Source organism: Roseovarius pacificus (genome assembly GCF_900142665.1).
Classification (GTDB): Bacteria; Pseudomonadota; Alphaproteobacteria; order Rhodobacterales; family Rhodobacteraceae; genus Roseovarius; species Roseovarius pacificus.
The window spans coordinates 397,668-455,338 of the sequence record NZ_FRBR01000001.1; the positions used below are offsets into that span (position 1 = coordinate 397,668).

Sequence of the window (57,671 nt, forward strand, 5' to 3'; positions counted from 1 at the left end):
CGCGGGCCAGAAATTCTTCGGCGCCTATGGCGCGACCAAGGCGGCCCAGATCGCGCTGGCGCGCAGCTGGCAGGCCGAAACCGCGCGCACCGGCCCGCAGGTGCATGTGCTTGCGCCCCAACCGATGGCCACCGCCACCCGCGCCCGCTTCTTCCCCGGCGAGGATCGCGCCCCGCTGGCCAGCGCCACCGACGAGGCCCGCCGCCTGTTGGCCACACTTGATTAGGCGCGTGCCCCAAACGCTTGCCGCATCTGCCTTGCCCGGATAGACAGGCAGACGAAGCAGGCAAAACAAGGGGTACGGGGCATTGCGCATTCTCATCACCAATGACGACGGGATCAACGCCCCCGGACTGAAGGTTCTCGAAGAAATCGCCACCGGCCTCGCCGGCCCCGAGGGCGAGGTCTGGGTCGTCGCGCCCGCTTTCGAACAATCCGGCGTGGCCCACTGCATTTCCTACACCCGCCCGATGATGGTCAGCCAGATGGGCGAACGCCGCTTCGCCGCCGAAGGCAGCCCCGCCGACTGCGTGCTGGCCGCGATCCATGACGTGATGGCCGATGCCCGCCCCGATCTGGTGCTCTCGGGCGTGAACCGGGGCAACAACTCGGCCGAGAACGCGCTCTATTCCGGCACCCTGGGCGGCGCGATGGAGGCCGCCCTGCAAGGCTGCCGCGCCGTGGCGCTCAGCCAGTATTACGGCCCCGCCGTCAGGGACACCCCCGACCCGTTCGAAGCCGCCCGCCTGCACGGCCTGCCCACCCTGCGCAAACTGCTGGAGTCCGGCATCTGGACCGAAGACGATTACGGCATCTTCTACAACATCAACTTCCCGCCCCTCCCGGCGACCGAGGTCAAGGGCGTCAAGGTCGCGCCGCAGGGCTTCCGCCGCGACATGGGCTTCGGGGTGCAACCCGTCCACTCGCCCTCGGGGCGGCGCTTCCTGTGGGTGACCGGCGCACCGCAACAGCAACCCACCTCACCGGGCACGGATGCCGACATGAACCTCAAGGGCTATATCTCGGTCACGCCGATGCGCGCCGACCTGACGGCCCATGACGCGCTGGAGGCGCTCAAGGCGATAGAATGACCGACGACGCCAGCGATATCGCCGAACGCAAGATGCAGTTCCTGTTCGCGCTGCGCTCCAAGGGCGTGACCGACATGCGCGTGCTGACGGCGATGGAAAAGGTTGATCGCGGCCCCTTCATCCGCGGCTATTTCGCCGCCCGCGCCTATGAGGACATGCCCCTGCCCATCGCCTGCGGCCAGACGATCAGCCAGCCCTCGGTCGTCGGTCTGATGAGCCAGGCGTTGCAGGTCACCCCCCGCGACAAGGTGCTCGAGGTCGGCACCGGCAGCGGCTATCAGGCCGCGATCCTCAGCCACCTCGCACGCCGGGTCTATACCGTCGACCGCCACAAGCGGCTGGTGACCGAAGCCAGCGAGATTTTCCGCGACCTCGACCTGACCAACATCACCGCCGTCACCGCCGACGGCAGTTTCGGCCTGCCCGATCAGGCCCCGTTCGATCGCATCCTCGTGACCGCCGCCGCCGAAGACCCGCCCGGACCTCTCTTGGCGCAGTTGAAAATCGGCGGTATCATGGTGTTGCCGGTGGGGCAGTCCGATACCGTCCAAAGCCTGATCCGCGTCACGCGCACCGAAACGGGCCTTGACTATGACGAGCTGCGTCCGGTGCGGTTCGTGCCGCTGGTCGAAGGGCTGGGGCGCGATGGCTGACGAGTTTGACACGCAGAGGCCCCGGCCAACAAGGGGCGCAGGAGCATGAGGACAAGATCGAGATGACATTCCCCTTCCCCAAAGCGCCGCTTCTCGCGGGCACCGCATGTCTGGCGCTGGCCGCCTGCCAGCAGCCGCTCGATTACGACCTGCGCGGTGCCTTCGGCAATGCCCACAGCACGGCAGAGGCCGCGCAGACCGCCACCACCACCCGCCCGCAACCCGACAGCCGCGGCATCATCTCCTATCCCGGCTATCAGGTGGCCGTGGCCCGGCGCGGCGATACCCTGGCCAGCCTCGCGGCGCGCATCGGCGCCGATGTGCAATCGCTGGCGCAATATAACGGCATGCAAACCGGCGATCCCCTGCGCAAAGGAGAGGTCATCGCCCTGCCCTCGCGCGTGGCCGAACCCGCCGGCGGCCCGATCCAGCCCCCCGGCGAGGTGGACATCACCACCCTGGCCGGCGATGCGATCAACTCCGCCCCGGATACCGCCACCACGGTCCAGAGCAGAACACTGCCCCCGTCGCAAACCGGGGTCGAACCCGTGCGCCACAAGGTCGAACGCGGCGAAACCGCCTATACCATCGCGCGGCTCTATAACGTCTCGGTCCGCAGCCTTGCCGAATGGAACGGGCTCGGGGCGGACTTCGCGGTGCGCGAAGGGCAGTTCCTGCTGATCCCGGTCGCCCAGGCCGACAGCGACACCGCCCAACAAACCGCAACGACCGCGGTCACCGCTCCCGGCGCCGGATCGCCCACACCCGAACCGCCCTCGGCCTCCACGCCGCTGCCCGAAAAGGACACGACACCGGCGGCCAAACCCGTGCAAACCACCAGCGCCCCCGATCTGGGCGCCACCCAGACCCAGACGAATTCGGGCGCGCGCATGGCCTTTCCGGTGCGCGGCGACATCATCCGCGATTACGCCAAGGGCAGGAATGACGGGATCGACATTTCCGCCGCCGCGGGCACGCCGGTGGGCGCCGCCGCCGACGGTGTCGTGGCCGCGATCACCGAAGATACCAACGGCATCCCGATCATCGTGCTGAAACACCCCGACAACCTGCTGACGGTCTATTCCAACATCGCCAATGTCACGGTGAAAAAGGGCGATAGCGTCAGGCGCGGCGGCAAACTGGCCGAGATTCGCCGCGATGGCGCGGCGGCCCTGCATTTCGAGGTGCGCGACGGCTTCGACAGCGTCGATCCCAACAACTACCTGAACTGACCCGCACAGGCATCACGAGGGGTTCAAGCCCCTCGTGCTCCACAGAGTATTGTCGCCGGGAAGAAGCCCCCGATCAGAGCGCGACGCCGCGCCGCCCCGCGAGATCGGTGAAATACTGCCACGCCACCCGGCCCGAACGCGCGCCGCGCGTGGCCTGCCATTCGATCGCCTCGGCACGCAGGGTTTCGTCGTCGATCTCAATGCCATGGGCATCGCAATAGCCCCGGATCATGGTCAGGTATTCGTCCTGATCGCAAGGGTGGAAACCCAGCCACAGCCCGAACCGGTCCGACAGGGAAACCTTTTCCTCGGTCGCCTCCGACGGGCTGATCGCCGAGCCGCGCTCGTTCTCGATCATGTCGCGTGGCATCAGGTGACGGCGGTTCGAGGTGGCGTAGAACACCACGTTCTCGGGTCGCCCTTCAATCCCGCCATCCAGCACCGCCTTGAGCGACTTGTAATGCTGGTCGTCATGGCTGAAGGACAGGTCGTCGCAGAACAGGATGAACCGCGCCTCGCTGCCGCGCAGATGGTTCAGCAGGCGCGACACGCTCGGCAGGTCCTCGCGCTGCAATTCGACGATCTTCAGCGGCAGGTCTTCGGCGCGCACGGCGGCATGCACCGCCTTGACGAGGCTCGATTTCCCCATGCCCCGCGCGCCCCACAGCAACGCGTTGTTGGCCGGCAGGCCCCGCGCGAACTGGCGGGTATTCTCCAGCAGCGTATCGCGCGAACGATCCACCCCCACCAGAAGCGACATGTCCACCCGGTTCACCTGCGGCACAGGCTCCAGCCGGTCGGGCTCCACATGCCAGACGAAGGCGTCGGCAGCGTCGAAATCCGGGGCGTTCAGCGGCGCGGGCGACATGCGCTCCAGTGCCGCGGCGATGCGCTCAAGCGGGTCGCTCACTTGGAATTGTCCTTATCGTCGTCTTCATTATCGAACTCGTCCAGCAAGGGATCGTCGAACTCTTCCTCGCCATACGGGTCGCTGTCGTGATGCGCGGCCGTGTCGGGTTCGGCACCGGCACCGGCCTCTTTTGCCGCGTCCTCGTCCTCATCCTCGTCAAACCACAGCCCCTCGGCGCGCAACTGCGCCTCACGCTTGGTTTCGACCCGGCGCACCAGCCAGATGGAAATCTCGTAAAGCCCATAGACCACCACGAACAGGATCACCTGCGTGATGACATCGGGCGGCGTCACCAGCGCGGCCAGCACCAGAATGCCCACCACCGCGTATTTGCGCACATTGCCCAGACCTTCGGCACTGACCAGCCCGGCCTTGCCCATCAGCGTCAGCAACACGGGCAGCTGGAAACACAGGCCAAAGGCCACGATGAACTTGATCGTCAGGTTCAGATATTCCTGCGCCGAGCCCTGGAACACCACGCTCAGCGGCGCGGCGTTCTGCGGATCGCCCGCCGGCAGCGCCTCGCCGCCCTGCCCGAATTGCTGGAATCCGAGGAAAAAGTCATAGGCCAGCGGGGTGACCACATAAAACGCGAATGCCGCGCCCAGAACGAACATGAACGGCGAGGCGATCAGGAACGGCAGGAACGCGCCCTTTTCCGATTTATAAAGCCCCGGCGCCACGAACCGCCACAGCTGGTTGGCGATGAAGGGAAACGACAGGAAGAAGCCCCCCAGCAGCGACACCTTGATCGCCACGAAGAACCCTTCCTGCGGCGAGATGAAGATCAGGCCGCAATCCTGCCCGCGGCTGGCCAGCACCTGACACAGCGGCGCGGTCAGGAAGTTGAAGATCGGCGTCGCCACCGTGAAACAGATGATCATGCCGATCAGGAAGGCCACGACCGATTTGATCAGCCGCGAGCGCAGCTCGGTCAGGTGCTCGATCAGCGGTGCCGAACTGTCTTCGATCTCGTCAGAGGGGCTCATGCCTTGCTGTCCTCGGCAGTATCCGTCGCAGCCTTGCCCGCATCCTCCGTGCCGGATGCGTCCTCTGCGGCGGCGGCCTTCGCCTGCGCGGCTTCTTCGGCGGCGCGGCGTTCAGTGGCCTTTTCGGCGGTCCTGGCGCGGATCTTGTCGGCCTGCGCCTGACGTTCCTCGCTCAGCTCGCTTTTCTTCTTGGGGCCGGCCATGGTGTCCTGGGTGAAGGTCGAAGAGGCCTTCTTGACCTCGTCCATGGCGCTGCCCACCGGGTTTGTGGCCTTGCGCAGGCTGTCCGAAACGTCCTTGACCCCGGCCTCGTCGGCGGCGTCGTTCATGGCCTGGCTGAAATCGCGGGCCATGCGCTTGGCCTTGCCCACGAAATTGCCCACCGTCCGGAACATGCCCGGCAGATCCTTGGGGCCAACGACGATCAGCGCGACGATGCCGATCACCAGCAGCTCGGTCCAGCCCAGGTCGAACATCTAGGGCTCAGGCCTTGTCTTTTTCGTCTTCGGGGGTCACGTCGCGCGCCGTGTCGGCGGCGTCTTCGCTGGCGTCCTCGATTTCCTTGTTGCCCTCGGCAACGCCCTTCTTGAACGAGGTGATGCCCTTGCCCACCTCACCCATCAGCGACGAAATCTTGCCGCGACCGAAAAGCACCAGCACCACCACAGCGATCAGAAGAAGCCCCGGAAGGCCGATATTGTTCAGCATAATGTCTCTCCCATTGTCGGGGCCTGTTTTTGCGCGGCCCCGGCATTTCGTGATCCGTATCTAAGCCCTCTGCGCGCGGGTTGAAAGACGCAATCCCGCCGCAGACCCCACAAATCGGCAATTTCCTCTGCCCGATGACCGGAAAACGCCGTCAATGCCGCGCGACCCGCGCTCTCAGGCCCTGACCGGAAAGGTGAAACACTTGTCGCGCCGGATCATCAGCCACAGCGGCTTGCCGGGCTTGGGCAGGAAGACGTTGGGCACCGTCGCGCGCATGATCGAGCCGTCATGATCCATGCGGAATTCCACAAGGCTTTCGCTGCCCATGAAGCGCGCCCGCCGCACCACGCCGCGCGCCGCCGTGCCCATTTCGATCGTCGGGTCCGGGCCGCGCCCGTTGCGGTCGAAGTCGATCTTGATGTGCTGCGGGCGGATGACGATATCCACCTCGCTGCCCTCTTGCACCCCCGGCGTCAGGAACCGGCCAAAGGCGGTATGCACCAGCGCCCCCTGAACTTTGCCGCGTATCACGTTGATATCGCTGAAAAACGCCACCGCATCCCGATCCACCGGCGCGTTGTAGATGTTATAGGGCGCGCCCTGCTGCACGATCCGCCCGTTGCGCATCAGCGCGATCTCGTCGGCCATGCGCATCGCTTCCTCAGGTTCGTGCGTGACCAGCAGAACGGCGGTGTCCTGTTCGCGCAGGATATCCAGCGTTTCGTCGCGAATCCCGTCGCGCAGCCGGTTGTCCAGCCCTGAAAACGGCTCGTCCATCAGCATGATCGACGGGCGCGGCGCCAGCGCGCGGGCCAGCGCCACGCGCTGTTGCTCCCCGCCGGACAGCTCATGCGGATACTTGCCGCCATAGCTGGACAGCCCGACGCGCTCCAGCAACTCATCGACACGGCGCTGGATATCGGCCTTGTCGCCCGACAGACCGAACGCCACGTTCGCCCGCACCGTCAGATGCGGAAACAGCGCAAAATCCTGAAACATCAGCCCGATATGGCGGCGTTCGGGCGGGATACGGAACGACGTGTCGCAGACAAGGTTGCCATCGACCCAGATTTCCCCCGAATCCTGCATCTCGACCCCGGCGATCATGCGCAGCGTGGTCGATTTCCCGCAGCCCGACGGCCCCAGCAGGCAGGTCACCTGCCCCGGCATCACCTTGAGCGAAACATCGTCCACCACGCGCCGCCCGTCGTAATTGCGCACGAGGTTGCGAATCTCAAGTCTCGGGGTTGCTGACTGCACCTTGGCCTCTTGTCTTTCCGATCAAATTGATCGGATTTTCTTTGACTGGCAGATAGCAACCCCACCGCATTTGCGCAAGAGAGCGCGCCTCACCCGCCCAGCGCCTGCCTGAGATCCGCGATCAGGTCGCCCGCATCCTCGATCCCGACCGACAGGCGCAGCAAGGTGCCGGGAATGCCGCTGTCGGGCTCGATGGTGGCGCGATGCTCGACCAGGCTTTCGACCCCGCCCAGCGACGTGGCGCGATGAAACAATTGCAACCGCCCCGCCACCCCGATGGCACGGGCCGCATCGCCGCGCACCAGAACCGACAGCAGGCAACCGAAACCACCCGTCATCTGCCGCGCCGCCACCTCGTGCCCCGGATGCCCCGGCAGGCCGGGATACCAGACCGCCTCGATCCCCTCATGCGCGTCCAGCGCCTGCGCCACGCGCAGGGCGTTCTCGCACATCCGCTCCATGCGCAGGGGCAGCGTGCGCAATCCCCGCATCAGCAGCCACGCCTCGAACGGCCCGAGGATCGCCCCGCCGTCATGGCGCTCGCGGGCGATCTCCTGCCAGACGCGCGCCGCGCGGTCCCGGCAGGACAGGACACCGGCCACCACATCCGTATGACCGTTCATCGACTTGGTCGCCGAATGCATCGAAATATCCGCACCGAAGTCCAGCGCCCGCGTCAGCACCGGCGAGGCCGCCGTGCCATCCACCGCCAGCAGCGCCCCCGCGCCATGCGCCAGATCGGCGGCGCGCGCGATATCCACGGTTTTCAGCCACGGGTTCGACGGCACCTCAATCCACACCAGATCGGCAGGGGTTTCACAGGCCGCGCCCAGCGCCCCGGCATCGGTGGCGTCCACCTCCTCCAGCGTGATCCCGTGGCGCGCGCAATGGCCCCGCACCCAGGATGTCACGCCCCAGTAGATACCCGATTGCATCACCACGCGCCCCCCGTCCGGCACCGTGCGGAACAGCGCCGTGACCGAGGCCATGCCCGACGGGAACAACAGGCTCTCCTCGGCGCCTTCCAGTTGGCGGATCACCTCCTCGGCCTGACGCACGGTATCGTTCTCGTCACGGCAATACATGTTGCGCGGATGCAGCAAGGCATTGTCCGCCCCCCGCGCATAGGTCGTCGCCACCGAGATACCGGGAATCACCCCGCCATCGCCCGCGTTCAGCGCTCCCGCCGCACGGGCGGCGATGGTGGCGGGGTGCAACCGCTTGTCGCTCATCGATGCTCTCCGTTCCGAAACAACCGCCCCGGCCCCCAGCCTTCGGTGTCTTCGATCCCGCCCAGCCGCAGCACATGCCACATCAGCGCAAGGTTCGAACTGACCACCGGCAGGCCCAGCGCCGCCTCGACATCGTCGATCAGGCCAAAGGTGCGCAGGTTCGTGCAACTGGTGAAAATCGCCTCGACGCCCCCGGCGCGGCCAGTGTCCAGCATCGCGGCGCGGGTGCTGTCCTCGCTGATGCGCGCCACGCTCCAGTCTTCGCTCATGCCATAGCTGGCCTCGGCCACCACCTCGATCCCGTCCTGCGCCAGCAGCGCGCGCACCGGCGCCGAAACCGTATCGACATAGGGCGACACCAGCGCGATCCGCGTCACCCCCAGATGCTTCAGCGCCGCGCGCACCGCGCGGGCTGGATCGGTCACCGGCACATCGGGATGCGCCGCGCGGATCAACTCGCCCACCCGGTCGCTGCCGATCACCGTCGCCCCCGAGGTACAGCCATAGCCCACCGCATTCAGCCCCGCAGGCAGGCGTGCCGCGGTCGAGGTCATCTCACCCTCCATCGCCGCCAGATCCGCGGGCGTCACATGGGCATTCGCCGGAATGCGCGCATGCAGCAGGTTCACCTCGCGCCCGTCGATCACCTGCCGCGCCTCGTATTCCAGCGTTTCATCGGTGCTCAGAACGATCAGGCCCAGCCTGCGGCCCCGCCCGGCCCCCTGATCCAGCTCGTAAGGTATCATGCGCCTCCTCCTCCCATCGTCCGGATGGCGTGCGACGGGCGGCTGATCGTGCCCCCCGACACGCCCGCGCGCACGCCCGTCGTGCCGGGGCAGGATGTCGGCAGCCCCCGCGCCACGCGCACCGCCAGATGCGCAAATGCCTGCGCCTCCAGCATGTCGCCATCGAGCCCCACGGCCTCCACCGGCTCCACCGGGCAATCCAGCGCCACGCGCAGCATCTCCATCAGCACCGGGTTCTTGCGCCCGCCCCCGGTGACCAGCAACCGCTCGGGCGGCTCGGGGCAATGCTCCATCCCGCGCAGCACGGCGGCGGCGCTCATCCCGGTCAGCGTGGCCACCGCGTCGGCATCGTCCAACTCCTCCACCAGCGCGATCATGTCCCGGAACGCATCGCGATCCAGCGACTTGGGCGGCATCCTGAGGAAATAGGGCTCGTCCAGGAACAGCTCCAGCGCCCCCTGCACCACCTCGCCCCGCCGCGCCAGCGCGCCGTCCCGGTCAAAGGGCTGGCCGCGCCGCGCCATCGTCACATCGTTGATCGGCGCATTCGCCGGCCCGGTATCGAAAGCCAGCAGCGCGCCCTCCTCCTCGGGGCGGTCCCTGCGCGGGTCCACCCATGTCAGGTTGCCCACCCCCCCGAGGTTCAGAAACGCCAGCGGCGCGGTCGCCCCCATCCACTGCGCACAGGCGAAATGGTAGAACGGCGCCAGTGGCGCGCCCTCACCGCCCAGCCGTATGTCGGCACTGCGGAAATCCCAGACCACCGGCACGCGCAGCGCCTCGGCCAGCGCATCGCCATCGCCCAGCTGATGCGTCCCCCGCCCCTGCGGCTCATGCGCCAGCGTCTGGCCGTGAAACCCGATCAGCCCGACATCCCCGAACCCGCTCAGCGCCTCGATATGCGCGCGCTGCACCACCTCCAGCGCCTCGTCCAGATCGTCCCCCGGCCAGCGGCCCAGCGCGGCGCTCAGCACCGCCTGTTCCTGCGCCGAATACGCCCGGTACACGCTGTCGCCAAAGCCATAAATCCGCTCGCCATCGGTCTCGACCACAGCGGCATCCACCCCATCGAGCGACGTGCCCGACATCGCGCCCAGTGCCCGGATACGCCCCGCTTTCAACATGGCCTTTCCCTTCGCGTGTTCCGTGCCTATACATGCCGCGCAATCAAGACCGGGACAAGCGATATGACCTACCACCCCAAGTCCGAATTCCTGCGCATCATGCAAGAGCGCGGCTTCCTCGCGGACTGCACCGACCTTCAGGCGCTGGACGACAGCCTGATCGCGGGCGCGGTGACGGCCTATATCGGCTATGACGCCACCGCGAAATCGCTGCATGTGGGGCATCTGCTGAACATCATGATGCTGCGCTGGCTGCAAAAGACCGGTCACCGCCCGATCACCCTGATGGGCGGCGGCACCACCAAGGTGGGCGATCCCTCCTTCCGCTCCGATGAACGCCCCCTGCTGGACGAGTCGCAAATCGCCGAGAATATCGACGGCATGCAGCAGGTGTTCGCGCGCTACCTGTCCTACGAGGACGGCACCGGCGCGATGATGCTCAACAACGCCGAATGGCTGGACGAGCTGAAATACATCGAGTTCCTGCGCGATATCGGGCGGTATTTCTCGGTCAACCGGATGCTCAGCTTCGAGTCGGTGAAATCGCGGCTCGACCGGGAACAATCCCTGTCCTTCCTCGAATTCAACTACATGATCCTTCAGGCCTATGACTTCCTCGAGCTGAACCGCCGCTATGGCTGCACCCTGCAAATGGGCGGCTCGGACCAGTGGGGCAACATCGTCAACGGCATCGACCTGACCCGCCGCGTGTCGGGCACCGAGGTGTTCGGCCTCACCTCGCCGCTCCTGACCACCTCGGACGGGCGCAAGATGGGCAAATCGGCGGGCGGCGCGATCTGGCTCAACGGCGACATGCTCAGCCCTTATGAATTCTGGCAGTTCTGGCGCAACACCACCGATGCCGATGTGGGCCGGTTCCTGAAATACTACACCGAACTGCCCGTGGATGAATGCGACCGTCTCGGCGCGCTGCAAGGCTCCGAGATCAACGAGGCCAAGGTGATCCTCGCCAACGAGGTCACCACCCTTCTGCACGGGGCCGAGGCCGCACAGGCCGCCGAGGCCACCGCCCGCGAGGTGTTCGAAAAGGGCGGCACCGGCGATGACCTGCCCACCTTCGAGCTAAAACGAGAAGATCTTAAAATTTTGACAGGTGAAATGCTCCAAACCGGCGACGACGAAAGCTATTGCGCTGCCAATACCGTTTTCGTTGAAGCTCGCCTTGCAGACACAGGAAAAGACGCCAAACGTCTTATCTTAGAAAAAGGTGCTATGGTGAACGACGAACCCATAACACCTGACTTTCCTTTCATTAAAGTCAAAGACCTAGAAGCCACCGTAAAACTATCAGCCGGCAAGAAACGCCACGCGCTGGTCAAACTGGCGGACTGAACCAACGCGCGCCCAAAGCCCATGGGGTTTTGGGCCGCCCGCCACCGGAAAACGGCGAGGGGAGCGGCGGGAAACCGTTGCACCCGCCCAAACACTTCGATACTTCTCAAAATAACGAAATTCCAAGCCGCACCCGCAAGGACCCCGCGATGGCCGATCAATGCCCGCCCCGAACGCCCCCCGTCATGGGCATCTTTGAACGCTGGCTGTCGCTCTGGGTGGCGCTGGCCATCGGCGCGGGGCTGCTTCTGGGCAATATCGTTCCGGGCCTCTTTCAGACGCTTGCCGCGCTGGAAATCGCCTCGGTCAACCTGCCGGTGGCGCTGCTGATCTGGGCGATGGTCTACCCGATGATGATCGGCGTCGATTTCACCGCCCTGCGCGACATCGGCGAACGTCCCAAGGGGCTGATCGTGACGCTGCTGGTCAACTGGCTGATCAAGCCCTTCACCATGGCCGCGCTCGGCGTTCTGTTCTTCAACCATGTCTTTGCCGGGCTGATCCCGCCCGACGAAGCACAGGCCTACCTGGCCGGGGTGATCCTGCTCGGCGCCGCGCCCTGCACCGCGATGGTCTTCGTCTGGTCGCAACTCACGCGCGGCGATGCCACCTATACGCTGGTGCAGGTCAGCGTGAACGACGTGATCATGGTTTTCGCCTTCGCGCCCATCGTGGCCTTCCTGCTGGGCGTTACCGACATCGCCGTGCCGTGGGAAACGCTGGTGCTGTCGGTGGTGCTCTATATCGTCATTCCGCTGATCGCCGGGCTGCTGACCCGCGCACGCCTCATGGCACGGGGTGGCGAAGCGGCGGTCGACACCTTCCGCGACCGGATCAAGCCCGTCACGGTGATCGGCCTGCTGGTCACGGTGATCCTGCTGTTCGGCTTTCAGGGGCAGGTGATCCTCGAAACGCCGCTGGTCATCGCCCTGATCGCCGTGCCGCTCCTGTTGCAAAGCTATGGCATCTTCGCGCTGGCCTATAGCCTTGCGCGGCTGTGGCGCATCCCCTTCAACGTGGCCGCCCCCTGCGCGCTGATCGGAACGTCGAACTTCTTCGAACTCGCCGTCGCCGTCGCGATCAGCCTCTTCGGCCTCGGCTCGGGCGCGGCGCTGGCCACCGTGGTCGGCGTTCTGGTCGAGGTGCCGGTGATGCTCTCGCTGGTCGCATTCGCCAACCGCACCCGCCACTGGTTCCCCGGCTGAGGCCACGCGCCCCCGCATCGGCCCGCCGCGCATCCGGCGCATCACACCGCCCGCACGGCGCCCTGACGGCCTGAGCGCCGCCACGACCGCCAACCGGAAACGCCATATCAGGCGCTGTATCAGGGCGCTGGCCAAGTCCAATCGTTCCTCCGCTCCAGGGTCATGCGTCCAACAATGCCGGACCTGAGATATCCGGCCCGCATTGGCATCATGTTGCAGATGATATGGAGGAACCCGTTAAAATCCCGTTACCGTCCCGCACCCCGTCTGCCCGCCCGGACATCGCCCACACAGCAGCCAGGCCCTGGCTGGCGCATAACAGTCGGTTTTCAGGCCGGTTTGCGTCCCACATGGACGCAGGTTTCACGGATCACCCCGGTTTTCGTACAAAACCCGCGTACACTTCGTACAAAACGTACGAAACTCAGCCGCGCTGCGCCAAAGCCTCGGCCAGAAGGCCGCGCACGGCGTCCGCGTCCACGTCCGAGGTCACAAAGGCCTCTCCGATGCCCCGCGCCAGAACGAAATGCAGCTTGCCCGAAACCACTTTCTTGTCCTGCCCCATGAGGTCCAGAAGCCTGTCCGCATCCGGCAATTCCCCTTCGATATCAGACAGATCGACCTTCATCTTCATGTTGCGAAGATGCGCACGCACGCGGCTCGGGTCCTCTTGGCTGCACAGCCCCATCCGGGCCGACAACTCGAAGGCCAGCGCACATCCGATGGCCACCCCCTCGCCATGCAGCAAGCGGTCGGAATATCCCGTCGCCGCCTCCAAAGCATGGCAGAATGTATGACCCAAATTCAAAAGCGCCCGATCCCCCTGTTCGGTTTCGTCCCGCACGACGATCTCGGCCTTCATCTCGACCGAGCGTTTCACGGCGGCGATCCGGGCCGCCATATCGCCTGCGGCAGCGCGTGAAGCATTCTCTTCAAGCCATTGGAAAAACTCGGAATCTCCCAACAGCCCGTATTTCACCACCTCGCCATACCCGGCCAGGTAATCCCGCTCGGTCAGGGTGCCCAGAACCGCCGTATCGGCCAGCACCATGCTGGGCTGATGAAAGGCCCCGATCAGGTTCTTGCCCTGCGGCGCGTTGATCCCGGTCTTCCCCCCGACCGAGCTATCCACCTGCGCCAACAGGCTCGTCGGCACCTGCACGAACCGCACCCCCCGCCGCAACACCGCCGCGGCAAAGCCCACAAGATCGCCGACCACCCCGCCGCCAAAGGCGATCACGATGTCATTGCGCTCGATCCTTTCGGCCAGAAGCCATTCGACGACCCGCTCGAAATGCGGCCAGGATTTCGTCGCCTCACCTTGCGGAAGGGTCATCACCGACGCGGTAATTCCTTTTTCTTCCATACCCTTAAGAAGCGTTGTTAAATGATTCTCGGCGACATGCTCATCCGCCACTATGGCCACATGCGGACGGTGCAGCAAAGGCGCAATCAGCTCTCCCGCCCGCTCCAGCAATCCGGGACCGATATGAATATCATAAGCCCGCTCACCCAGGGGCACATGCACCGTTTCCATCATTTCACCATCTCCAAAACATCGGCTCGCCCAGCCAGCGCCTCGCGCACCTTTTCGGCCATCGCCTCGATCGAATACTCCGGCCGCGCCTCGACGCTCAGGTCGGCCATGCCATAGATCGGAACGCGCGCCTCGTAAATCTCGCGCAGCGTCGCATAAGGATCAACTGTGCGCAGCAAGGGCCTGGTATTCTTGTGTTTTACCCGATTCCACAAAAGCTGAAGATCGGCCTTCAGCCAGACCGACACCCCCTTGTCCGAGATCAGCTTGCGGTTTCTTTCAGCCAGAAACGCGCCGCCACCCGTGGACAGGATACCGTGTTCGCCCTCCAGCAGCCGGTCGATCACCTCTGTTTCCCGGTCCCGGAAAAACGCCTCGCCGTCGCGGGCGAAAATCTCGGCGATGCTCATCGCCGCCGCCCGCTCGATCTCGGCATCAGAATCCAGGAAAGGCACCCCGAGATCGGCCGCCAGAGCCTTGCCCACCGCTGTTTTCCCCGCCCCCATCATGCCGACCAGAACGACGGTTTTCTTCAGCTTCCACTGCTCTGGTGCACTCACTGTAGGCGCTCCCCTGCCAAAATTCGGGATCTCGCCACTGAATGACGTGATCTTGTCTGAAATGCCAGTTATAAAGTTGGAAAAAATACGGACCAATACAGGCAGGCCCAACATGTTCAGACTGATCAAATGGCTGTTTTACCTCGCCATTCTGGCGTTTATCGCGCTTGTGGGCTATGCTTATATCGGACCTTTCTTCGGTGCGGATTTCTCTCCGCCCAGCAATGAGATTCGCCAGGAAATCATACTTGAGACAGGCTAAAGCCCTCCTTGTATCGCTATTGACGGTTCCCGCCGCGCAGGCGCAAGAGCCATTATCGGCCATCGACTGGCTGGACGAACCGGTATCGGTCAATGTTGCGGCCCCATTGGCTGTGCCGCTCAACGCCCCGCCGGTGGCCGACGGTGTGACCGTGCCCCGCGTGACGGTGATGCCGCTCGACGCGCAACAATCCGATTCGGTCGGGCTGCTGCCCGGATCGACCACCGGATTGCCCACGACGCTATGGCAGGCCAGCACCACAGCCCGGCTCAGCGCGCAACTGTCCAACCTGCCCGCCACCCCCTTGCCCGCCATGCAGGCGCTTTACTACACGCTGCTGCTGGCCGAGGCCGACGCTCCCGCCGATGCCGGAACCGATGCCGGTTTTCTCAAGGCGCGACTGGATGCGCTCAGCAAATTCGGAGCGGTCGATCCCGCTCTGGCCCTGATGGAGCGTGCCGGCTCCGAGACCGAACCCTTGTTCGACCGATGGCTGGACCTGTCCTTGCTCGCCGGGGCCGAGGACGCCCCCTGCGCCGCCCTGGCCAAGCGCCCTTCGCTGAGTCCCCGCTACAGCGCGCGCATCTTTTGCACCGCCCGCGCAGGGGATTGGCAGACCGCCGCGCTCACCTATGAAACGGCGCAGGCGCTCGGGCTTCTGACGCCGTTGCACGCCGATCTTCTGGGGCAGTTTCTGGACCCGGAAACCATCGACAACGGCCCGGCACTGGCCCCGCCGCCAGAGATGACGCCCCTGACCTTCCGCCTGTACGAGGCCATGGGCCGCCCCCTGCCCACCGGCGGCTTGCCGCGCGCCTATGCCATGGCCGACCTGCGCCCCACCGCCGGCTGGAAGGCCCGGCTCGAAGCCGCCGAACGTCTGGCGCAGGCCGGCGCATTACCGTCCAACCGCCTGCTGGGCCTTTATACCGAGCGCAAACCCGCCGCCTCGGGCGGCGTGTGGGACAGGGTCGCCGCGATACAGGATTTCGATCGCGCCCTGAGCAGCGCCGCCCCCGAGCGGATCGCCGCCACCCTGCCCGCCGCATGGCGCGCGATGCGGGCGCAAGGCCTGCAAATCGCCTTTGCCGAACTCTTCGGCGAGGCCCTGATCGCGCAACCGCTCCCCGATGGGCCCGCCGCCGCGCTGGCCCTGCGCATCGCCCTTCTGTCGCCCGCCTATGAAAGCGCCGCGCCCAAAGCCGGGGAAACACTGCCCTTCCTGGCCGGTCTGGCCCGTGGGGCACCGCCTGCCGATCAGGCAAAAACCGAACTGGAACGGTCCATCGTCGCGGCCTTCACCGCCTCGGGCCCCGCCCCGGCCTATGCCGGGTTGCTGAACAGCGGCAAGCTGGGCCAGGCAATCCTGACTGCCGCCCTGTCGCTGGATCGCGCGGGCCCTCGCGGTTTCGACGAAATAACCGACGCCCTGAGCACCCTGCGCGCCGTCGGGCTGGAGGACACCGCCCGCCGCGCGGCCTTGCAACTGCTGCTGCTCGAAAGCCGGGGCTGAGACCGTGCCGGACACGGGGCGACGCTGGATTTCGACCTTTCTGGAGGCGCAGGCCGCCGAACTGGGCGCAGCGCAGAACACCTTGCAGGCCTATGCCCGCGATCTGGCGGATTTCGACACCTGGCTGACCTCCCAGGCACTCGATATTCCGCGCGCCACGCAACAGGACATCGAAAACTACCTCATCCATTGCGATGCGCAAGGGCTGGCCCGGTCCACCCGCGCCCGCCGCCTGTCGGCCATCAAACAGCTTTACCGCTTCGCCTTTGACGACCGCCTGCGCGAGGACAATCCGGCAATCCGCATCAAGGGGCCGGGCCGCGACAGGAAACTGCCCAAAACACTGAGCGAAGAGGAGGTCGACCGCCTGCTTGCCGCCGCGTGCAGCCATGGCCGCTCGGACGCGGAGCGTGCGCGCAACACCTGCCTGATGGAATTGCTCTATGCCACCGGCATGCGGGTCAGCGAGCTGGTCGCCCTGCCCGTCGCCGCCGCGCGCGGCGATCCGCAGATGCTGCTGATCAAGGGCAAGGGCGGCAAGGAACGCATGGTTCCCCTGTCTCCCGATGCGCGCGACCGGCTGGCCGAATGGCTGACGATCCGCGACGCCGCGCAGGACAAAGCCCGCGAAAAGGGGCGTGCACCGTCACCCTTCCTGTTTCCATCGACCGGCAAGGCCGGGCACCTGACCCGGCACCGCTTCTACACGCTGATCAAGGAGTTGTCCGTCGACGCCGGGGTCTCTCCGGCCAAGGTCACGCCGCATACGCTGCGCCATGCCTTTGCCACGCATCTGCTGGCCAACGGGGCCGACCTGCGCGCGATCCAGACACTTCTGGGCCATGCCGATGTCGCCACGACCGAGATTTACACCCATGTGCTCGAAGAACGCCTGCGCGATCTGGTGCAGCAGCATCATCCGCTGGCGGTGGCCGCACGGCGCAAATCGGGTGGCACGCCCCCCCCGGACGATCCATAACCCGCCACAAGCGTCACATCGCCGCCCGCGCCACCCCGACGACGCACAGCACCGATGCATCATGTGGCCCCGGATCGCCCGGCATCATGGCATTCCTCCCTTGATTGCCGCCCGCCCGCGCCCCATAACCGCTATTGGACAAACGGACGCCCTGCTTCATGGAACCATCATCACTGACACTCGATGCCGCCTTCTGGATCACGGCTGCGGCGATCCTGACACTTCTGGTGCTGTCGGGCCTGTTTTCGGGCAGCGAGACCGCGCTCACCGCCGCCTCGCGCGGCAAACTGCGCGCCCGTGCCGACAAGGGCGATACCGGCGCGCAACAGGCGCTCGACATCACCGAGGATAACGAGCGGCTGATCGGCTCGGTTCTTCTGGGCAACAACCTCGTGAACATCCTCGCCACTTCGCTGGCCACGGCCATGTTCACCCGGCTGTTCGGGGAATCCGGGGTCGCACTGGCCACGCTGGTCATGACCCTTCTGGTGCTGGTCTTCGCCGAGGTGCTGCCCAAGACCTATGCCATCACCAATGCCGAGGCCGCCGCCGCGCGCGCCGCGCCGGTGATCCGTGTGGTGGTGCGGGTCTTCTCCCCCGTGGTCAGCGCCGTGCGGCTGCTGGTGCGCGGGGTGCTGCGCGTCTTCGGCGTGAAAACCGACCCCGACAGCCAGATTCTGGCCGTGCGCGAGGAAATCGCCGGCGCGCTCTATCTGGGCCACTCCGAAGGCGTGGTCGAAAAAGAGGATCGTGACCGTATCCTTGGCGCGCTCGATCTCGGCGAACGCGCGGTCGAGGAAATCATGCTCCACCGCAGCCAGATCGAGATGATCGACGCCGAAAACTCTCCGCGGGCGATCCTCGATCAGTGCCTGCAATCCAGTCACACCCGCCTGCCCGTCTATCGCGACGACCCCGACAACATCATCGGCGTGGTCCATTCCAAGGATCTGCTGCGCGCCATGTACAAGCTGGTGATGGGCGGCGAGAACGTCAGCGCCGAGGCGCTCGAGCAGTTCGATATCTGCGACGTGGCGATGAAGCCCTATTTCGTGCCCGAAACCACCACGCTCGACGACCAGATGCGCCAGTTCCTGCGCATGCGCAGCCATTTCGCGCTGGTGGTGGACGAATACGGCACGCTTCAGGGGCTGATCACGCTGGAAGACATCCTCGAAGAGATCGTCGGCGAAATCACCGACGAATTCGACCCCGACGCCGAACACCCGATCCGGCGCAGCGACGACAACCGTTTCCTTGTCGACGGGGCGATGACGATCCGCGATCTGAACCGCGCCACCGACTGGAACCTGCCCGATGACGAGGCCAACACCATCGCCGGTCTGGTCATCCACGAGGCCCAGATGATTCCCGAGGTCAACCAGGTGTTCAGCTTCCACGGCTTCCATTTCGAGGTCGCCGCGAAATCCGACAACCGCATCACCAAGCTGAAAATCCGCAAATTGTGACCGTCCTCCGGGCACGACAGCCGGAAACTTGAAAAGTTTCCGCTCCGATTTCTTTTCAAGAAATCGTGCCATTGCACCCCGGCCTTAAACCACAGACGCCATGTCGTGAGCCCCCTCACGCCCGCAATCTCTCGCCCCTCGGATCGAATGGCGGCTCGTGCAGGATCCGCCCCTTGTGCGGACGGCCGAGGATCATCACCTCCACCGCGTCGCCCGGCGCCGCCATCCCGTGTCTGACATAGCCAAGCGCAAGGCTCATCCCCACGCTGTAGCCATAGGTCCCCGAGGTCACACGCCCCACCGGCACGCCGTCCTTGCGGATTGGCTCGCCCCCCGTGGCATCCGCGTTCGAGGCCATCACCTCCGCCTCGTCCACCGCGATCAGCACCAGATCCTCGCGCGCAGGTTTTTGCAGCGCCTCCTGCAACGCGTCCTTGTGCAGGAAATCCTTGTCCATCTTGCAGAGCGCGGCCAACCCCACCTCATGCGGCCAGTATTCCGGACTGTATTCGCGGCTCCACGAGCCATAGCCCTTTTCGATCCGCATCGACATCAGCGCCCGCGCGCCCACCGGACCCGCACCCACCTCTTTCCCGGCCTCCAGCAGCGCGGCGTAAAGCTGCGCCTGATCTTCGGTCGCACAGTGCAACTCCCACCCCAGATCGCCGGTAAAACTGACCCGCAGCGCAAGGCATTCGACCCCCGCCACCGTGATCTGTTGCGAGCGCATGAACGGGAAATCCCCGGTTGCCAGCGAGGCATCGGTCAGCCCCTGCAGCATCTCGCGCGATTTCGGCCCGGCCACGTTAAAGCCGCAGATCGCCTCGGTCATGCTCTCGAAACCCGTGCCCTCGGGCAGCGGCACCATATCGAAGAACCGCTTGTGATAGCGTTCCGCCATGCCCGAGCTGATCACCCGGAATTCATCCCCGGCCACCCGCGTCACCGTGGCATCCCCCGCGATCCCGCCACGCACGGAAATCAGCGGCGTCAGGCAGGACCGCCCCACGCCCTTGGGCATGGTGTTGGCAAAGACGGCATTCAGCCAGTCCTCGGCCCCCGGCCCCCTGACCCGGTATTTGGCAAAGTTCGAGATGTCGATGATGCCCGCCCGCGCGCGCAGCATCCTGCATTCCTCGCCCACCGGTCCCCACCAGTTCTGCCGGGTGAACCCGTTGCTGTCCTGCACGCCGGGCGCATCGGCAAACCATTGCGGATGTTCCCAGCCATAATTCAGGCCGAACACCGCACCCATCTGTTTCTGTACCTCGTAAACGGGCCGCGTGCGCAGCGGACGCCCCGCCGCGCGTTCCTCGTTCGGGTAATGGATGGCAAAGCGATGGGCATAGACATCCCTGACCTTCGCCTTGACGAATTCGCGGTCATTGGCCCATTCCCCGAACCGCGCCATATCCCAGGCGAACATGTCGTACTGCATCTCGCCTGTCGTGATCCACTGCGCCACCATCAGGCCCATGCCCGCCGACTGGCTGAATCCGGGGATGATCCCGCCGCACATGAAATAGCCCTTCTTCTCGGGCACCGGCCCGAGGATCACGTTGCTGTCCGGGCTCCAGATCATCGGCCCGTTGATCACCCGCTTGATCCCGGCCTCGGCGGCCACCGGCACCCGCTCCATCGCGCGCATCACGTTTTCCATGATGCGTTCCAGATCGTCGGGGAACAGGTCATGCGCGAAATCCAGCGGCGTGCCCTCCTCGGCCCAGAACCGCATGTCGCGCTCATAGGCGCCGATCAGCAGGCCCTTGCCCTCCTGACGCAGGTAATATTCCCCATCCCGATCCGCGACCGAGGGCAGACGCCGGTCCAGACCCGCGATCCCGGCGATGGTTTCGGTCACGAAATACTGATGCTCGGTCGGTTGCAGCGGCACATCGACCCCGGCCAGCTTCGCCACCTCGCGCCCCCACAGCCCGGCGGCGTTGATCACCCAGGGCGTGCGAATCTCGCCCTTTGGGATTTCCACGATCCAGGTGCCATCGCGCTGCTGCACCGTGGCCGTCACCGGGGTAAAGCGATGGATCTCCGCCCCCCGCTGGCGCGCGCCCACGGCATAGGCATTGGTCACGCCCGACGGGTCCACATTGCCGCCGTCGGGTTCCCACATGATACAGCGGATACCGTCGAAATTGACCAGCGGGTGAAGCTCCTGCGCCTGCTCGCGGCCGATCTCGCTGAAATTCATGCCATAGAGGTCCGCCTTGGCGGCTTGCAGGCGCAACTGATGCTCGCGCGCCTCGGTCTGCGCCAGGTACAGGCTGCCGGGCTGGAACACGCCGCAGGACTGGCCGGTTTCCTCTTCCAGCCGGTTGTAGAGCGTCATCGTGTAATGCTGCAAACGGCTGATATTGGCGCTGTCATGCAGCCCGTGAATATTGGCCGCCGCATGCCATGTGCTGCCGCTGGTCAGCTCGTCGCGCTCCAGCAGCACGACATCGTTCCATCCCGCCCTGCTCAGATGGTAGAGGATCGAGCATCCGATAACGCCCCCGCCGATGACGACGGCCTGTGCGTGGGTTTTCATGTCCTGTTCCCCGGCTGTTTCGCAACCAGCCTGACGCCCTTGCCGGCCCGAATGTTGCCGGTTCACGACATGATTGGTCGCAAGGGTACAAGTCCGCACCGGGATATCGCATCGCCCCGCTCCGGGCCCACGATAAACCAACAGCGACACCCATTGTCGTTTTCCGACATGCCCGGCCCTCCCGCACGCCCCACTCTGATCCCGACAAGCAGCAGGAGGCCCCCCATGAAAACCACTACCCGTGTGGCCGTGATCGGCGGCGGAGTCGTCGGATGCAGTGTGCTCTATCACCTGACGAAACTCGGCTGGTCCGACGTGATGCTGATCGAACGCTCGGACCTGACCAGCGGCAGCACATGGCACGCGGCGGGCGGATTTCACACGCTCAATGGCGATACCAACATGGCCGCGCTTCAGGGCTATACGATCAGGCTCTACAAGGAACTCGAAGAGATCACCGGCCTCTCATGCGGGCTGCACCATGTCGGCGGCGTGACGCTGGCCGACAATCGGGACCGCTTCGACATGCTGCTCGCCGAACGGGCCAAGCACCGCTACATGGGGCTGGAAACCGAAATCGTCACCCCCGAAGAGATCGCCAAAATCGCCCCCGTTACCAATACCGACGGGATCATCGGCGCGCTTTACGATCCGCTCGATGGCCACCTCGACCCGTCCGGCACCACCCATGCCTATGCCCGCGCGGCGCGCATGGGCGGGGCCAGCATCGAAACCCATTGCCATGTGCATGAAACCAATCAGCGCCCCGACGGCACATGGGACGTGGTGACCGACAAGGGCACCATCCACGCCGAACACCTCGTCAACGCCGCCGGTCTCTGGGCGCGCGAGGTGGGGGCCATGGCGGGCCTCTACCTGCCGCTGCACCCGATGGAGCACCAATATATCGTCACCGGGGAGGTCCCCGAAATCGCCGCCATCATCGACGCGGGCGGCGAACACCCCCATGTCATGGACCCGGCCGGAGAATCCTATCTGCGGCAAGAGGGGCGCGGGCTGTGCATCGGGTTCTACGAACAACCCTGCCGCCCCTGGGCGGTGGACGGCACGCCGTGGACTTTCGGCCACGAACTCCTGCCCGACGATTTCGACAAGATCGAGGACAGCATCGCCTTTGCCTATCGCCGCTTCCCGGCGCTGGAACGCGCGGGCGTCAAATCGGTGATCCACGGCCCCTTCACCTTTGCCCCCGACGGCAACCCGCTGGTCGGCCCGGTGCCGGGGCTGCGCAATTACTGGTCGGCCTGCGCGGTGATGGCGGGCTTTTCCCAAGGCGGCGGCGTCGGCCTGATGCTGGCGCAATGGATGGTGGAGGGCGAATGCGAACGCGACGTATCGGCAATGGACGTGGCCCGCTATGGCGACTGGATCACACCGGGCTACACCCGCCCCAAGGTGATCGAGAACTACCAGAAACGCTTTTCGGTCTCCTACCCGAACGAGGAACTGCCCGCCGCACGCCCCTTCCGCCAGACCCCCATGTATGACGTGTTCGACAGCCTCGGCGCGGTCTGGGGCCACCAATACGGGCTCGAGGTGCCCAATTATTTCGCAGCCCCCGACGAACCGCGCTTCGAAACCCCCAGCTTCCGCCGCTCCAACGCGTTTCAGGCCACCGCCCGCGAGGTCAAGGCCGTGCGCGAGGCGGTGGGCATCAACGAGGTGCAGAATTTCGGCAAATACCTCGTGACCGGCCCGAACGCCCGCGCCTGGCTCGACCGGATCATGGCCGGGCGCATCCCGAAACCGGGGCGCCTGTCGCTGACCCCGATGCTCAGCCCCAGAGGCCGGATCATCGGTGATTTTACCGTGTCCTGCCTCAACGAAACCACCTTCCAGCTCACCGCATCCTACGGCGCGCAGGCCTATCACATGCGCTGGTTCCAGCAGAACGAAGCCGAGGGCGTGCATGTCGAAAACATCTCGGACCGTCTCACCGGCTTCCAGATCGCCGGGCCCAAAGCGCGCGAGGTTCTGTCCGCCTGCACGCGCGACCCGATATCGGACATGAAATTCATGGATATCCGCCACGCATGTATCGGCATGGTGGATTGCCTCGTGCAGCGGGTCAGCTTCACCGGCGATCTGGGCTATGAAATCTACTGCGATCCGATGGCGCAGCGCGCCCTGTGGGAAACGCTCTGGACCGCGGGGCAGGCCCACGGAATGCGCCCCTTCGGGATGCGCGCGATGATGTCGCTGAGGCTCGACAGGTTCTTCGGCGCATGGCTGCTGGAATACGGGCCCGATTACACCCCGGCGGAAACCGGGCTGGACCGGTTCATCAGCTTCACGAAAGACACCGATTTCATCGGCCGCGCCGCCGCGCAGGCCGAACGCGAAACCGGCCCCGCCCGCAGGCTGGCCGCGTTCGAGGTGGACGCCGACGATGCCGACGTCAACGCCTACGAACCCGTCTGGATCGACGGCACGGTCCAGGGCTTCTGCACCTCGGGCGGCTATTCCCACCACACCGGCAAATCCATCGCGCTGGCGCTGATCCCGGCCGGACAGGTACAGGACGGGCGGCAGGCCGAAATCGAAATCCTCGGCCAGATGCGCCCCGCCCGCCTGATCGCCACACCGCTGTTCGACGCCGACGGCGCCCGCATGCGCGGCTGATCCGGCGGCGCGCAAGTTCCCGCTGGCCGGATGCCCCCGGCGCGGATATTTTGAACCGGAAGAAGGACAACCCTCGTCTTTCTTCTTGCAGAAATATCCCGGGGTGAATTGGCCGAAGGCCAAGAGGGGCAGCGCCCCCCCCCGACAACGGAGATGACATGCCCGACGTCGCCATCCTGATTCCCGCTGCCGGGGCCTCGTCCCGGATGCGCGGGCGCGACAAGCTGCTCGAACAGGTGGACGGCCAACCGCTCCTGGCGCGGCAGGTCCGCATGGCGCTGGCCAGCGGGGCCGGGGTGCTGGTGACCTTGCCCCCCGGCGACACCGCCCGCCGCGCCGTGCTGGAGCCCTCCGACAGGCTGACCGTGCAGGACGTCCCCCAAGCCGCCGAAGGGATCGCCGCCTCATTGCGCGCCGGGGCACGTTGGGCGCAAGAACGTGGCGCGACCGGGCTCATGGTGCTTCTGGCCGACCTGCCGGATCTGCAACAGGACGATCTGGCGCAACTGCTGGCGGCCTTTTCCGGCCAGCCGGACCGCGCAATCCGCGCCGTGGACAGCGCTGGCCGCCCCGGCCATCCGGTGATCTTTCCCGCCCGCCTGTTCCCCGCGCTGGCGCATGTCACAGGCGATCATGGCGCGCGCGCGGTTCTCGCGCGCGAAGAGGTCACCGCCCTGCCCCTCCCGGAAAACCGGGCAACGACCGATCTGGACACCCCCGAAGCCTGGGCCGCATGGCGCGCGCGCACCGGACGGTAGCGGCGTTATTGTTTGTGAAAACGAGATAATCCCGGCCAAAAGCCGGGATTATCCACGTCAGGAAAACAGGACAGCCCCTTCCCCGTTTCCAAGGGACCGGCACGCCCCAAGGGCGTACCGGCCAGCTGCAAACCTTATTTCACCAGAAGTTTCGCTTCGTGCTTTTTCAGCGAACGGCGCGCCGCCTGGTACGATCCCAGACCCTCGGCATCGCGCAATTCGGGGAAGAGATCGTAAATCTCGTCGCGCTGCGCCGTGCCCATGCCGTCCATGGTCTGCTCACCGGGCTGGAAGCTTTCGGTCCAGGCCCCGTTCGACAGAACCACCTCGTGCTGGTCGAACATGAAGTGAATATAGCTGACCGAACTGGCCTCGACCGCATCCACCCCATCGAGACCGGTCAGGTGCTTGGCCGCAGCCAGAACCTCGCGCTCCTCGAAATAAAGCGCGGTCCGGTCGTTGTTGATCAGCACCCTGTGGTTCGGGCTGACAACCATATCCGTCTCGGGCACCCCATGCCCAAGCGATCCGGCCCGGATCAGCACCGGCTTGAGATGCGGCGCCTGCAACAGTTCGCGGCCCTGCAAATCGCGCCGGCCCAGCCAGCGGATTTCCTGGATGCCGTTGTCGCGGGTGATGATCCGGTCGCCGGCTTGCAGATCCTCGACCAGGCGCTCGCCCTTCGGCGTGGCAATCACCGTGCCCGGCGTAAAACAGGGGATGATGTTCTCGATATTCGAGAAGGTCATCGTGCCGGTCACGACGCCATCGGCATCCTTGAACTCGACATAACCGTTTTCCTGATCGGGCGTGATGTAATGGACCTTGAGGCTCCCTCCGGGGTTCTCCGCCTCGGCCGCTCCCCTCAGATCCAGCGTGTCGTAATCGTCCGCCGGGTCGCCCGAGGTGGTGGTTTCGTTGCCGTCGACCACATCTCCCGCCGTAATCCCGGTGAAATAGTCGCGATCCGCTCCCCCGATCAGGTCGTCCTGACCCGCGCCGCCAATGAGCGTATCGTTCCCGGCACCGCCGATCAGCGTGTCGTTGCCGTCACCACCGATCAGGCTGTCATCGCCGTCCCCGCCATAGATCAGGTCATCGCCGATGCCGCCGTCGATGGTGTCGTTGCCGGCCCCACCCAGCAGCGTGTCGTCACCTTGACCGCCGATCAGGCTGTCATCGCCATCCTCGCCATAGATCAGGTCATCGTCGACACCGCCATCGATGGTGTCGTTACCCGCACCGCCCAGCAGCGTGTCGTTGTCGTCCTCGCCATAGATCAGGTCGTCACCGTCACCGCCATCGATGTAATCCCGGCCATTGTCGGGCACCGGGTCTATCGCATCGGGCAATTCGCCGACGACACCGGGAATGGGATCGTTGCCGAAACCACCCCAGATCGTATCGTTGCCGTCGCCACCATAGATCGTGTCCGACCCATGGCTGCCGGTGATCGAATCGTCACCCTCGTTCCCTTCGACATAATCGTCGTCGATCCCTGCGTTGATCGTATCGTTGCCGGTACCGCCATAGATCGTATCGGCATCGTCGCCGGTAAAAATCAGGTCGTCCCCGGCCCCGCCATCGACGAAATCGCGCCCGTCATCGGGATTGGGGTCGCTGGTGGCGGGCAAGCCCGTCGCCGGGTCGATCAGGAACGCGTTCGGCAGGTTGGGATCATCGCCCACGTAATCCGAGAAAGCGTCTATACCGGCTTCGATCGTATCGTTGCCATCGCCGCCATAGATCACGTCCGATCCCAGGTTGCCGTTGATGTAATCATCTCCGTCGCCGCCATAGATCGTATCGTCGTCAAGCCCGCCATCGATAACATCATCGCCCGCACCGCCGGTGATGCTGTCTGCGTCGTCACCGGTGAAGATCGTGTCGTTCCCGGCGCCACCATGCACGGTGTCCTTGTCATCCAGCTGGTCGTCGCCGGTTTCGAAGGGCACGCCGACAAAGGTTTCATGGTCATTGACGTTCTGACTTCCACTGGTGTCGATCCAGTCGTCCCCGTCGCCGCCGATCACGCTGTCACGGCCATCGCCGCCGATCAGACGATCGTCGTCGTCGCCACCGTCCAGAGTGTCGTCGCCTGCACCACCGTCCAGGGTGTCCTGTCCGGCCATACCTTGCAGACTGTCGTTACCCTCCCCGCCCAGGACGCTGTCGTTTCCTGCGCCGGCATCGACATCGTCATCGCCCGGACCGGCAATCACTGTATCGTCGCCATCGCCAGCCCGCACGATATCGTCGTCTGGGCCTTCGCCCGGCAGAATCGCGTCGCCCGCGTCGATCATGTCGCCCTCGGGATCGCCCGTGTAGGTCGCATCGATCAAATCGTCGCCATCGGTGCCCTGGACAATGCCATCAAGCGAACGTTCGGCCACGCTCACTGTCACCGTTGCAGTATCGGTGCCGCCATTTCCGTCGCTGACCGTATAGCTGAAACTGTCCTCGCCGCTGAATCCGGCATCCGGGGTATAGGTGATCGTTCCGTCGGCATTGATCACGGCGCTGCCATTGGCCGGATCGGTGACATCCGTCACGCTCAGCGTATCCCCGTCCACATCCGTATCGTTGCCCAGCACCGGAATGGTGACATCGGATTCGAAATCGGTGGTCGCCGTATCGTCCTGCGCCAGCGGATCGTCATTCACCGCGTTGATCGTCACATTCACCGTGGCGGTATCGGTGCCGCCATTGCCATCCGAAACGGTGTAGGTGAAGGAATCCGTGCCGTTGAAATCCGGGTCGGGCGTATAGGTGATCGTCCCGTCCGGGTTCACAACCGTCGTCCCGTTGGCGCCGTCGCTGGCTCCCGTCACCGACAATGTATCGGTTTCCGGGTCGGTATCGTTGCCCAGCACCGGGATGGTGACGGAATTGTCTTCATCCACCGAGGCGGTGTCGTCCACCGCATCCGGGCCCAGATTCTCGGGCCGGATCAGGTTTTCGATCTCGGTAAAGGTCATGCTGCCCGAGACCGTGCCATCCGCATTCAGGAACTCGACCGTCCCCGAGGTGGAATTGCCGTCCGCGTCCAGCGTTTCGTCGACCACGCGCAACGGGCCAGCGCCGCTCAGGTCCAGCGTGTCATTGTCGTCCCCGCCAGCGCCACCATCCACATGATCGCCCGCACTGCCGCCGACGATGTAATCGGCATCGTCATGCCCGTAGATCGTGTCCGCTCCGTCGCCGCCGGTCAGCGTGTCGTTTCCGGTGCCGCCATCGAGGAAATCGTCGCCATCGTCGCCCGACAACTCATCGTCGCCGTCGCCGCCCATAAGGGAATCGTCGTCATCCCCGCCCAGCAGGGTATCGTCGCCCCCGTCGCCATAAAGCGTATCGTCGCCGGCCCCGCCTTTCAGCAGGTCGTTGCCCGCACTCCCATCACTGGCCTCCACCGGTATCGTCTCGAAATGCACATCCGAGACCCAGATTTTCTGGTCGGTGACGTCGGCATTGTCATAGTCGATCTCGACGCGGGCCACCGGACCGGCGATTTCGACCTCGATCGAGCCGGTCGCATCGGCGGGCGAAACGCTGCCGCCATAATCCTCTGAGGTGCCCGTCGCGGTATCGCCGGTCACGTTCACGGTTCCGGCGGGCGTCATGGTGACATCCAGCAGGTTGCCTTCGGCGTCATAGGCGCGGATCGTCACGATATCCTTGTGGTTGTCGCCCCTCGTCGCCTTGTCGATATCGTTGATCCGGAACGAAACATTCTGCACCTCGCCGGACAGCGCCGTGTCGGTCGCCGCAAAGTCGATCCGCGTGGTCGAGGTGTCATCCACGACCCCGGCACGCTCCCCGCCCTTGCCAAAAAGTTCCAGCGCCGAATTGGCGTCATAGGCTTCCCCGGAGTCGACATATTGCGCCTCGGTCGAGGTCTTGGCGGTGGCGCCGTAATCCTGCTGGTCGAAACTGATCGTCGCGGTGATTCCGCCCATGTCCACCGACACCGGCGACCCTTCGCTGATCGACGTGCCCGCGGCGCCGATGCTGTCCCATTCCAGCACCTTTTCCTGCGGAAGAACCGCATCCGCCGGCGTCTGATCGCCATACAACAGGTCGTTCCCGGCCCCGCCTTCCAGCGTGTCGTCGCCGCCTTCGCCATAGATGACGTCGTTGCCATCCCCGCCGATCAGCGAATCGTCACCGGCCACGCCGTCATCGACACTGCCCGCCGGGGCGTCGTAATACATGTCGGTGATGTTGATGCCGGAATTGTTCGGACCGTTCTCAAGATGAACGACCTCGATGCGCGCCACAGGTCCGGCGATGTTCACCAGCGCCGAGTATTCCGGCGCATAGTCTTCCTTGTAACCGCCCTTGCTGTCGATCACCTCGGTCCCGGCGACCCCGTCCTTGTCCGACACCTCCAGGCGGGACCCGGCGTCGATATCCAGTTCCTGCTTGTTTCCATCGGCGTCATAGGCGTAGATCTTGACCACACCGTCGCCATCTATATCGTTGATTCGGAAGGAAATATTCTCGACTTCCTTCGAGAAATCGAACGCGTAGGTCGCCTTGCCGTAACTGCCGTCCAGTTCCGAGGACATCGAACTGTAGGCATCCACACCGTTGCCGTCATCGGTGATCGAATGCACCTTCTGCTGGTTGTCGGCAAACTCAGTCCGCACGCCGCTGGTCGCGCTCACCACGGAAAAGGTCACATCGACATTGCCGGTGTTCTGGGTCACCCCGCCATTCAGCGGATCGCCCCTGTCCACAGTGCCCGATCCGCCGTTGGTGTCGGCGATCTTGTCCCACTCGAAACTCTCGCGCACCATTTCGGCGGAACCGCCCTCGCCCAGGCTGCTGTCGCCATAGATCGTGTCGTCGCCGCCCTCGCCCAGCACGGTATCGTTGCCCGATCCGGCATACACCACGTCATCGTCCGCCCCGGCCTCGACCCGGTCGTCGCCGCCGCGCGCATCAACGATATCCATATCGCCCGACTGCCCGGCCAGCACCGCATCGCCCGCGTCGATCATGTCGCCCTCGGGATCGCCGGTATAGGCCAGATCAATCACCTCGCCCGCATTGGTGCCCTCGACGATACCGTCCTGCTGCGGCACCGGTGCCACGATCGCGCTGCCATCGACCGACTGGTTCGAATACCAGCCCGAATAGCAATCGCCGGTGATCTGGTTGACGGTGACCCCCGAAATCTGAAGGTTGTCCAGCGTGCCGTCGTTATTCAGATCCGAGATGAACAGATCGCCATTGGTCTGCTGCATCATCACCACATCGACCGTCTTGGTCGTGCCGTCGGCCAGTTCCAGCGTGACATTAGCCTCGAGCGTCCCATCGGTCTGGTTGGTGACCGATCCGCCGCCCAGATCGTAGGTCAGCTTGTCGTAGGTGCCGTAATCGTCGTCATTGACGACGCCATCGCTCCTGGCGTCCTTGAACGAGGCTTCGACGATCTGCATCTGGGTATAATCGACCTGCACCCCGTTCAGCGCCGAGGCCTTCTCTGACGTATAATTATACTCGGACGTGTCGGTGCTTGCGAAATTTCCCAGGTAAATCAGGTTCACAGTCCCGTAAGTGGCAAAATACGTCATCATCGAACTCCTCGTTACACGCGGGAAGCACCCGGTCGCGTCTCTCGTCCCGACGCGGCGCGCGCTCGTGCACGTCCGCTGGTTGTCACTTCAGCCGTGCCGGACTGACAGGGAAACGTGCAGAGTTTGATGGACCACTTAAAACGGGCGCAAATGTCCCGCTTACTCGTATTCCAAAATGGCAGCTACCTTGCGCGACGAAACAGACACACTCGGCATACGCCTCCCCCGCACCCTGCAATCGGGCACTGACAGTTCAGCGGCCGCCCCCACGGCCAATGTATACCCCCCAGTTGGGCACATCCCTGCATACGGCAGCGTTTGTGGCAAAAAAAGTGAAATTTGTCAGAAAGCTGGCAACAATAGGGAAGCATGCGACCAGACAGGCCTGAAATTTTACCATAGGTTGCAATTTTCAATCCGAACCGCTTCCAGAATGAAAGCCGCGATTATGAAATAAAGTATTGTTTTTGTTTAGTTTTACAAAAACTCCGTGAGAACCAAAAGCCGTAAATCCACTTGATTGTTTCCAAATTGGAAACGCGGGGAAACTGGCCACAGTTTGGTCATATTTGAGGTGCCAACCTCAGACCAAATGGTTAATTCGCGATCAATATCCAGAATATTCCCTGAAAGGTGCCTTTTTGGAAACAAATGGCCCGAATCGGACCGCGCCAATCACAAAATCGCCACATTCCGTCCCGGCGCTGCGCCAGACGCATAAACCGGCCTCGGGACCTCTGCTGCCCAGGATGAGAGCCGAACGCTCGCGGTCTTGTCGTCGGGGGTTTTGAAACCTGTCCATATCCCATTTTTCAGGCACATATGACGCCCACGCACGGGAACAGGATAAAAACATCAAAGATTTCATGGCAAATGTGGTGAAATTGTGGCATGAAGAAATCACGCAAAATAACTCGAAGAAAATTAGGGGATTTCCATGAGTTTCTTAAATATATGCAAAAGTGCGGTTCTTGCGGTAGGCCTGACAGCAGGTTCGGCTTACGCCGCGACAGTTGATTTTCTGGTCGGCACGGACACCGAGGTGAACGATATATCGGCATGCCTTGGCTGTGATGTGACCGTCATGCAAAACCTGGGGCTTGAAGGAACGGCTTTCTCGCTGAACCCCGGTCAAACCCAGACGCTCGCTTTTTTCGATATTACCGCAGAGACAAATAATCCGTTCGGTGCGATCGGGGTCTATGGTGTTGACGCCACGCTGGCCTTCGCGGATCCCGGCGGGTCCGCATCCAGCGTCGGTGGCGGCGGTTTCATCAACCTCGCTGGCTCCATTTCTCTTGGTGCGCTTGTCTGGGATCAGCACGAATTCACGATCGGTTTCGGGAACGGCGGTCAGTACACCGTGATGTTCGATCAGGGCATCGATCTGATTCTCGGCACCGCCACAACGGTTTACGCAAACGTAAGACTTGACGCGTCTCCGGTCCCGCTACCGGCATCGGCCCTGCTTTTGCTGGCCGGAGTTGGCGGCCTCGGCGCGATGCGCTTTCGCAAGAAAAAACCGAGCGCAGTCTGACCCCGGCCAAGAATTGACCACAGGCACAACAGCCGTCCGTATTTCGGACGGCTGTTTTCGTTTCCGGGTACGCAGACCCAAATGGCGCGGCTCTTTGCCCGCGCGCAGGCCATGAAACCTGTCCTGACTGTGACACTCCCCACCCAACGGCATCCCGTTCTGCACGTTCCGGCCATTCACGGCACAGGCCACCAGAGGCGCCCCCGCCGAACCGTCACAAAACCACGCGTCATGGCATCGGAACAGAACGGAAACGGAACAAGAAAGTGGTTTCGGGGTGTGGTTTCGCGCGAATTCCCGGTGACTGTCGAAACCAGCTAAGTCTTTGGTGCCCAAGGAGAGACTCGAACTCTCACGGTATTGCTACCGGGGGATTTTGAATCCCCTGCGTCTACCATTCCGCCACTTGGGCCCGGATTGGGGTTTTAGCCAAGCGATGCGCCCGCGTCCAGAGGGTCGCGGGCTTTTTTCTCCCGCGCGGGCTTGACCCCTCCGCCCCGCCGTGATCAGAGGTCACACCCCAAGCGAACAAGGCTTTTCGCCCATGCTCAGACGGCTTTACGACTGGACGATCCGAATGGCGGACCATCCCCGCGCCCTTTGGGTGCTTGGCGGCGTGTCCTTCGTGGAAAGCTCGGTCTTTCCGATTCCGCCCGACGTGCTGATGATTCCGATGATCCTCGCCCGGCCCTCGCGCGCGTGGCTGGTGGCGCTGGTGGCGCTGGTCACCTCGGTTCTGGGCGGGCTTCTGGGCTATGCCATCGGGGCGCTGGCCTATGAAAGCATCGGGCAGCCGATCCTCGAATCTCTCGGCAAGGCCGACTCGATGGCCGAATTCAACACCCGTTTCAACGATGTCGGCTTCTGGGCGGTGCTGATCGCGGGCATGACGCCGTTTCCCTACAAGGTGATCACCATCATGTCGGGCTGGACGGGCATGCCGCTGGCCACCTTCATCGCCACGTCGATCCTTGCGCGGGGCCTGCGGTTTTTCATCGTTGCCGGGCTGTTGTGGAAATTCGGCGCGCCGGTGCGCGATTTCATCGAACGCCGGCTGGGTCTGGTCACGATTGTGTTCATTGCACTTCTCTTCGGCGGCTTTTACGTGGTGCGACATCTATAGGGTGAACAGATGAACGAAATCCTGACGCGCCGCACGCTGATCCTGATCGCCGCCGCTGGCTCCGCCGCGCTGATGCTGGGGGCGCTCGGGTTTCAGTATATCGGCGGCATGCCCCCCTGCAAACTCTGCCTGTGGCAACGCTACCCGCATGTGGCCGCCATCCTGATCGGGGCCGTGGCGCTTGCCCTGCCCCGCGCCTCCCTCGCCCTGGCCGGGGCCGCCGCCACGCTGACCACCGCCGGGATCGCCTTCTATCACACCGGCGTCGAACGCGGCTGGTGGGCCGGTCCGACCTCGTGCAGCTCCACCAGCCCCACCGGCCTCAGCACCGACGACCTGTTCGATCAGATCATGGCCGCTCCCGTCATCCGCTGCGACGAGGTGCCGTGGGAGATGTTCGGCCTGTCGATGGCAAGCTGGAACATGCTCGCCTCGCTCGCGCTGGCGGCGATCTGGATCATGGCGGCGCGGCGCTGACCCCCGGTTTTGCGTCCCTCATGGACGCAAATTTCCGAACATCCCCCGATTTTCGTACAAAACCCGCGTACACATCGTACAAAACGTACGAAACTCAGCCGCCGGATTTGCGGGTGTTCAGCAACAGGCTGGTTTCCGAGCTGGCGATCCCGTCGTATTTGCGAATCCGGGTCAGGGTTTCGTCCAGCGCCTCCAGAGTGTCGGTGCCGATTTCCACGATCAGGTCCCACCGGCCATTCGTCGTATGCACCGCGCGCACGGCGCTCAACCCGTTGAGTTGCCTGATAATTCTGTCGGCCCCGCGCCCTTCGATCCCGATCATCATCAGCCCGCGCACCGGATCGCGCGCCGCATCCCCCCGCAGCACCACGCTGAATCCCACGATCTCGCCCGATTGTTTCAACCGCTCGATCCGCCCCCGCACCGTGGTCCGCGACACCCCGAGCGTCAACGCCAGGTCCGACAGCGAGGCGCGCGCATCGTGCCTGAGCGCCGAAATCAGTTTGCGATCCGTATCGTCCATTTCGGATTTATCACCCTTCGTTTCGATTATTCTGCGCCCGATTAGTGCAATTTGAGCGCTTCAAATCAACCCGTTTCGGAACAAAACTGATATTTCCCGATAACAGCGGACGTATCTCATGACGCCTGAAACCTGCATCCTGATCGGCGCTCCCGTCGACAGCGGCAAGGCCCGCCGCGGCTGCCTGATGGGCCCCGACGCCTACCGCGTCGCCGGTCTGGCCGACGCATTGACAACCCTCGGCCACACCGTCCAGGACCTCGGCAACCTTGCACCGGCCCCTGCCGATACCCCGCCGGGCATGCCCACCCATGTCCATGCCCCGGCCGAAACCATCGGCTGGACGCAAACCCTTGCAAAGGCTGGACAATCCGCGATGTCCGAGGGGCTGCCGATCTTTCTGGGCGGCGATCACAGCCTGTCGCTCGGCTCGGTCCTCGGGGTCGCCAACCACGCCGCCAGCACCGGCACACCGCAATTCGTGCTCTGGCTCGATGCCCATAGCGATTTTCACACGCCCAACAGCAGCAGTTCGGGCAACCTCCATGGAACGCCGCTGGCCTATGTCACTGGCGCCAAAGGGTTTTCCGGCTTTCCCGAGGTCACGAACCCGATCCCCGAAAACCAGATCTGCATTCTCGGCCTGCGCTCGGTCGACGACCCGGAACGCGATGTCCTGCAACGCTCCGCCATCCGCCGCCACGACATGCGCGAGATCGACGAGACCGGCATCGCCAAACCCCTCTCCGCCTTTCTCGACCGCGTGGCCGACACGGGCGGCGCGCTGCATGTCTCGCTCGACGTGGATTTCCTCGACCCCGCCCTCGCCCCCGCCGTCGGCACCACCGTCCCCGGCGGCGCCACCATCCGCGAGGCGCATCTGGTGATGGAGATGATCTGCGACAGCGGGCTGATGACGTCCCTCGACCTGGTCGAACTCAATCCCTTCCTCGACGAACGCGGCCGCACCGCGCAGGTCATGGTCGATCTCGCGGCCTCGGCCCTTGGCCGCCGCGTCTTTGACCGCCCCACGCAAGCCTTTGGATAAAAAGGACAAACTCATGCCCCCCATCCCCCCCTCCAACAAGGCGCTGGTGCCTTTCGTCAGCGTCGAGAACATGATGAAACTGGTCCACCATATCGGGATCGAGCCGATGCTGCGCGGCCTCGCGGCGTATATCGAAGACGATTTTCGCCGCTGGGAGTTGTTCGACAAGACCCCGCGCATCGCCAGCCATTCCGCCGAGGGCGTGATCGAACTGATGCCCACCTCGGATGGCGAGGTCTATGGTTTCAAATACGTCAACGGCCACCCCAAGAACACCAAGGAGGGCCTGCAAACCGTCACCGCCTTCGGCCTGTTGGCGAATGTCGGCAATGGCTATCCGGTGCTGTTGTCGGAAATGACGGTGCTGACCGCCCTGCGCACCGCCGCCACCTCGGCCATGGTGGCCAAACACCTTGCCCCCAAAGGCGCGGATACGATGGCGATGATCGGCAACGGCGCGCAATCGGAATTCCAAAGCCTCGCGATGAAGGCGATCTGCGGGCTGAAATCCGTGCGTCTGTGGGACATCGACCCGGCAGCCACACACAAGGCCGCCCATAATCTCAAGGGCTTGGGGCTCGATGTTCATGTCAGCGACAGCGCCGAGGACGCGATAGAAGGCGCGCAGATCATCACCACCTGCACCGCCGACAAGCAATACGCCACGATCCTCAGCGACAACATGATCGGCAGCGGCGTACATATCAACGCCATCGGCGGAGACTGCCCCGGCAAGACCGAACTGGCCCCCGGCGTCCTGCATCGCTCGGAGATTTTCGTGGAATATCCCGAACAAACCCGGATCGAAGGCGAGATTCAGCAACTCGCCCCCGATCATCCCGTCACGCAGATGTGGGAGGTGATCAACGGTACCAAACCGGGCCGTACCAGTGCGGGCCAGATCACCCTGTTCGACAGCGTCGGTTTCGCCATCGAGGATTTCAGCGCCCTGCGCTATATCCGCGACCATATCGGCGGCACCAATCTGTATCTGGAACTCGATCTCCTGGCCGATCCGGACGATCCGCGTGACCTGTTCGGCATGGTTCAGCGGGCGGCGCCCTAAGCCGCCTGTTCGAGCAACGCGATCAAGTCGCCCTCTGACAGGTTGACCGGGTTGCCCTTCATGGAGGACGACACCGCCGCCGCCTCGGCCAGAGCGGCGTAATCGCTTGATTTCACGCCCATATCCGAAAGCCCCGGCAACCCGGCGCGCGCCGACCATTCGGCCAGGTGTTGCGGGGCGTTATCGGGCGCACAGTCCAGCGCCAGCGCGATCCAGCCCCGGATTTCTGCCAGCCGCTTCGCCAATACTCCCGTCGCACCCTGCGCATTGCGCATCAGCACGAAGGGCAACAACCGCCCACAGACAGCCCCGTGCGGCGCCCCCGATAGCCCGCCAACCGGCCCGGCCAGCCCATGCACCGCCCCAAGCCCCGCATTGGCCAGCGCCAGACCGCCACACAGGCTGACCCATGCCATTTCGTCCCGCGCCACCGCATTCTCGCTGTCGATCAACGCCCGCAGCGCCGACAGCCCGCGCGGGATCGCATCGCGGCACAGCGCATCGGTCAGCGCATTGGCCTTGCGGCAGACATAGGGCTCGATCACCTGCGTAATCGCATCGAGCCCGCTGGCCAGCGTCACCGCACGCGGTGCACCATCGGTCAGCGCGGGGTCGACAATCGCCAGATCGGCCAGCATCCGGTTGTCCCGCAGAGACACCTTACGCCCGGCCTGCGGCACCCCGATCACCGCGTTCTTCGTCACCTCCGCCCCCGTGCCCGCCGTTGTCGGCAGCGCAACGAAAGGCAAGGGGTCATGATCGAGCGGCAGACCCTGCCCCACGACCTCGAGATGCTCCAGCATCGGCCACGTGGCGGGCACGAGCGCGGCAATCGCCTTGCCCGCGTCGATCACCGCACCGCCGCCAAGCGCCACCACCACTTGTGCACCATCGGCACGCGCGGCTTCGACGCCCTGTTCGATCAAACCGATATCCGGCTCGGACGGGCAGGAAAACGCTTTCACTTCGCCCCCCGCCTGCGCAATCGCTTCTGTCAGCCAATCCGCCCGCCCTGCATTGGCCCCGTGAACCAGCAACACCTTGCGCCCAAAGCCAAGCACCGCATCGGCGGCGCCCTGCGCCTGCCCCCTGCCGAACCGGATTTCGCCAGCGGTCAAGACATTGAATGCCGTGATGGTCATCGCGCGCCTCCTGTCCTGAGGACCGTTGTGACATGGACGCGCCCCACACGAAACCTCCGAACAGGAAAAAAGGGGCGTCCTGGGACGCCCCCTGAGGTTCACGAAATCAGGCTCACTCTTTATACCGCCCGGTTTCTGCCTGCGGCCTGATCCGCGTTCAGGGCGAGCGCACCCGCCCCGGAAAAGGATGGGTCGAAGCACATAGTCCGCCCCCACCCTGTCTCGTCGGGGCCGTGGGCAACATACGCCCGGTGGCCCCTACGCACCCCCGGTCAGGGGGCACGATCCACTCAGCTACACCCGCTTGTCGCGCCGCAGGTGTTGCATTTCATGCAGGTGCCGTTGCGCACCAGCGTGTAGTTAACATGGTCCAGCTTTGTCAGGCTCAGAGGATTACCCTTTCGACTTTAGGTCTGGGCCGTCGCAGCTCCTGCTGAAAAACATCAAGCTGAACAATCCTCTGCGCCTTTTTTACATAGTGAACGTCCGAAAACGCTCGGTGAGCCAACTGGACAGCATCTATTTGTCTGTCTTTAAGCGCTACTCCACATTGAAAGAACACCGCTGCAAGATTGGCTTCCAACTCTTCGACCGTTGGAGGCACGTTAGACATACCGTTAGGTCCAGAGAACAGTTGGAAGTTCTTTGTTATCGCGCCTTTGGCATGATGATCCAAAGTCAAATGGCCGATTTCGTGAGCAAGAATATAGTTTGAGAGCTTGCAGCCCCTCCTTGCGTTTTCCCAAAGTCTTTCATCTGCGCTCAGAGTGACATAGTCACCCAACACCACGATGCCTGCTTTACGTTTGTAGTCCTCCAATAATTCTGTGCGATACGTCTTTAACTTCCACGTTTCGCTTTCTTCACATATCGCTGCCCACGCGTCGGGCACCTTAAAGAACTCGCCGTCATCGTAGAGTTCCCGCCTCAGCCATAGCATTTCCTACCATATTTTCACGGCGCGGGAAGTAGCAAGTGTAGGCCTGCGTTTCATCGCCGCTACTCCTCAGCTACACCCGCTTGTCGCGCCGCAGGTGTTGCATTTCATGCAGGTGCCGTTGCGCACCAGCGTGTAGTTACCGCATTCGCCGCAGGCCTCACCCTCATAGCCCTGCATGCGGGCCTTGGTGCGGGCGTCCATGCTGACGCTGCCCGAGGCCACAGCCGTGGTCGTGGTCGAGGTGGCAGCGACGGTGGCACTGACCGTTTCCGGCACCAGCGTTTGCAGCGTCTCGACAGGGTCGCTGCCGCCATTCAGGGCCACCGCGCCGGATTGCCCGCCATTCAGCACCACCAGTTCCTGCGGCAGGCGCTTGCGCAGATAACCCGTCGAACTGATCTGCTTGAGCACCTCCAGCGAGCGCGAGGCGGCGGCATCGCTCATCTCCGAAATATTGGAGACGCCCTCTTCCTCGCCGCGGCCCAGATCGTCAAAGCTGGCGCCTTGCGGCTTCACATGGGCCAGATCGGTGCGGTCCAGATAGCTGACGGCGAGTTCGCGGAAGATGTAGTCGAGGATCGAGGTGGCGTTCTTGATGCTGTCATTGCCCTGCACCATGCCCGCCGGTTCGAACTTGGTGAAGGTAAAGGCATCGACGAACTCTTCCAGCGGCACGCCGTATTGCAGGCCCACCGACACGGCGATGGCGAAATTGTTCATCATCGCGCGGAATCCGGCGCCTTCCTTGTGCATGTCGATGAAGATCTCGCCAAGGCTGCCGTCTTCGTATTCGCCGGTCCGCAGGTACACCTTGTGACCGCCGACAATCGCCTTCTGGGTGTAGCCCTTGCGCCGCTCCGGCATCTTGGTGCGCTGCGACTTGATGATTTCCTTGATGACGACCTTCTCGACGATCTTTTCGGCCAGAACGGCGGCCTTTTCCTGTGTCGAGCCGCTCTCCAGTATCTCGGCGGCCTCCTCGTCATCCTCGACAAGGCTTGCGGCCAGCGGCTGGCTGAGCTTGGAGCCGTCGCGATAGAGCGCGTTCGCCTTCACCCCCAGGGACCAGCTGAGTTCATAGGCCTGCTGGCAATCCTCGATGGTGGCATCGTTGGGCATGTTGATCGTCTTCGAGATCGCCCCCGAAATAAAGCTCTGCGCCGCCGCCATCATGTAGATATGGCTGTCCACGCTCAGGTAACGCTTGCCCTTCTTGCCGCAGGGGTTGGCGCAATCGAAGATGTGGTAATGCTCGTCCTTCAGGTGCGGCGCACCCTCCAGCGTCATCGTCCCGCAAACGTGGTCGTTGGCGGCTTCGATATCGGCCTTGGAATACCCGAGATGCGCCAGCATGTCGAAGGTCGGGTCGTTCAGCTTCTCCGCCGGGATACCCAGAACATTGGTGCAGAATTCTTCGCCCAGGGTCCACTGGTTGAACACGAAGCGGATGTCGAAGGCCGAGCCGAGCGCGTTATCGACCTTTTCCAGTTCGTTGGGCCCGAACCCATGCCCCACCAGCGACGTGTGATTGATCCCCGGCGCATTGCCGATGGTGCCATGGCCCACCGCATAGCTGACGATTTCCTCGATCTGGGCCGAGCCATAACCGAGTTGCTCCAGCGCTGCGGGAACCGACTGGTTGATGATCTTGAAATAACCGCCCCCGGCCAGCTTCTTGAACTTCACCAGGGCAAAGTCCGGCTCGATCCCGGTGGTGTCGCAATCCATCACGAGGCCGATCGTGCCGGTCGGCGCAATCACCGTGGCCTGTGCGTTGCGATAGCCGTGCTGCTCACCCAGCTTCAGCGCCTCGTCCCAGCTGGCCATCGCCAGATCGACCAGCCGCGCATCGGGGCAGTTTGCCAAATCCAGCGGCACCGGCTTGACGGCCAGCCCTTCGTAGCCTTCGGTCGCGCCATAGGCGGCATTGCGGTGGTTGCGGATGACGCGCAGCATGTGCTCGCGGTTGCGCCCATAGCCTGCGAACGGCCCCAGTTCCCCGGCCATTTCGGCGCTGGTGGCATAGGCGACACCCGTCATGATCGCCGTCAGCGCACCGCAAAGCGCGCGCCCCTCCGCCGAATCATAGCCATGGCCCATGTTCATCAGCAGACCGCCGATATTGGCATAGCCCAGGCCGAGCGTGCGAAACTCATAGCTGAGCTGCGCGATTTCCTTCGACGGGAACTGCGCCATCATCACCGAGATTTCCAGCGTCACCGTCCACAACCGCGAAGCGTGCACATAGCTATCCGCGTCGAATTGGCCGTCCTTGTAGAACCGCAACAGGTTCATCGAAGCCAAGTTGCAGGCCGTATCGTCAAGGAACATGTATTCCGAACAGGGGTTCGAGCCGCGGATTTCCCCGTCTTCCGGGCAGGTGTGCCACGCATTGACGGTGTCGTGATACTGGATGCCCGGATCGGCACAGGCCCACGCGGCGTGCCCCACGTCTTCCCACAGGTCGCGCGCCTTGATGGTCCTGGCGACGCTGCCATCGGTGCGGTTGATCAGCGCCCAGTCATCGTCGTTCTCGACCGCCTTGAGGAAGGCATCGGTCACGCGGATCGAGTTGTTCGAGTTCTGCCCCGACACCGAGGCATAGGCCTCGGAATCCCAGTCGGTATCGTAGGTCGGGAACTCGATGCTGTCATAGCCCTGCCTGGCATAATCCAGCACACGCTTGACGTAAGTCTCGGGAATCTGAACCCGCTTGGCCCCGCGAATGGCGTCTTTCAGTTGCTCGTTCTTCCTGGGATCGACGGCGTCTTCATTACTGCCGTCCCAGGCCCGGATCGCGGCGAAGATTTCGTTCAGCTTCTGCTCGTGCATCTTCGAGCCGGCGACGATGCTGGCGACCTTTTGCTCTTCCTTCACCTTCCAGTTGATGAATTCCTGGATATCGGGGTGATCGGCGTCGCAGATCACCATCTTGGCGGCGCGGCGCGTGGTGCCGCCCGACTTGATCGCACCCGCCGCGCGGTCGCCGATCTTGAGGAACCCCATCAGGCCCGAGGATTTGCCACCGCCCGACAGCGCCTCGCCTTCGGCGCGCAGGCTGGAAAAGTTCGTACCGGTGCCCGAACCGTATTTGAACAGGCGGGCCTCGCGCACCCACAGATCCATGATGCCGCCATCGCCGACCAGATCGTCGCCGACCGACTGGATGAAGCATGCATGGGGCTGCGGGTGCTCATAGGCGCTGCTCGATTTGGTCAGGTCGCCCGTTTGGTAATCCACGTAATAGTGCCCCTGGCTGGGGCCGTCGATGCCATAGGCCCAATGCAGGCCGGTATTGAACCACTGGGGAGAGTTCGGCGCGGCCATCTGATCGGCCAGCATGAAGCGCATTTCGTCGAAATAGGCGCGGGCATCCTCTTCGGTGCTGAAATAGCCACCCTTCCAGCCCCAATAGGCCCATGCGCCTGCCAGACGGTCGAACACCTGTTTGGAGCTCGTCTCACCGGCAAAACCCTTGTTGTCCTTGGCGGGAACCGAGCGCCACAGGAACTCGGGCACATCCTTTTCCTCGACGCGGGTCAGCTTCTGGGGCACGCCAGCCTTGCGAAAGTACTTCTGCGCGATCACGTCGCTGGCCACCTGACTCCAGCTGGCGGGCACTTCGACGTTGTCCAGCTTGAAAACAGTCGTTCCGTCCGGATTGCGGATTTCCGAACTGGTGGTCACGAAATCCAACGCAGCGTAAGCGTCTTGCCCGGCTTTGGTGAACTTTCTTTCAATTTTCATGTTCTAGCTGCCCCATAATTCAGCGTTTTCACTTCACGAATGCCTGGCACACGGCACCTGACCGCCGCCGCAACCGACAAAACATCCCCGCCGTGATCGACAGATCGTCACGGTTCTACATGGCCCGGAATGCACCGGGTATGTTTGGGGTTAAGTCCCTGATCCGCCGATGCGCACTATATGTTGTGGCTTTCCGACCGATGGACACAATCTGGCGTATTGCACGGCCTCTGGTCAACGGCTTTTTTGCGGAATTTTGCTGAAAAAAATGTTGACCTTAGCCGTTCGTGAAGATTGCCGGGCGCAGCGCGCGATTCATCCACAGACCGGATCGCCGTACCAAGGCTCGGCCAATATCCCGTATACTATCCCGGAAAGACCTTCCTGCATAAGTGGTTAGCACAATATTCTCATATGAAGCTTCAAGTGCAGCCCAGCCAAACCGGCTTGTGCGACTCATGCCGGAACGGAAATTATCCACCGGTTGACTGCAACATCTTGTGGATAAGATCTTTTCTGGCCGCTACGGAGAGTGTGTCGGCAAAATCACCGGCCAAATGATCTCCGCCACCCGAAATCAGGGCAAATTGCCCATGATTTCCCCGGAACAGAGAAAATGAACCACTACATCTTGTGATTTGGTCGGGGCGGCGAGATTCGAACTCACGACCCCCTGTACCCAAAACAGGTGCGCTACCAGACTGCGCTACGCCCCGAACCGGGGATGTGCATACTCGGCCCGCGCAGGATTGAAAACCCCTAACAGGGCCAGGCCGCCACTTGCGCGTCAATTGACGGGTGTTGCATCTGGCTGCCCTCGGAAATTCCAAGCTGGCGTGCCAGCCCGCCATTGATTTCCAGGACATACTGAATATCGCGCCCGCCCATGATCGGACGCTCGTCATGCGGTTGCGCACGATGATGAACGCGACGCACCGTACCGGTACGGTCGGCAAAGATCATGTCCAGTTCGATCAGGGTATTCTTCATCCAGAACCCCACTGACCGGGGCGCCGGATAAACGAACAGCATGCCCGCGCTTTTGGCCATCTGTTCACGATGCATCAGCCCTTGGGCGCGTTCCTCGGCATCATCGGCCACCTCGACGGTAAAGCCGGCCTGGCCCCAGTCGCCGCGCAATGCCACGCGGTCATCACGGCATTCTCCGGCCAGCGCCGCAAAGACGGACGCCAGCCAGAAAAAACATGAGGCAAGCCCTAATCCGAGGACTTTTTCACAGCCATTTCCCATCCACACACCTCCGTGGCCATCCGGCCACGTTTACCCTCTATAACCCGAATGGCCAGAGCTTCGCCGGGTTGCAGATCCGCCAGCCCGGAACGCCGCAGGACTTCGACATGCACAAACACGTCTTCGTCCCGGCCAAAGGTGTTCGCAAAGCCAAACCCCTTGCCTTTATCGAACCATTTGACGCGTGCGGGCTCAAGCGGAGCCGAGCGGATAAGTTCCGGATCAATCTCATCGAGATCGCTCAGGCCCGTACTTTCGCTGTCCTCAGGCGGCTCTATGCTGTGCACTTCAATCGCCTGAACACCGCGCTCGGTATCTTGCACGTCAATTTCCACCCCCGCCCGGTCGGCAACCGAACTCTGGCCGAAATTGCGCAACACATTTGCATGCAGAAGAATATCAGGACCGCCTTCATCGGCGACAACAAATCCAAACCCCTTTACCGGATCAAACCACTTAACGCGTCCTTTTACTCTGCGGATACGTTCATTTTCCTTGGTCACTTTGTTCCTACCTAAACAGTCTTCATCCCCACGAGACCAGATTTAGTCTTGCGCTATATCACCGCCCCGTTGCAAGCAAAAATTCCATTTATATTCAGGACTTTGCATTTTACGAAACGTGAATATCAAGGATTCAGACGCGATATTTCCCATTCATTTTCATATTCTTCACGGCGCCAGACGAACCTGTCATGCAGTCTGAAAGCGCCATCTGCCCAGAATTCGATCTCAACCGGCTCGATTCTGAAACCTCCCCAAAAGGGGGGTCTCGGCGGATTTGTGCCCTTCTGAGCGGTTACCTTCGCCACTTCCGCCATCAACGCCGTGCGCGACGCAAGCGGCTGCGACTGCTTCGAAGCCCAGGCCCCGAGCCTACTCTTTAAAGAACGCGAGGCAAAATAGTCGTCAGCCTCAGGGCCGTCCTCGCGGACGACCCTGCCCCGCACGCGAAGCTGACGTCGCAGGGATTTCCAGTGGAGCACGATCGCCGCCTTGCCGGCGTATTCGAGCTCACGCCCCTTGGCGCTGCCGTAATTGGTGTAAAACCAGAACCCGTCATCACCTATCTCTTTCAGCAACACCATGCGTACATTTGGCAAACCGGTTTCATCCACGGTGGACAGGGCCATCGCATTGGGATCGTTGATCTCGGTTTCGGTGGCGTCCGACAGCCAGCGGCGGGCAATCTCGAAAGGATTGTCGCCCGCAAAAATACCGGTTCTGTCCGTCATGTTCATGCCTTCCAACCTACCCATACGATTGTGCGCCAAGCGCCTATCCCACCTCATTGACCGATGCAAGCCAGCAAGCCATCCTCCGCACAACATGCAGCGCTGACCGTATAAAACGCAAGGGGCTCGAAACAGGCTTTCCCTTGATGCCTCATGAGCGATCGCCTAAAGGATTTCGGAAGAACCACAGATGGGCCGAGGGCAAGAAATGTCAAATCAACTAATGGCGGGCAAGCGCGGTCTGATCATGGGCGTCGCAAACGACAAGTCGATCGCCTGGGGAATCGCCAAAGCCTGCGCCGATGCCGGGGCCGAACTGGCCTTTACCTATATGGGCGACGCGTTCAGGAAACGGGTCGCGCCGCTGGCCGAAACTCTTGGCGTCGCGCACATGTTCGATTGTGACGTATCCGATCCGGCCTCGATCGACACGGCGTTTGCCGAAATCGAAAAGGTCTGGGGCAGGATCGACTTTCTGGTTCACGCAATCGGCTTTTCCGACAAGAACGAACTGCGCGGCCGCTACGTGGATACCAGCCGCGACAATTTCCTGATGACCATGGATATCAGTTGCTACAGCTTTACCGCCGTCATGCAGCGCGCCGAGAAACTGATGACCGACGGCGGCAGCGCTCTGACGCTCACCTATTACGGTGCCGAACAGGTGATGCCGCATTACAATGTCATGGGCGTCGCCAAGGCCGCGCTCGAGGCGTCGGTCAAGTACCTGGCCGAGGATCTGGGCAAGGACGGCATTCGCGTCAACGCGATTTCCGCCGGCCCGATCAAGACCCTGGCCGCCAGCGGGATCGGCGATTTCCGCTATATCCTGAAATGGAACGAACTGAACTCGCCCCTGCGCCGCAACGTCACCACCGAGGATGTGGGCAGGTCCGCGCTGTATCTGCTCTCGGATCTCGGCAGTGGCGTCACGGGCGAAAACCTGCACGTGGATGCCGGGTACCATGTTGTCGGCATGAAGGCCGTCGACGCCCCCGATATCGACGCAACCTCCTGACGCCGGAGCCCGCCCCTTGGACGCAGCCGCGCTCATAGCTTTCAACCTCGCGATACTCGGTGCGCTGGTCTCTCCCGGCCCCGCGATGATGGCGATGCTGCGCGCGGCATTGTCCGGCGGACGCAAGACCGGACTGGCCTGCGGTATCGGGCTGGCGTTTGGCGCCGTCAGCTGGAGCGCACTGGCCGTTCTGGGCCTGACCGCACTGTTCGCGGTGGCCCCGTGGGCCTTTCTGACGCTGAAACTCTGCGGCGCCGCCTATCTGATCTGGCTGGCGGTGTCGCTGTGGCGCAATGCCAGCACCCCGGCCGATGCAACTCCCCCGCGCGGCGTGAACGGCTTCCGGCTGGGATTGTTGACGAACTGGGCCAATCCCAAGGTCGTGGTTTTCATCGCGGCCATTTTCACCACCGTGTTCCCGGCCATGCCCACCGGGGCCGAGGCGCTGCTGGTTCTGGTCAATCACCTGATGCTGGAAATCCTGTTCTATGCATTGCTGACACTGGGCCTGACCATTCCCGCCATTCAGCACGCCTATCTGAAATTCAAAGCCGTGTTCGACCGGGCGGCGGCCGCCGTTCTGGGGGTCATGGCGTTGCGCGTCGCCACCTGAGCGCGCCAGACCACCCTCTGCCAGACCGAAAGGACCACCCGATGACCGACCGCCTGCCCCACGAAAAAGGCTTTCACGTCAGCTGGGACCAACTGCACCGCGATGCCCGCGCCCTCGCCTGGCGCCTTCAGGACACCAGCCCCAGGGACGGCTGGCGCGCCGTGGTCGCCATCACCCGCGGCGGCATGGCCCCGGCGATGATCGTCGCGCGCGAGTTGGACATTCGCGCCGTCGATACGATCAGCGTGAAATCCTACAACCATCAGGCCCAGTCCGAGCCGCGCATCATCAAGTCCCCCGATATCGACCTGGTCGGCGATGGCGAAGGCGTGCTGATCGTCGACGATCTGGTCGACACAGGGAAAACGCTCGAAGTGGTCCGCGCCCTCTTGCCCAAGGCGCATGTGGCCACCGTCTATGCCAAGCCGATGGGCCGTGAGATGGTCAATACCTTCGTGACCGAAGTCAGCCAGGACACCTGGATATTCTTCCCCTGGGATATGGCCCTGCAATATGTCGAACCCTATCGCGGGACCTGACCACCGACACGCCAAGGAGACCGGGATGAACACCACGCCTCGCACCGCCAGAACCTTTTCGCCCCCGGTGATGGAGGCGCGCCGCTGGCTGGAGGGCGTGGATTTCCCACCCGAACGCCCGCTGATCAATGTCAGTCAGGCCGCCCCGGTCGATCCGCCGCCCGAACCCCTGCGCCAGATCATCGCCGAGGCCGCCCTGCGCGATCCGCAAGCCCATCTTTACGGCCCGGTTCTGGGCCGTCCCGACCTGCGCGACGAAGTGGCCAGCCAATGGTCAACGGCCTATGGCGGCACGTTGGACGGGCACAATGTGGCCATCACCTCGGGCTGCAATCAGGCGTTCTGCGCGGCCATCGCCACGCTCTGCACCGACGGGGACGAGGTGATCCTGCCCACGCCATGGTATTTCAACCACAAGATGTGGCTCGACATGTCAGGGGTGCAGGCCACGCCTCTGCCCGCCGGGGCCGAATTGCTGCCCGACCCCGACGAGGCCGCGCGCCTGATCACCGAGCGCACCCGCGCCATCGTGCTGGTCACCCCCAACAACCCCGGCGGGGTGGAATACCCCGCTGATCTGGTGCAGGCCTTCTACCGGCTGGCACAGGATCGCGGCATCGCCCTGATCGTCGATGAAACCTATCGCGATTTCGATGCCCGCCCCGGCGCGCCGCACGCGTTGTTTGCCGATCCCGACTGGGACAAGACCCTGATTCAGCTTTATTCCTTCTCCAAGGCCTACCGCCTGACCGGGCATCGCGTCGGCGCCATCGTGACCAGCCCCGCGCGGCTGGCCGAGGTCGAGAAATTCCTCGACACGGTCACCATCTGCCCCAACCAGCTGGGCCAGATCGCGGCGCTTTGGGGGATGCGCAACCTGTCGCAATGGCTGGCGGGCGAACGGGCCGAAATTCTGGATCGCCGCGCCGCGATCCATGACAACATGCCGGACCTGGCCGCGCAGGGCTGGCGCCTGATGGGCTGCGGCGCCTATTTCGCCTATCTGCGCCATCCCTTCGCCATACCCTCGAACGACCTTGCCCCGGCACTGATGCGCGAGGCGGGCGTCCTGCTGTTGCCCGGCACCATGTTCCAGCCCGCAAACAGCCCTGCTGGCGCACGCGAGGTCCGCATCGCCTTTGCCAATGTCGACCGCGACGGGATCACCGCCCTGTTCCGACGCCTGGCCGGTCCGGGCTGGCCTCTTGCCCCTGCCCCGGACAGCGCGTAGACAGTCCCGACTATTGATTTCAACGCCGTCTGACGGGGGGCCGCATGGCAGCCAAGAGCATCTCGAAAACGCTGGTCTGGATTCTGATGGGTCTGCTGATCCTCGGGCTTGGGGGCTTTGGCGTCACCAACCTCTCGGGCGGCGTCAGCAGCATCGGCAGCGTCGGCGACACCAGGATCGACATCAATGACTATGCCCGCGCCCTTCAGTCCGAAATGGATGCCCGTCAGGCCGCCACCGGGCAACCGATGACCCTGCAACAGGCTCGCCAGAACGGCGTCACCGATGCGGTTTTGGCCCGGATGATCGCCATTGCCGCGCTCGATGACGAAACGGCCCGCCTCGGCATTTCCATCGGGGACGAAAACCTGCGCCAGCAAATTCTGGAAATTCAGGGGTTTCAGGGTATCAACGGCACGTTCGACCGCGAAGCCTATGCATTTGCACTGGATCGCGCGGGCCTGAGCGAAACCCAGTTCGAGGAAAACATGCGCACCGAATCCGCGCGTGCCATCCTTCAGGGCGCGGTCATGGCCGGAATTACCGCACCCGAAGGCTATATCAGGCCGCTGATGACCTATCTGGCCGAACAGCGCGATGCGACATGGGCCATCCTGGACCGCGCGGACCTGCAAACAGGCCTGCCCGACCCGACCGAGGAAGAGTTGCAAGACTATCACCAAAGCCACCTGCCCGATTTCACCACGCCGACGGTCAAGCAGATCACCTATGCCTACCTGACGCCCGAAATGATCATCGACAGCGTCGAGGTGGATGAACAGGCGCTGCGCGATGCCTATGACGAGCGGATCGAGGAATACCGCCAGCCCGAACGCCGCCTTGTCGAACGTCTGGTCTTTGCCGATTCCGACAGCGCCAGTGCGGCCCTTGCACGGATCGAAAACGGCGAGATCGGCTTTGAAGCTCTGGTCGAAGAACGCGGCCTTTCCCTTGCCGATGTGGATATGGGCGATGTCGCCAGGGACGATCTGGCGGCGGGCTCGGACGCGGTCTTTTCCGCCGGGGTCGGCGACGTGGTCGGCCCGCTGGACAGCGATCTCGGCCCGGCGCTGTTTCGCGTCAACGCGATTCTTGCGGCTCAGGAAACCACCTTTGACGAGGCCGAGGCAGAGTTGCGCGACGAGCTGGCCAGCGGCCGCGCCCGCCGCGTGATCGAAACCCGTATCTCGGGCATCGACGACCTGCTCGCCGGTGGCGCCACGCTCGAGGACCTGGGGGCCGAAACCGACATGCAGACCGGCACGCTCGACTGGCATCCCGGCATGAGCGACGGGATCGCCGCCTACGCCGCCTTCCGCAGCGCCGCCGAAGCAGTGAGCGACAGCGACTATCCCGAGGTCATGGACCTCGACGATGGCGGTATTTTCGCACTGCGCCTCGACAAGGTGATCGACCCCGAAATCCAGCCGCTCGACGATGTCCGCCCCGCCGTGGTGGCGGGATGGCGTCAGCAGGCCACCGCCGAGGCGCTCAAGACGCAGGCCGAGGCGCAGATCGAAGAATTGCGCGGCGGCGCCGGCTTTGACGATCTGGGGCTCGAGACACAATCCGCCAGCGATCTGACACGGCAGGGGTTTCAACCCGGAACCCCTCCGGGATTTATCGAAACCCTGTTCGGCATGGACAAGGGCGATGTCAGCGTGATCGAAGCCGATGGCCGCATCTTCGTGCTGCGCCTCGATGACATCCGCGCGCCCGACACCGATACCCCGGAACTCGAGGCGCTTCAGGCGGGCCTGCGCGAACAGGCGGCCTCGGGGCTGTCGCAGGATCTGTTCCAGATACTCGCCAACGACATCCGTGAACGCGCCGGGCTGACCATCGACCAGCAGGCGATCAACGCCGTACACGCGAATTTCCAGTAAGGGGCATCTGACGTGGAGCTGACACCCTCTTTCGAAGACTTCGCCAAGGGGTTCGAGGCGGGCCGCAATCAGGTGGTCCATGCCCGGCTGGCCGCCGATCTGGACACGCCTGTCTCGCTCATGCTGAAACTGACCGGCGCGGCGCGCGATGCCTTCATGCTGGAATCGGTGACCGGCGGCGAGGTGCGCGGGCGCTATTCGATCATCGGAATGAAACCCGACCTGATCTGGCAATGCCACGGCGAAACCAGCCGCATCAACCGCGCCGCACGCTATGACAGCGACAGTTTCGGGGATCAGGACGGCCATCCCCTGGACAACCTGCGCGCCCTGATCGCTGAATGCAAAATCGACCTGCCCGATGACCTGCCCGCCTCCAGTGCCGGGCTTTACGGCTATCTGGGCTATGACATGATCCGGCTGGTCGAACACCTGCCCGATGTAAACCCCGACCCGTTGGGCCTGCCCGACGCGCTGATGATGCGCCCCTCGGTCGTGGCGGTGCTGGACGGAGTCAAGGGCGAGGTGATCGTCGTCGCCCCCGCATGGGCCGGCAATGGCCAGTCGGCGCGCGCCGCCTATGCGCAGGCCGCCGAGCGGGTGATGGACGCGGTGCGCGACCTGGACCGCGCCCTGCCCCGGCAGGCCCGCGATCTGGGGGATGCCCACGAAGACGCCCCGCCGGTGTCGAATTTCACCCGCGAGGGCTACAAGGCCGCCGTCGAGAAGGCCAAGGAATATATCCGCGCAGGCGACATCTTTCAGGTGGTGCCCAGCCAACGCTGGACCCAGCCCTTCCGCCAGCCGCCCTTCGCGCTCTATCGCTCGCTGCGGCGCACCAACCCGTCGCCCTTCATGTTCTATTTTAATTTCGGCGGCTTTCAGGTGGTGGGCGCGAGCCCCGAAATCCTTGTGCGCGTGATGGATGGCGAGGTCACGATCCGCCCCATCGCCGGCACCCGCCCCCGCGGCCAGACCCCGGAAGAGGACCGCGCCAACGAGGCCGATCTTCTGGCCGACCAGAAAGAACTGGCCGAACACCTGATGCTGCTCGATCTGGGGCGCAACGATGCGGGGCGCGTATCGAAAATCGGCACCGTGCGCCCGACCGAGGAATTCATCATCGAACGCTACAGCCACGTCATGCATATCGTGTCGAACGTGGTAGGTGAACTGGCCCCGGATCAGGACGCGCTGTCGGCGCTGCTGGCCGGGTTGCCCGCCGGTACGGTTTCGGGTGCGCCCAAGGTTCGCGCGATGGAGATCATCGACGAGCTGGAGCCGGAAAAGCGCGGCGTCTATGGCGGCGGCGTGGGATATTTCAGCGCGGGAGGCGACATGGATGTCTGCATCGCCCTGCGCACGGCAGTGGTGAAGGACGAAAAGCTTTATATTCAGGCCGGTGGCGGCGTCGTCTATGACAGCGATCCCGAGGCCGAGTACATGGAAACCGTCCATAAATCCAACGCCATACGCCGTGCCGCCGCAGATGCGGCGCGCTTTGCCGGGGATGGCAACGGCTGAACGCATCTTGATACAGGTCAAAGATCAGACAGCGGCATACCTTTAGACAGGACATCGAATTCGGATTTTCGAATGTTTTGAAAGGAAACCGCGATGACACCCTTTACCCGCCTCCTGGCCGCGCCCGCGCTGGCCCTCGGCCTCAGCCTTGCGCTGCCCCTGCCCGCGATGGCCGACAGCCTCGGTGCACTGCTCGAAACCTCGGTGATCGAGGCCGACCTGCCCAAGAAAAAGACCAACGCCACCTCGACCTATATCACCGCCGCCGAATCGATTGCCCTGCTGGCCGAACGCGATGACGTGGCGCTGGTCGATATCCGCAGCCCCGAGGAAACCATGTTCGTCGGCTATGCCACTGAAACGGATGCCAATATCCCGTTCAAGCTGGTCAATCCCGATCATCCCTACAACGCCGAGAAAGGCGCCTATGGCATGATCGACAATCCCGCCTTCCTCGACCAGATCAAGGGCTTCATCGCCGCAAACGATCCCTCTGCCATCCTGATCATCTGCCGCTCGGGCTCGCGCAGTGCAGCAGCGGTCGATGCGCTGGTCAAGGCCGGGATCGAAACCCCCGCCTATACCGTTGTCGACGGGTTCGAGGGCGATAAATCGGACATCGGGCAGCGCACGGTGAACGGCTGGAAAAATGCCGGGGGTGACTGGACCTACAAGATTCGCGACGGGCTGATGCCCGCCCCGGCGGCACAGTAAACGCTTGTCAGCCATGGCGGCCTGAGGCATCAGGTGCGCCATGGCCCGTCTTATCGCCTTCAACAAACCCTACGGGGTGCTGTCGCAGTTCACCGACAAGGGCAACGCCGACAGCCCGCGCGCCACGCTGTCCGATCATATCGACCTGCCGGGGGTCTATCCCGCCGGGCGGCTGGATCGCGACAGCGAGGGGCTGTTGCTGCTGACCGACCACGGCAAGCTGCAAGCACGCATCTCAAGCCCCCGTTTCAAAACGGAAAAAACCTATCTCGTGCAGGTCGAGGGACTGCCGGACGATGCCGCGCTGGAGGCCCTGCGCAACGGCGTCACGCTCAAGGACGGGCCGACGCGCCCGGCCCGTGCGCGCCGGATCGACCCGCCCGATATCTGGCCGCGCAATCCGCCCGTGCGGTATCGCAAATCGGTTCCCGATTGCTGGATCGAACTGACGATCACCGAGGGCCGCAACCGGCAGGTCCGGCGCATGACGGCGCATGTGGGTCACCCCACCCTGCGGCTGATTCGCTGGCGGATCGGTGGGTGGAGCCTCGACGGGCTCGCACCCGGAGACTGGCGGGACATTGCCGAAAATCCGCGTCGGTAAAACGTCGGTATCGCATCGGTATCCTGTCGGTGCCGCCCGCGTTATCGCCCGCGCAGCACCGCCGATACCGGCGCAAGGGCCACACTGCTGGCCCGGTCCTGCAATCCCCACAGCAAAAGCGCACTGATCGTGTCGGGGCGCAAACGCCCCACCATGACCACCCCGTTTTCGTCCTGACCCGCCTTGAAGGCGGCCTGATCCAGAAAGCGGCGGATGACAGTGGCGTCCTGCCCCTTGGCATCGAAATCGCGGAACACGGTGGTCGAGGGCACGCCCTCTTTGGCGATCAGCTTCTGTGCGGTGTTCAGCCCCTGGGGATACATCACCAACCCATGACCGCTGTCCAGCAGGATCGCGGCCAGTTGTTCGCTGGCCTCGCGGTTCGATTGCAGGTCGGCGCCCGGAACTTCGAACACCGCCACGGCCTCGGGAATAACGGCCATCTGCGCCTGGATCGCCACCTCGGTATCCGTGGCGCTCGCGCCCGGCGGCAGGTCGGCCATGGCCAGCACCTCGAACCCCGCATCGCGATATTTCCGCGCGGCCTCTGCCGCGCCGGGCCAGCCGGGATCGACGGCGAAACTGACCGGATAGGGAAAATCCGACAGCGCCTCCAGCCCGATCCCGCTGCCGCCGTCGTCGATCAGAACAATGGACATCAGCGGCTTGTCGTCGGGATTGTCGAACGGGACGGCGAACCGTTCCAGCGGCGGGCGCATATCTTCCTCAGTAGCGGCGCTATCGGTTTCCGCCCCCTCCTCTTCGGGGGCAGTCGCTTCGGGGTCGTCGGTCACCGAGGGCAATCGCCCGGTGGTCACGCCCTCGGCCATATTGTCGAATATGCCGGTACGGGGGGCATCCTCATCGTTCGCCTGATCGCCGGCGGCATCTTCGTCCTGTCCGGGTGCGTCGTCCGGCATCGCCTGTTCCTCGTCCGTATCCTCCTGCGGCACCTGTAGCACCGGCGGTTGCACCTCGGTCGTTTCCGGGGGCGTATCCTGCGCGGGCTCCTGCATCGGCTCTTCGCTGGCCTCCCCGGCCTCCGGTGAGTCCGGGGCATCGAACGCCCCACCCTCTTCGATCTCGGGCGGCGCGGGCTGTGCCGGTTCGGTCGAGATCGACAGCTCGCCCTCGCCTGCGGGGGCCTCGGGGGCCATGGATTGCGGGCTGGGCAATACCGGGCTGTCGCTGTCCACCTCGACGCCCGCAGCGTCCTCTCCCGCGGCGGGTTGCGACATCCCGCTTTCGGGCTGGGCGGTTTCGGGCTGGCCCGCCGGGGCCATATCGGCCCCCTGCAACGAAGACAGGTCATCGGGTTCCGGGGCCGTCACCCGTGGCGTGCTGCCTGCGTCGGGGGCCTCCTGCGTGGCGGGCAGTTCGACCTCCCGGTCTTCTCGCGACTGGTCGAACTCCGACCCGGCCGGCACCTCCAGCGCGGCGGCGTCGGGCGGGCCCGATACGGGCGGTCCGTTCAGCACCGAAACGGTGCCCACCGCCACCCCGGAAACCACCGTTCCCACAAGGAATCCAGAAAAAAGCCCGCGTGCCACTGCCTTTGCCCCCTGTATTTGCGTTTTCCCAGCTATGCGCCCCTTGACGGTGCCGCGCAACCCTGAACATGTATACCGCGACCGCACCGCTGGCCTCCAGCCCCCTTGGCGTAAGGACAGGCAAAATGCTGCTTTTGATAGATAACTACGACAGTTTCACCTATAATCTGGTGCATTATGTCGGTGAACTGGGCGCCGATGTCGTTGTGAAACGCAATGATGCGCTGAACGTGCAGGAGGCCATGGGCATGAACCCCGCCGGCATCCTGCTGTCGCCCGGCCCCTGCGATCCGGACCAGGCGGGTATCTGCCTTGCCCTGACCGAGGCCGCCGCCGAAACCGGAACGCCCCTTCTGGGCGTGTGCCTTGGCCATCAGGCCATCGGACAGGCGTTCGGCGGCAAGGTGGTGCGCCATTCCGAGATCGTGCATGGCAAGATGGGCAAGGTGCATCACACCGGCAAGGGCCTGTTCGCGGGCCTGCCCTCGCCGTTTCAGGCGACGCGCTATCACTCGCTGGTGGTCGAGCGCGCAACGTGCCCCGACGTGCTTGAGATCACCGCCGAACTCGAAGACGGCACGATCATGGGTCTGCAACACCGCGAATTGCCGATCCACGGCGTACAGTTCCACCCCGAGTCGATCGCCTCGGAACATGGCCATGCGCTGCTCAGGAATTTCCTCGACATGATGAAGGTGCCCGCATGAGCGACCGCCTCAAACCGCTGATCGGCGCCGCCGCCGAACGCCCCCTGACCCGCGACGAGGCCGAGGCCGCATTCGCCTGCCTGTTCGAGGGCGAGGCGACACCGGCGCAAATGGGCGGCTTCCTGATGGCGCTGCGCACACGCGGCGAAACGGTGGACGAATTCGCCGCCGCCGCCGCCGTGATGCGCGCCAAATGCAACAAGGTGGCCGCGCCCGCCGGGGCGATGGACATCGTCGGCACCGGCGGCGACGGCAAGGGCACGCTGAACATTTCCACCGCGACGGCCTTCGTTGTGGCCGGTGCGGGTGTGCCGGTGGCCAAGCACGGCAACCGCAACCTCAGTTCCAAATCCGGCGCCGCGGATGCGCTGGCCCAGATGGGCGTCAATGTCATGGTCGGCCCGCAGGTGGTGGAACAGGCCATGCAGGAGGTCGGGATCGCCTTCATGATGGCGCCGATGCACCACCCGGCCATGGCCCATGTCGGCCCCGTGCGCGCCGAACTGGGCACGCGCACGATCTTCAACATCCTCGGGCCACTGACCAATCCGGCGGACGTCAAACGGCAGTTGACCGGGGCTTTCGCCCGAGACCTGATCCGCCCGATGGCCGAAACGCTGGGGCAGTTGGGCTCGGAACGGGCCTGGCTGGTGCATGGCAGCGACGGCACCGACGAGATGACGATCACCGGCGTCACATGGGTGGCGCAACTGGGTGAAAACGGCGATGTCACCGACGCCGAGATGCACCCCGAAGACTTCGGCTTGCCCGTGCACCCGTTCGAGTCCATCCTCGGCAGCACGCCCGAAGACAACGCCAACGCGTTCCGCGCCCTTCTGGACGGCGCGTCCGGCGCCTATCGCGACGCGGTGTTGCTGAATGCCGCCGCCGCGCTGGTGGTGGCGGGCCATGCCGGCGACGTCAGGGAAGGCGTCGCGCAGGCCATTGAGAGCATCGACAGCGGCGCGGCACGCGCCAAGGTCGAAACCCTTGCCAAGATCACATCGGAGGCCGCATGAGCACCCCCACCATTCTCGAAAAGATCAAGGCGTACAAGCTGGACGAAATCGCCGCCGCCAAGGCCGAGCGCCCGCTGGACGAGGTCGAGGCCGCCGCCCGCGACGCGGGCGAGGTGCGCCCCTTTGCCGACGCGCTGCTGCAGGCCAGCAAGCAAGGCTATGGCCTGATCGCCGAAATCAAGAAGGCCAGCCCCTCCAGGGGCCTGATCCGCGAGGAGTTCGATCCTGCCGCGCTGGCCACCGCCTATGCCGAGGGCGGCGCGACCTGCCTGTCGGTCCTGACCGACACGCCCAGCTTTCAGGGTGCGCCCGAATTTCTGGGACAGGCCCGCGCCGCCTGTGACCTGCCGGTCTTGCGCAAGGATTTCATGTACGACCCCTATCAGGTGGCCGAAGCCCGTGCCTGGGGCGCGGATTGCATCCTGATCATCATGGCCTCGGTCAGCGACGCACAGGCCTCCGAACTCGAGGACGCCGCCACCGCATGGGGCATGGACGCGCTGATCGAAGTGCATGACGAGGCCGAACTGGACCGCGCCGCGCAACTCTCGTCGAAAATGATCGGCATCAACAACCGCGACCTGAACACGTTCGACACCACGCTCGACACCACACGCACCCTGTCGAAACTGGTCCCCGTGGACCGCATGATCGTCTGCGAAAGCGGCCTGTCCACACCCAAGGACCTGTCGGATATGGCCATGTATGGCGCGCGCTGCTTCCTGATCGGGGAATCCCTGATGCGTCAGGACGATGTGGCTGCCGCCACGCGCACCCTGCTGGCCAATCCGCTGACCGCCGGGGGCATGTGAATGGCCGGCCTCACGCATTTCGACGGCAAGGGCGATGCGCATATGGTCGATGTCTCGGACAAACCGGTGACATCGCGCGTGGCCGTCGCCGCCGGATCGGTCAAAATGGCGCGTGACACCTACGACATGATCAGCGACGGACGCGCCAAAAAGGGCGACGTTCTGTCGGTGGCCCGTCTGGCGGGCATCATGGGAGCCAAGAAAACCCCCGAGCTCATCCCGCTCTGCCACCCCCTGCCCGTTAGCAAGGTCTCCGTGGAACTGGCGCTCGATCCCGACCTGCCCGGCGTGCAGATCGAGGCCACGGTCAAGACCACCGGCCAGACCGGCGTGGAAATGGAGGCCCTGACCGCCGTCAGCACCGCCGCGCTGACCGTCTATGACATGGTCAAGGCCGTGGACAAGGCGATGGAAATCGGCCGTATCCGCGTCAAGCTGAAGGATGGCGGCAAATCCGGACGGTACGAGGCCACATGATCACCGTTAACGAGGCGCTGGACCACCTGTTTTCGCTGGTGACGCCACTGGACACCGAAGAGGTTCCGCTGATCCGGGCCGCAGGCCGTGTGCTGGCCGCCGATGCGGTGGCCCGGCGCGATCAGCCGCCCTTTGCCGCCTCGGCAATGGATGGCTATGCGGTGGACGGGTCCGCCGTGCGCCCCGGCGCGCAGTTCACCGTGATCGGCGAGGCGGCGGCGGGCCATGGCTTCGAGGGCCGCGTCGGCACGGGGCAGGCCGTGCGCATCTTTACCGGCGCACCGGTGCCCGACGGCGCGGACCGCATCGTCATCCAGGAAGACGTCACGCGCGAGGGCGAGCGGATCACCCTTGGCGACGATCTTGGCGACAATACCCACCTGCGCCCCGCCGGGGCCGATTTCAGAACCGGCGACCGGATCACCGCGCCGCGCATTCTGGGCCCGGCGGATATCGCGCTTCTGGCGTCGATGAACGTCGCCCATGTGCGTGTCACCCGCAAGCCGCAGGTCGCGCTGATTTCCACCGGCGACGAGTT

51 protein-coding genes and 2 tRNA genes (2 of these 53 cut by a window edge) are annotated in these 57,671 nt (G+C 63.8%); 30 read left to right on the forward strand and 23 right to left on the reverse strand.

Features of this window, described 5'->3' with window-relative positions; genetic code table 11:
* The 4 genes from BUB53_RS01945 to BUB53_RS01960 form a co-directional block, all read left to right on the forward strand.
* Positions 1–226: the end of an SDR family NAD(P)-dependent oxidoreductase gene (locus BUB53_RS01945; protein WP_073032099.1), read on the forward strand. The gene continues 428 nt to the left of window position 1, outside the view; only the last 226 of its 654 coding nucleotides appear in the window; its start codon lies off the left edge, out of view; it ends in the stop codon at positions 224–226.
* An 82-nt stretch (positions 227–308) separates the two neighbouring features.
* Positions 309–1,091 (forward strand): 5'/3'-nucleotidase SurE, encoded by a 783-nt coding sequence (gene surE, locus BUB53_RS01950; protein WP_073032101.1) that lies wholly within the window; start codon positions 309–311, stop codon positions 1,089–1,091.
* Entirely contained in the window at positions 1,088–1,744 is a 657-nt protein-coding gene (locus tag BUB53_RS01955; protein ID WP_073032103.1) for a protein-L-isoaspartate(D-aspartate) O-methyltransferase, read from the forward strand. Before surE ends, BUB53_RS01955 begins: the two co-directional genes overlap by 4 nt.
* Positions 1,745–1,806: 62 nt before the next feature.
* Positions 1,807–2,976: a peptidoglycan DD-metalloendopeptidase family protein gene (locus BUB53_RS01960; RefSeq protein ID WP_073032105.1), complete on the forward strand. Its 1,170-nt coding sequence runs from the start codon at positions 1,807–1,809 to the stop codon at positions 2,974–2,976.
* A 73-nt stretch (positions 2,977–3,049) separates the two neighbouring features.
* Here the strand turns inward: BUB53_RS01960 and BUB53_RS01965 are convergent, their stop codons facing one another.
* The 8 genes from BUB53_RS01965 to BUB53_RS02000 form a co-directional block, all read right to left on the reverse strand.
* Positions 3,050–3,886: an ATP-binding protein gene (locus tag BUB53_RS01965; protein ID WP_229709459.1), complete on the reverse strand. Its 837-nt coding sequence runs from the start codon at positions 3,884–3,886 to the stop codon at positions 3,050–3,052.
* Positions 3,883–4,875, reverse strand: a complete 993-nt coding sequence (gene tatC, locus BUB53_RS01970; RefSeq protein ID WP_073032107.1) for a twin-arginine translocase subunit TatC — start codon at positions 4,873–4,875, stop codon at positions 3,883–3,885. The genes BUB53_RS01965 and tatC overlap by 4 nt, the downstream gene beginning before the upstream one ends.
* Positions 4,872–5,351 carry a Sec-independent protein translocase protein TatB gene (gene tatB, locus BUB53_RS01975; RefSeq protein WP_073032110.1) on the reverse strand — a complete coding sequence of 160 codons (480 nt, stop codon included), beginning with the start codon at positions 5,349–5,351 and terminating at the stop codon, positions 4,872–4,874. The genes tatC and tatB overlap by 4 nt, the downstream gene beginning before the upstream one ends.
* A 7-nt stretch (positions 5,352–5,358) precedes the next feature.
* On the reverse strand, positions 5,359–5,583 hold the full coding sequence (locus BUB53_RS01980; protein WP_073032112.1) for a twin-arginine translocase TatA/TatE family subunit: 225 nt from the start codon (positions 5,581–5,583) through the stop codon (positions 5,359–5,361).
* Positions 5,584–5,757: 174 nt separating this feature from the next.
* Positions 5,758–6,843 carry an ABC transporter ATP-binding protein gene (locus tag BUB53_RS01985; protein ID WP_073032114.1) on the reverse strand — a complete coding sequence of 362 codons (1,086 nt, stop codon included), beginning with the start codon at positions 6,841–6,843 and terminating at the stop codon, positions 5,758–5,760.
* An 89-nt stretch (positions 6,844–6,932) separates the two neighbouring features.
* Positions 6,933–8,075 carry a trans-sulfuration enzyme family protein gene (locus BUB53_RS01990; protein WP_073032116.1) on the reverse strand — a complete coding sequence of 381 codons (1,143 nt, stop codon included), beginning with the start codon at positions 8,073–8,075 and terminating at the stop codon, positions 6,933–6,935.
* Entirely contained in the window at positions 8,072–8,821 is a 750-nt protein-coding gene (locus BUB53_RS01995) for a maleate cis-trans isomerase family protein (RefSeq protein ID WP_073032119.1), read from the reverse strand. The genes BUB53_RS01990 and BUB53_RS01995 overlap by 4 nt, the downstream gene beginning before the upstream one ends.
* A complete protein-coding gene (locus BUB53_RS02000) occupies positions 8,818–9,945 on the reverse strand; it encodes an anhydro-N-acetylmuramic acid kinase (RefSeq protein WP_073032121.1) in 1,128 nt (375 codons plus the stop codon). The genes BUB53_RS01995 and BUB53_RS02000 overlap by 4 nt, the downstream gene beginning before the upstream one ends.
* A gap of 63 nt (positions 9,946–10,008) precedes the next feature.
* Here BUB53_RS02000 and tyrS point away from each other — a divergent pair, with 63 nt between their 5' ends.
* Together tyrS and arsB are read left to right on the forward strand one after the other, a co-directional pair.
* The gene (gene tyrS, locus BUB53_RS02005) at positions 10,009–11,298 is read left to right on the forward strand and encodes a tyrosine--tRNA ligase (RefSeq protein WP_073032123.1); all 1,290 of its coding nucleotides are present in this window, start codon (positions 10,009–10,011) and stop codon (positions 11,296–11,298) included.
* A gap of 185 nt (positions 11,299–11,483) precedes the next feature.
* Complete coding sequence (gene arsB / locus BUB53_RS02010) at positions 11,484–12,503, forward strand: ACR3 family arsenite efflux transporter (protein WP_073033671.1); 1,020 nt, start codon at positions 11,484–11,486, stop codon at positions 12,501–12,503.
* A gap of 424 nt (positions 12,504–12,927) precedes the next feature.
* On the opposite strand, the gene aroB is transcribed toward arsB, so the two are convergent.
* Together aroB and BUB53_RS02020 are read right to left on the reverse strand one after the other, a co-directional pair.
* A complete protein-coding gene (aroB, locus tag BUB53_RS02015) occupies positions 12,928–14,043 on the reverse strand; it encodes a 3-dehydroquinate synthase (protein ID WP_073032125.1) in 1,116 nt (371 codons plus the stop codon).
* On the reverse strand, positions 14,040–14,600 hold the full coding sequence (locus tag BUB53_RS02020; RefSeq protein ID WP_268238413.1) for a shikimate kinase: 561 nt from the start codon (positions 14,598–14,600) through the stop codon (positions 14,040–14,042). The genes aroB and BUB53_RS02020 overlap by 4 nt, the downstream gene beginning before the upstream one ends.
* Before the next feature lie 112 nt (positions 14,601–14,712).
* Between BUB53_RS02020 and BUB53_RS22920 the strand changes: the two genes are divergently transcribed.
* The 3 genes from BUB53_RS22920 to BUB53_RS02030 are packed head-to-tail and all read left to right on the forward strand — an operon-like array spanning position 14,713 to position 17,354.
* Complete coding sequence (locus BUB53_RS22920; protein WP_188744968.1) at positions 14,713–14,862, forward strand: hypothetical protein; 150 nt, start codon at positions 14,713–14,715, stop codon at positions 14,860–14,862.
* Positions 14,849–16,375 carry a hypothetical protein gene (locus tag BUB53_RS02025; RefSeq protein ID WP_143163110.1) on the forward strand — a complete coding sequence of 509 codons (1,527 nt, stop codon included), beginning with the start codon at positions 14,849–14,851 and terminating at the stop codon, positions 16,373–16,375. Before BUB53_RS22920 ends, BUB53_RS02025 begins: the two co-directional genes overlap by 14 nt.
* A gap of 4 nt (positions 16,376–16,379) precedes the next feature.
* On the forward strand, positions 16,380–17,354 hold the full coding sequence (locus tag BUB53_RS02030) for a site-specific tyrosine recombinase XerD (RefSeq protein ID WP_073032129.1): 975 nt from the start codon (positions 16,380–16,382) through the stop codon (positions 17,352–17,354).
* A 13-nt stretch (positions 17,355–17,367) separates the two neighbouring features.
* On the opposite strand, the gene BUB53_RS22675 is transcribed toward BUB53_RS02030, so the two are convergent.
* Complete coding sequence (locus BUB53_RS22675) at positions 17,368–17,514, reverse strand: hypothetical protein (RefSeq protein ID WP_159437752.1); 147 nt, start codon at positions 17,512–17,514, stop codon at positions 17,368–17,370.
* On the opposite strand from BUB53_RS22675, the gene BUB53_RS02035 reads away from it, so the two are divergent.
* Positions 17,513–18,823 (forward strand): HlyC/CorC family transporter, encoded by a 1,311-nt coding sequence (locus BUB53_RS02035; protein ID WP_073032140.1) that lies wholly within the window; start codon positions 17,513–17,515, stop codon positions 18,821–18,823. The genes BUB53_RS22675 and BUB53_RS02035 overlap by 2 nt on opposite strands.
* 115 nt (positions 18,824–18,938) lie before the next feature.
* Here the strand turns inward: BUB53_RS02035 and BUB53_RS02040 are convergent, their stop codons facing one another.
* The gene (locus BUB53_RS02040; protein ID WP_073033673.1) at positions 18,939–21,368 is read right to left on the reverse strand and encodes a GcvT family protein; all 2,430 of its coding nucleotides are present in this window, start codon (positions 21,366–21,368) and stop codon (positions 18,939–18,941) included.
* Between the two features lie 225 nt (positions 21,369–21,593).
* On the opposite strand from BUB53_RS02040, the gene BUB53_RS02045 reads away from it, so the two are divergent.
* Together BUB53_RS02045 and BUB53_RS02050 are read left to right on the forward strand one after the other, a co-directional pair.
* Positions 21,594–24,011, forward strand: a complete 2,418-nt coding sequence (locus BUB53_RS02045) for a GcvT family protein (RefSeq protein WP_073032143.1) — start codon at positions 21,594–21,596, stop codon at positions 24,009–24,011.
* 158 nt (positions 24,012–24,169) lie between these two features.
* On the forward strand, positions 24,170–24,769 hold the full coding sequence (locus BUB53_RS02050; RefSeq protein ID WP_073032146.1) for a nucleotidyltransferase family protein: 600 nt from the start codon (positions 24,170–24,172) through the stop codon (positions 24,767–24,769).
* A gap of 134 nt (positions 24,770–24,903) precedes the next feature.
* Here the strand turns inward: BUB53_RS02050 and BUB53_RS23105 are convergent, their stop codons facing one another.
* Positions 24,904–30,348 (reverse strand): Hint domain-containing protein, encoded by a 5,445-nt coding sequence (locus tag BUB53_RS23105; protein WP_229709458.1) that lies wholly within the window; start codon positions 30,346–30,348, stop codon positions 24,904–24,906.
* Positions 30,349–31,435: 1,087 nt separating this feature from the next.
* Between BUB53_RS23105 and BUB53_RS02080 the strand changes: the two genes are divergently transcribed.
* Entirely contained in the window at positions 31,436–31,888 is a 453-nt protein-coding gene (locus BUB53_RS02080; RefSeq protein WP_234983208.1) for a VPLPA-CTERM sorting domain-containing protein, read from the forward strand.
* A 326-nt stretch (positions 31,889–32,214) separates the two neighbouring features.
* Here BUB53_RS02080 and BUB53_RS02085 read toward each other — a convergent pair.
* Positions 32,215–32,300: transfer RNA gene (locus tag BUB53_RS02085), tRNA-Leu, on the reverse strand.
* Between the two features lie 132 nt (positions 32,301–32,432).
* Between BUB53_RS02085 and BUB53_RS02090 the strand changes: the two genes are divergently transcribed.
* Together BUB53_RS02090 and BUB53_RS02095 are read left to right on the forward strand one after the other, a co-directional pair.
* Positions 32,433–33,011: a YqaA family protein gene (locus BUB53_RS02090; protein ID WP_073032150.1), complete on the forward strand. Its 579-nt coding sequence runs from the start codon at positions 32,433–32,435 to the stop codon at positions 33,009–33,011.
* A 9-nt stretch (positions 33,012–33,020) separates the two neighbouring features.
* Positions 33,021–33,488, forward strand: a complete 468-nt coding sequence (locus BUB53_RS02095) for a disulfide bond formation protein B (protein ID WP_073032152.1) — start codon at positions 33,021–33,023, stop codon at positions 33,486–33,488.
* A gap of 94 nt (positions 33,489–33,582) precedes the next feature.
* Here BUB53_RS02095 and BUB53_RS02100 read toward each other — a convergent pair whose 3' ends face one another.
* Positions 33,583–34,011, reverse strand: a complete 429-nt coding sequence (locus BUB53_RS02100; protein ID WP_073032154.1) for an Lrp/AsnC family transcriptional regulator — start codon at positions 34,009–34,011, stop codon at positions 33,583–33,585.
* A 118-nt stretch (positions 34,012–34,129) separates the two neighbouring features.
* Between BUB53_RS02100 and rocF the strand changes: the two genes are divergently transcribed.
* Positions 34,130–35,059, forward strand: coding sequence for an arginase (gene rocF, locus BUB53_RS02105; RefSeq protein WP_073032157.1), 930 nt, complete (start codon positions 34,130–34,132; stop codon positions 35,057–35,059).
* A gap of 13 nt (positions 35,060–35,072) precedes the next feature.
* A complete protein-coding gene (locus tag BUB53_RS02110) occupies positions 35,073–36,125 on the forward strand; it encodes an ornithine cyclodeaminase (protein WP_073032159.1) in 1,053 nt (350 codons plus the stop codon).
* Here the strand turns inward: BUB53_RS02110 and BUB53_RS02115 are convergent.
* The 7 genes from BUB53_RS02115 to pdxH form a co-directional block, all read right to left on the reverse strand.
* Positions 36,122–37,261: an iron-containing alcohol dehydrogenase gene (locus BUB53_RS02115; protein WP_373285762.1), complete on the reverse strand. Its 1,140-nt coding sequence runs from the start codon at positions 37,259–37,261 to the stop codon at positions 36,122–36,124. The two genes, BUB53_RS02110 and BUB53_RS02115, sit on opposite strands and share 4 nt — an antisense overlap.
* 391 nt (positions 37,262–37,652) lie before the next feature.
* Entirely contained in the window at positions 37,653–38,207 is a 555-nt protein-coding gene (locus BUB53_RS02120; RefSeq protein WP_073032163.1) for a hypothetical protein, read from the reverse strand.
* 66 nt (positions 38,208–38,273) lie between these two features.
* A complete protein-coding gene (locus tag BUB53_RS02125; RefSeq protein WP_073032165.1) occupies positions 38,274–41,954 on the reverse strand; it encodes a vitamin B12-dependent ribonucleotide reductase in 3,681 nt (1,226 codons plus the stop codon).
* 639 nt (positions 41,955–42,593) lie between these two features.
* Positions 42,594–42,670, reverse strand: a tRNA-Pro gene (locus BUB53_RS02130).
* Positions 42,671–42,713: 43 nt separating this feature from the next.
* Positions 42,714–43,205, reverse strand: coding sequence for a DUF192 domain-containing protein (locus BUB53_RS02135; RefSeq protein WP_073032167.1), 492 nt, complete (start codon positions 43,203–43,205; stop codon positions 42,714–42,716).
* Positions 43,172–43,708 carry a cold-shock protein gene (locus BUB53_RS02140; protein WP_073032169.1) on the reverse strand — a complete coding sequence of 179 codons (537 nt, stop codon included), beginning with the start codon at positions 43,706–43,708 and terminating at the stop codon, positions 43,172–43,174. The genes BUB53_RS02135 and BUB53_RS02140 overlap by 34 nt, the downstream gene beginning before the upstream one ends.
* A gap of 125 nt (positions 43,709–43,833) precedes the next feature.
* Positions 43,834–44,439, reverse strand: coding sequence for a pyridoxamine 5'-phosphate oxidase (pdxH, locus tag BUB53_RS02145; RefSeq protein ID WP_073033676.1), 606 nt, complete (start codon positions 44,437–44,439; stop codon positions 43,834–43,836).
* 208 nt (positions 44,440–44,647) lie between these two features.
* Between pdxH and fabI the strand changes: the two genes are divergently transcribed.
* The 8 genes from fabI to BUB53_RS02185 all read left to right on the forward strand — a co-directional run bounded on the left by fabI (position 44,648) and on the right by BUB53_RS02185 (position 52,568).
* Complete coding sequence (gene fabI / locus BUB53_RS02150) at positions 44,648–45,457, forward strand: enoyl-ACP reductase FabI (RefSeq protein ID WP_073033677.1); 810 nt, start codon at positions 44,648–44,650, stop codon at positions 45,455–45,457.
* Between the two features lie 16 nt (positions 45,458–45,473).
* A complete protein-coding gene (locus BUB53_RS02155) occupies positions 45,474–46,070 on the forward strand; it encodes a LysE family translocator (protein ID WP_073032171.1) in 597 nt (198 codons plus the stop codon).
* Between the two features lie 41 nt (positions 46,071–46,111).
* On the forward strand, positions 46,112–46,609 hold the full coding sequence (gene gpt, locus BUB53_RS02160) for a xanthine phosphoribosyltransferase (RefSeq protein WP_073032172.1): 498 nt from the start codon (positions 46,112–46,114) through the stop codon (positions 46,607–46,609).
* A 25-nt stretch (positions 46,610–46,634) separates the two neighbouring features.
* Positions 46,635–47,840 carry an aminotransferase gene (locus BUB53_RS02165; protein ID WP_073032175.1) on the forward strand — a complete coding sequence of 402 codons (1,206 nt, stop codon included), beginning with the start codon at positions 46,635–46,637 and terminating at the stop codon, positions 47,838–47,840.
* Between the two features lie 44 nt (positions 47,841–47,884).
* Positions 47,885–49,726, forward strand: coding sequence for a peptidyl-prolyl cis-trans isomerase (locus BUB53_RS02170; RefSeq protein ID WP_073032177.1), 1,842 nt, complete (start codon positions 47,885–47,887; stop codon positions 49,724–49,726).
* Positions 49,727–49,738: 12 nt separating this feature from the next.
* The gene (gene trpE, locus BUB53_RS02175) at positions 49,739–51,250 is read left to right on the forward strand and encodes an anthranilate synthase component I (protein WP_073032179.1); all 1,512 of its coding nucleotides are present in this window, start codon (positions 49,739–49,741) and stop codon (positions 51,248–51,250) included.
* Between the two features lie 93 nt (positions 51,251–51,343).
* Positions 51,344–51,964: a rhodanese-like domain-containing protein gene (locus tag BUB53_RS02180; RefSeq protein WP_073032181.1), complete on the forward strand. Its 621-nt coding sequence runs from the start codon at positions 51,344–51,346 to the stop codon at positions 51,962–51,964.
* Positions 51,965–52,004: 40 nt separating this feature from the next.
* Positions 52,005–52,568 (forward strand): rRNA large subunit pseudouridine synthase E, encoded by a 564-nt coding sequence (locus tag BUB53_RS02185; protein WP_073032183.1) that lies wholly within the window; start codon positions 52,005–52,007, stop codon positions 52,566–52,568.
* Between the two features lie 41 nt (positions 52,569–52,609).
* Here BUB53_RS02185 and BUB53_RS02190 read toward each other — a convergent pair whose 3' ends face one another.
* Entirely contained in the window at positions 52,610–54,118 is a 1,509-nt protein-coding gene (locus BUB53_RS02190) for a divergent polysaccharide deacetylase family protein (RefSeq protein ID WP_073032185.1), read from the reverse strand.
* 125 nt (positions 54,119–54,243) lie between these two features.
* Between BUB53_RS02190 and BUB53_RS02195 the strand changes: the two genes are divergently transcribed.
* The 5 genes in view from BUB53_RS02195 to BUB53_RS02215 are tightly spaced (each overlapping or abutting the next) and all read left to right on the forward strand, a layout consistent with a single transcriptional unit that may run on beyond the window.
* A complete protein-coding gene (locus tag BUB53_RS02195; RefSeq protein WP_073032187.1) occupies positions 54,244–54,825 on the forward strand; it encodes an anthranilate synthase component II in 582 nt (193 codons plus the stop codon).
* Complete coding sequence (gene trpD / locus BUB53_RS02200; protein WP_073032189.1) at positions 54,822–55,844, forward strand: anthranilate phosphoribosyltransferase; 1,023 nt, start codon at positions 54,822–54,824, stop codon at positions 55,842–55,844. The genes BUB53_RS02195 and trpD overlap by 4 nt, the downstream gene beginning before the upstream one ends.
* Positions 55,841–56,656: an indole-3-glycerol phosphate synthase TrpC gene (gene trpC / locus BUB53_RS02205; protein ID WP_073032192.1), complete on the forward strand. Its 816-nt coding sequence runs from the start codon at positions 55,841–55,843 to the stop codon at positions 56,654–56,656. The genes trpD and trpC overlap by 4 nt, the downstream gene beginning before the upstream one ends.
* On the forward strand, positions 56,657–57,133 hold the full coding sequence (gene moaC, locus BUB53_RS02210) for a cyclic pyranopterin monophosphate synthase MoaC (RefSeq protein WP_073032194.1): 477 nt from the start codon (positions 56,657–56,659) through the stop codon (positions 57,131–57,133).
* Positions 57,130–57,671: the start of a molybdopterin molybdotransferase MoeA gene (locus BUB53_RS02215; protein WP_073032196.1), read on the forward strand. Its footprint extends 631 nt past the window's final position; only the first 542 of its 1,173 coding nucleotides appear in the window; it begins with the start codon at positions 57,130–57,132; its stop codon lies off the right edge, out of view. Before moaC ends, BUB53_RS02215 begins: the two co-directional genes overlap by 4 nt.

Excerpts from the sequence above, each read along its gene's own strand:
- BUB53_RS23105 (WP_229709458.1), bottom strand. The coding sequence starts at position 30,348 with ATGACGTATTTTGCCACTTACGGGACTGTGAACCTGATTTACCTGGGA.
- fabI (WP_073033677.1), top strand. The coding sequence starts at position 44,648 with ATGTCAAATCAACTAATGGCGGGCAAGCGCGGTCTGATCATGGGCGTC.
- aroB (WP_073032125.1), bottom strand. The coding sequence starts at position 14,043 with ATGATGGAAACGGTGCATGTGCCCCTGGGTGAGCGGGCTTATGATATT.
- BUB53_RS02135 (WP_073032167.1), bottom strand. The coding sequence starts at position 43,205 with ATGGGAAATGGCTGTGAAAAAGTCCTCGGATTAGGGCTTGCCTCATGT.
- BUB53_RS01980 (WP_073032112.1), bottom strand. The coding sequence starts at position 5,583 with ATGCTGAACAATATCGGCCTTCCGGGGCTTCTTCTGATCGCTGTGGTG.
- BUB53_RS02185 (WP_073032183.1), top strand. The coding sequence starts at position 52,005 with ATGGCCCGTCTTATCGCCTTCAACAAACCCTACGGGGTGCTGTCGCAG.
- BUB53_RS02050 (WP_073032146.1), top strand. The coding sequence starts at position 24,170 with ATGCCCGACGTCGCCATCCTGATTCCCGCTGCCGGGGCCTCGTCCCGG.
- arsB (WP_073033671.1), top strand. The coding sequence starts at position 11,484 with ATGGGCATCTTTGAACGCTGGCTGTCGCTCTGGGTGGCGCTGGCCATC.
- BUB53_RS02080 (WP_234983208.1), top strand. The coding sequence starts at position 31,436 with ATGCAAAACCTGGGGCTTGAAGGAACGGCTTTCTCGCTGAACCCCGGT.
- BUB53_RS02040 (WP_073033673.1), bottom strand. The coding sequence starts at position 21,368 with ATGAAAACCCACGCACAGGCCGTCGTCATCGGCGGGGGCGTTATCGGA.
- BUB53_RS02170 (WP_073032177.1), top strand. The coding sequence starts at position 47,885 with ATGGCAGCCAAGAGCATCTCGAAAACGCTGGTCTGGATTCTGATGGGT.
- BUB53_RS02125 (WP_073032165.1), bottom strand. The coding sequence starts at position 41,954 with ATGAAAATTGAAAGAAAGTTCACCAAAGCCGGGCAAGACGCTTACGCT.
- moaC (WP_073032194.1), top strand. The coding sequence starts at position 56,657 with ATGGCCGGCCTCACGCATTTCGACGGCAAGGGCGATGCGCATATGGTC.
- BUB53_RS02195 (WP_073032187.1), top strand. The coding sequence starts at position 54,244 with ATGCTGCTTTTGATAGATAACTACGACAGTTTCACCTATAATCTGGTG.
- BUB53_RS02000 (WP_073032121.1), bottom strand. The coding sequence starts at position 9,945 with ATGTTGAAAGCGGGGCGTATCCGGGCACTGGGCGCGATGTCGGGCACG.
- rocF (WP_073032157.1), top strand. The coding sequence starts at position 34,130 with ATGACGCCTGAAACCTGCATCCTGATCGGCGCTCCCGTCGACAGCGGC.
- BUB53_RS02165 (WP_073032175.1), top strand. The coding sequence starts at position 46,635 with ATGAACACCACGCCTCGCACCGCCAGAACCTTTTCGCCCCCGGTGATG.
- BUB53_RS02120 (WP_073032163.1), bottom strand. The coding sequence starts at position 38,207 with ATGCTATGGCTGAGGCGGGAACTCTACGATGACGGCGAGTTCTTTAAG.
- BUB53_RS01960 (WP_073032105.1), top strand. The coding sequence starts at position 1,807 with ATGACATTCCCCTTCCCCAAAGCGCCGCTTCTCGCGGGCACCGCATGT.
- BUB53_RS22675 (WP_159437752.1), bottom strand. The coding sequence starts at position 17,514 with ATGAAGCAGGGCGTCCGTTTGTCCAATAGCGGTTATGGGGCGCGGGCG.
- BUB53_RS02100 (WP_073032154.1), bottom strand. The coding sequence starts at position 34,011 with ATGGACGATACGGATCGCAAACTGATTTCGGCGCTCAGGCACGATGCG.
- tatC (WP_073032107.1), bottom strand. The coding sequence starts at position 4,875 with ATGAGCCCCTCTGACGAGATCGAAGACAGTTCGGCACCGCTGATCGAG.
- BUB53_RS02095 (WP_073032152.1), top strand. The coding sequence starts at position 33,021 with ATGAACGAAATCCTGACGCGCCGCACGCTGATCCTGATCGCCGCCGCT.
- BUB53_RS02180 (WP_073032181.1), top strand. The coding sequence starts at position 51,344 with ATGACACCCTTTACCCGCCTCCTGGCCGCGCCCGCGCTGGCCCTCGGC.
- trpC (WP_073032192.1), top strand. The coding sequence starts at position 55,841 with ATGAGCACCCCCACCATTCTCGAAAAGATCAAGGCGTACAAGCTGGAC.
- BUB53_RS01995 (WP_073032119.1), bottom strand. The coding sequence starts at position 8,821 with ATGATACCTTACGAGCTGGATCAGGGGGCCGGGCGGGGCCGCAGGCTG.
- trpD (WP_073032189.1), top strand. The coding sequence starts at position 54,822 with ATGAGCGACCGCCTCAAACCGCTGATCGGCGCCGCCGCCGAACGCCCC.
- BUB53_RS02045 (WP_073032143.1), top strand. The coding sequence starts at position 21,594 with ATGAAAACCACTACCCGTGTGGCCGTGATCGGCGGCGGAGTCGTCGGA.
- BUB53_RS22920 (WP_188744968.1), top strand. The coding sequence starts at position 14,713 with ATGTTCAGACTGATCAAATGGCTGTTTTACCTCGCCATTCTGGCGTTT.
- BUB53_RS02110 (WP_073032159.1), top strand. The coding sequence starts at position 35,073 with ATGCCCCCCATCCCCCCCTCCAACAAGGCGCTGGTGCCTTTCGTCAGC.
- BUB53_RS02090 (WP_073032150.1), top strand. The coding sequence starts at position 32,433 with ATGCTCAGACGGCTTTACGACTGGACGATCCGAATGGCGGACCATCCC.
- tyrS (WP_073032123.1), top strand. The coding sequence starts at position 10,009 with ATGACCTACCACCCCAAGTCCGAATTCCTGCGCATCATGCAAGAGCGC.
- BUB53_RS02035 (WP_073032140.1), top strand. The coding sequence starts at position 17,513 with ATGGAACCATCATCACTGACACTCGATGCCGCCTTCTGGATCACGGCT.
- pdxH (WP_073033676.1), bottom strand. The coding sequence starts at position 44,439 with ATGACGGACAGAACCGGTATTTTTGCGGGCGACAATCCTTTCGAGATT.
- tatB (WP_073032110.1), bottom strand. The coding sequence starts at position 5,351 with ATGTTCGACCTGGGCTGGACCGAGCTGCTGGTGATCGGCATCGTCGCG.
- BUB53_RS01990 (WP_073032116.1), bottom strand. The coding sequence starts at position 8,075 with ATGAGCGACAAGCGGTTGCACCCCGCCACCATCGCCGCCCGTGCGGCG.
- gpt (WP_073032172.1), top strand. The coding sequence starts at position 46,112 with ATGACCGACCGCCTGCCCCACGAAAAAGGCTTTCACGTCAGCTGGGAC.
- BUB53_RS01955 (WP_073032103.1), top strand. The coding sequence starts at position 1,088 with ATGACCGACGACGCCAGCGATATCGCCGAACGCAAGATGCAGTTCCTG.